At 58.1% G+C, this 53,678-nt stretch carries 44 protein-coding genes, 1 tRNA gene and 2 pseudogenes (1 of these 47 cut by a window edge); 15 read left to right on the top strand and 32 right to left on the bottom strand.

The genetic code is table 11. The features are described from left to right. The 5 genes and pseudogenes from EXY20_RS39530 to EXY20_RS22110 all read right to left on the bottom strand — a co-directional run. Window positions 1–334 (bottom strand): annotated as a pseudogene (locus EXY20_RS39530) (hypothetical protein); the annotation flags it as partial. Window positions 335–376: 42 nt separating this feature from the next. After that, window positions 377–586: an ATP-binding protein gene (locus EXY20_RS39105; protein ID WP_167859425.1), complete on the bottom strand. Its 210-nt coding sequence runs from the start codon at window positions 584–586 to the stop codon at window positions 377–379. Window positions 587–883: 297 nt separating this feature from the next. Next, the gene (locus EXY20_RS22120) at window positions 884–1,345 is read right to left on the bottom strand and encodes a GNAT family N-acetyltransferase (protein ID WP_135554278.1); all 462 of its coding nucleotides are present in this window, start codon (window positions 1,343–1,345) and stop codon (window positions 884–886) included. A 265-nt stretch (window positions 1,346–1,610) separates the two neighbouring features. Next, on the bottom strand, window positions 1,611–2,051 hold the full coding sequence (locus tag EXY20_RS22115; RefSeq protein ID WP_135554277.1) for a carboxymuconolactone decarboxylase family protein: 441 nt from the start codon (window positions 2,049–2,051) through the stop codon (window positions 1,611–1,613). A gap of 54 nt (window positions 2,052–2,105) precedes the next feature. Further along, window positions 2,106–3,056, bottom strand: a complete 951-nt coding sequence (locus EXY20_RS22110; RefSeq protein WP_167859424.1) for a sigma-70 family RNA polymerase sigma factor — start codon at window positions 3,054–3,056, stop codon at window positions 2,106–2,108. Between the two features lie 329 nt (window positions 3,057–3,385). On the opposite strand from EXY20_RS22110, the gene EXY20_RS22105 reads away from it, so the two are divergent. Then, window positions 3,386–4,237, top strand: coding sequence for an NAD-dependent epimerase/dehydratase family protein (locus EXY20_RS22105; RefSeq protein WP_135554275.1), 852 nt, complete (start codon window positions 3,386–3,388; stop codon window positions 4,235–4,237). Window positions 4,238–4,405: 168 nt separating this feature from the next. Beyond that, a pseudogene (locus EXY20_RS22100) lies at window positions 4,406–5,740 on the top strand (IS1182 family transposase); the annotation flags it as partial. 186 nt (window positions 5,741–5,926) lie between these two features. Here EXY20_RS22100 and EXY20_RS22095 read toward each other — a convergent pair. Both EXY20_RS22095 and EXY20_RS22090 read right to left on the bottom strand, forming a co-directional pair. Further along, window positions 5,927–8,467, bottom strand: coding sequence for an adenosylcobalamin-dependent ribonucleoside-diphosphate reductase (locus EXY20_RS22095; protein WP_407944932.1), 2,541 nt, complete (start codon window positions 8,465–8,467; stop codon window positions 5,927–5,929). 683 nt (window positions 8,468–9,150) lie between these two features. Continuing rightward, window positions 9,151–9,993 carry a lipoate--protein ligase family protein gene (locus EXY20_RS22090; protein WP_135554273.1) on the bottom strand — a complete coding sequence of 281 codons (843 nt, stop codon included), beginning with the start codon at window positions 9,991–9,993 and terminating at the stop codon, window positions 9,151–9,153. A gap of 274 nt (window positions 9,994–10,267) precedes the next feature. On the opposite strand from EXY20_RS22090, the gene EXY20_RS22085 reads away from it, so the two are divergent. From EXY20_RS22085 to EXY20_RS22075, 3 genes are all read left to right on the top strand, one after another. Further along, window positions 10,268–12,037 carry a DEAD/DEAH box helicase gene (locus EXY20_RS22085; RefSeq protein ID WP_235886135.1) on the top strand — a complete coding sequence of 590 codons (1,770 nt, stop codon included), beginning with the start codon at window positions 10,268–10,270 and terminating at the stop codon, window positions 12,035–12,037. Then, window positions 12,034–13,035, top strand: a complete 1,002-nt coding sequence (locus tag EXY20_RS22080; protein WP_135554271.1) for a YqhG family protein — start codon at window positions 12,034–12,036, stop codon at window positions 13,033–13,035. The genes EXY20_RS22085 and EXY20_RS22080 overlap by 4 nt, the downstream gene beginning before the upstream one ends. Window positions 13,036–13,177: 142 nt before the next feature. Further along, window positions 13,178–14,167 (top strand): hypothetical protein, encoded by a 990-nt coding sequence (locus EXY20_RS22075; RefSeq protein ID WP_135554270.1) that lies wholly within the window; start codon window positions 13,178–13,180, stop codon window positions 14,165–14,167. Here the strand turns inward: EXY20_RS22075 and EXY20_RS22070 are convergent. Beyond that, window positions 14,164–14,418 (bottom strand): YqzE family protein, encoded by a 255-nt coding sequence (locus EXY20_RS22070; protein ID WP_135554269.1) that lies wholly within the window; start codon window positions 14,416–14,418, stop codon window positions 14,164–14,166. The two genes, EXY20_RS22075 and EXY20_RS22070, sit on opposite strands and share 4 nt — an antisense overlap. A 134-nt stretch (window positions 14,419–14,552) precedes the next feature. After that, window positions 14,553–16,259 (bottom strand): arginine--tRNA ligase, encoded by a 1,707-nt coding sequence (gene argS / locus EXY20_RS22065; RefSeq protein ID WP_135554296.1) that lies wholly within the window; start codon window positions 16,257–16,259, stop codon window positions 14,553–14,555. A gap of 232 nt (window positions 16,260–16,491) precedes the next feature. Here argS and EXY20_RS22060 point away from each other — a divergent pair. After that, window positions 16,492–16,575: transfer RNA gene (locus tag EXY20_RS22060), tRNA-Leu, on the top strand. Between the two features lie 105 nt (window positions 16,576–16,680). Here EXY20_RS22060 and EXY20_RS22055 read toward each other — a convergent pair. The 3 genes from EXY20_RS22055 to EXY20_RS22045 form a co-directional block, all read right to left on the bottom strand. Beyond that, window positions 16,681–16,875 (bottom strand): hypothetical protein, encoded by a 195-nt coding sequence (locus EXY20_RS22055; protein ID WP_207671319.1) that lies wholly within the window; start codon window positions 16,873–16,875, stop codon window positions 16,681–16,683. A gap of 257 nt (window positions 16,876–17,132) precedes the next feature. Then, entirely contained in the window at window positions 17,133–17,459 is a 327-nt protein-coding gene (locus EXY20_RS22050; RefSeq protein ID WP_135554267.1) for a hypothetical protein, read from the bottom strand. Between the two features lie 110 nt (window positions 17,460–17,569). Further along, window positions 17,570–18,139, bottom strand: coding sequence for a xanthine phosphoribosyltransferase (locus EXY20_RS22045; RefSeq protein WP_135554266.1), 570 nt, complete (start codon window positions 18,137–18,139; stop codon window positions 17,570–17,572). A 207-nt stretch (window positions 18,140–18,346) separates the two neighbouring features. Between EXY20_RS22045 and EXY20_RS22040 the strand changes: the two genes are divergently transcribed. Continuing rightward, window positions 18,347–19,081 carry a DUF4309 domain-containing protein gene (locus EXY20_RS22040; protein ID WP_135554265.1) on the top strand — a complete coding sequence of 245 codons (735 nt, stop codon included), beginning with the start codon at window positions 18,347–18,349 and terminating at the stop codon, window positions 19,079–19,081. Between the two features lie 161 nt (window positions 19,082–19,242). Then, window positions 19,243–20,277, top strand: a complete 1,035-nt coding sequence (locus EXY20_RS22035; RefSeq protein ID WP_135554264.1) for a YkvI family membrane protein — start codon at window positions 19,243–19,245, stop codon at window positions 20,275–20,277. Here EXY20_RS22035 and EXY20_RS22030 read toward each other — a convergent pair. Together EXY20_RS22030 and EXY20_RS22025 are read right to left on the bottom strand one after the other, a co-directional pair. Then, window positions 20,215–20,619, bottom strand: a complete 405-nt coding sequence (locus EXY20_RS22030) for a hypothetical protein (RefSeq protein WP_135554263.1) — start codon at window positions 20,617–20,619, stop codon at window positions 20,215–20,217. The genes EXY20_RS22035 and EXY20_RS22030 overlap by 63 nt on opposite strands. 22 nt (window positions 20,620–20,641) lie before the next feature. Beyond that, window positions 20,642–20,908 carry a hypothetical protein gene (locus tag EXY20_RS22025; RefSeq protein WP_135554262.1) on the bottom strand — a complete coding sequence of 89 codons (267 nt, stop codon included), beginning with the start codon at window positions 20,906–20,908 and terminating at the stop codon, window positions 20,642–20,644. Between the two features lie 240 nt (window positions 20,909–21,148). On the opposite strand from EXY20_RS22025, the gene EXY20_RS22020 reads away from it, so the two are divergent. Continuing rightward, window positions 21,149–21,907, top strand: a complete 759-nt coding sequence (locus tag EXY20_RS22020; protein ID WP_135554261.1) for an SDR family NAD(P)-dependent oxidoreductase — start codon at window positions 21,149–21,151, stop codon at window positions 21,905–21,907. Window positions 21,908–22,033: 126 nt separating this feature from the next. After that, a complete protein-coding gene (locus EXY20_RS22015) occupies window positions 22,034–25,621 on the top strand; it encodes an Ig-like domain-containing protein (protein WP_167859422.1) in 3,588 nt (1,195 codons plus the stop codon). Window positions 25,622–25,700: 79 nt separating this feature from the next. Here the strand turns inward: EXY20_RS22015 and EXY20_RS22010 are convergent, their stop codons facing one another. Genes EXY20_RS22010 through EXY20_RS21995 form a run of 4 tightly spaced genes read right to left on the bottom strand, consistent with a single transcriptional unit; the run spans window position 25,701 to window position 32,359 of the window. Next, a complete protein-coding gene (locus EXY20_RS22010; RefSeq protein WP_135554259.1) occupies window positions 25,701–26,486 on the bottom strand; it encodes a hydroxypyruvate isomerase family protein in 786 nt (261 codons plus the stop codon). 16 nt (window positions 26,487–26,502) lie between these two features. Next, complete coding sequence (locus EXY20_RS22005) at window positions 26,503–29,835, bottom strand: AAA family ATPase (RefSeq protein ID WP_135554258.1); 3,333 nt, start codon at window positions 29,833–29,835, stop codon at window positions 26,503–26,505. Then, the gene (locus EXY20_RS22000) at window positions 29,832–31,223 is read right to left on the bottom strand and encodes a metallophosphoesterase family protein (RefSeq protein WP_167859421.1); all 1,392 of its coding nucleotides are present in this window, start codon (window positions 31,221–31,223) and stop codon (window positions 29,832–29,834) included. The genes EXY20_RS22005 and EXY20_RS22000 overlap by 4 nt, the downstream gene beginning before the upstream one ends. Then, window positions 31,220–32,359: a glycosyltransferase family 4 protein gene (locus EXY20_RS21995; RefSeq protein ID WP_135554256.1), complete on the bottom strand. Its 1,140-nt coding sequence runs from the start codon at window positions 32,357–32,359 to the stop codon at window positions 31,220–31,222. The genes EXY20_RS22000 and EXY20_RS21995 overlap by 4 nt, the downstream gene beginning before the upstream one ends. A 235-nt stretch (window positions 32,360–32,594) precedes the next feature. On the opposite strand from EXY20_RS21995, the gene EXY20_RS21990 reads away from it, so the two are divergent. Beyond that, on the top strand, window positions 32,595–33,758 hold the full coding sequence (locus EXY20_RS21990) for a GGDEF domain-containing protein (RefSeq protein ID WP_135554255.1): 1,164 nt from the start codon (window positions 32,595–32,597) through the stop codon (window positions 33,756–33,758). An 18-nt stretch (window positions 33,759–33,776) separates the two neighbouring features. On the opposite strand, the gene EXY20_RS21985 is transcribed toward EXY20_RS21990, so the two are convergent. Continuing rightward, window positions 33,777–34,070 carry a helix-turn-helix domain-containing protein gene (locus tag EXY20_RS21985; RefSeq protein WP_235886134.1) on the bottom strand — a complete coding sequence of 98 codons (294 nt, stop codon included), beginning with the start codon at window positions 34,068–34,070 and terminating at the stop codon, window positions 33,777–33,779. Between the two features lie 149 nt (window positions 34,071–34,219). Between EXY20_RS21985 and EXY20_RS21980 the strand changes: the two genes are divergently transcribed. Beyond that, window positions 34,220–34,654: a helix-turn-helix domain-containing protein gene (locus tag EXY20_RS21980; protein WP_135554254.1), complete on the top strand. Its 435-nt coding sequence runs from the start codon at window positions 34,220–34,222 to the stop codon at window positions 34,652–34,654. Window positions 34,655–36,051: 1,397 nt separating this feature from the next. Here the strand turns inward: EXY20_RS21980 and queC are convergent. The 3 genes from queC to queD all read right to left on the bottom strand — a co-directional run bounded on the left by queC (window position 36,052) and on the right by queD (window position 38,024). Further along, window positions 36,052–36,780: a 7-cyano-7-deazaguanine synthase QueC gene (gene queC, locus EXY20_RS21975; protein WP_135554253.1), complete on the bottom strand. Its 729-nt coding sequence runs from the start codon at window positions 36,778–36,780 to the stop codon at window positions 36,052–36,054. Between the two features lie 94 nt (window positions 36,781–36,874). Continuing rightward, window positions 36,875–37,552 carry a 7-carboxy-7-deazaguanine synthase QueE gene (locus EXY20_RS21970; protein ID WP_135554252.1) on the bottom strand — a complete coding sequence of 226 codons (678 nt, stop codon included), beginning with the start codon at window positions 37,550–37,552 and terminating at the stop codon, window positions 36,875–36,877. Window position 37,553: 1 nt separating this feature from the next. Then, window positions 37,554–38,024, bottom strand: coding sequence for a 6-carboxytetrahydropterin synthase QueD (gene queD / locus EXY20_RS21965; RefSeq protein ID WP_135554251.1), 471 nt, complete (start codon window positions 38,022–38,024; stop codon window positions 37,554–37,556). Between the two features lie 350 nt (window positions 38,025–38,374). Between queD and EXY20_RS21960 the strand changes: the two genes are divergently transcribed. Continuing rightward, window positions 38,375–39,757: an RsmB/NOP family class I SAM-dependent RNA methyltransferase gene (locus tag EXY20_RS21960; protein WP_135554250.1), complete on the top strand. Its 1,383-nt coding sequence runs from the start codon at window positions 38,375–38,377 to the stop codon at window positions 39,755–39,757. Here the strand turns inward: EXY20_RS21960 and EXY20_RS21955 are convergent. From EXY20_RS21955 to EXY20_RS21925, 7 genes are all read right to left on the bottom strand, one after another. Beyond that, on the bottom strand, window positions 39,751–40,821 hold the full coding sequence (locus EXY20_RS21955; protein ID WP_135554249.1) for a hypothetical protein: 1,071 nt from the start codon (window positions 40,819–40,821) through the stop codon (window positions 39,751–39,753). The two genes, EXY20_RS21960 and EXY20_RS21955, sit on opposite strands and share 7 nt — an antisense overlap. Before the next feature lie 88 nt (window positions 40,822–40,909). Next, on the bottom strand, window positions 40,910–41,704 hold the full coding sequence (locus EXY20_RS21950; RefSeq protein WP_135554248.1) for a Cof-type HAD-IIB family hydrolase: 795 nt from the start codon (window positions 41,702–41,704) through the stop codon (window positions 40,910–40,912). After that, window positions 41,701–42,441, bottom strand: coding sequence for a pseudouridine synthase (locus EXY20_RS21945; RefSeq protein WP_135554247.1), 741 nt, complete (start codon window positions 42,439–42,441; stop codon window positions 41,701–41,703). The genes EXY20_RS21950 and EXY20_RS21945 overlap by 4 nt, the downstream gene beginning before the upstream one ends. Window position 42,442: 1 nt before the next feature. Further along, window positions 42,443–43,915 carry an RsmB/NOP family class I SAM-dependent RNA methyltransferase gene (locus EXY20_RS21940; RefSeq protein WP_135554246.1) on the bottom strand — a complete coding sequence of 491 codons (1,473 nt, stop codon included), beginning with the start codon at window positions 43,913–43,915 and terminating at the stop codon, window positions 42,443–42,445. 13 nt (window positions 43,916–43,928) lie between these two features. After that, entirely contained in the window at window positions 43,929–44,351 is a 423-nt protein-coding gene (locus EXY20_RS21935) for a DUF309 domain-containing protein (protein ID WP_328592580.1), read from the bottom strand. Beyond that, window positions 44,348–45,160 carry a GTP pyrophosphokinase gene (locus EXY20_RS21930; RefSeq protein ID WP_135554293.1) on the bottom strand — a complete coding sequence of 271 codons (813 nt, stop codon included), beginning with the start codon at window positions 45,158–45,160 and terminating at the stop codon, window positions 44,348–44,350. The genes EXY20_RS21935 and EXY20_RS21930 overlap by 4 nt, the downstream gene beginning before the upstream one ends. Before the next feature lie 31 nt (window positions 45,161–45,191). Then, window positions 45,192–46,292, bottom strand: coding sequence for a quinone-dependent dihydroorotate dehydrogenase (locus EXY20_RS21925; RefSeq protein WP_135554245.1), 1,101 nt, complete (start codon window positions 46,290–46,292; stop codon window positions 45,192–45,194). A gap of 158 nt (window positions 46,293–46,450) precedes the next feature. Here EXY20_RS21925 and EXY20_RS39100 point away from each other — a divergent pair, with 158 nt between their 5' ends. Further along, window positions 46,451–46,588 (top strand): hypothetical protein, encoded by a 138-nt coding sequence (locus EXY20_RS39100; protein ID WP_167859420.1) that lies wholly within the window; start codon window positions 46,451–46,453, stop codon window positions 46,586–46,588. Window positions 46,589–46,613: 25 nt separating this feature from the next. Here EXY20_RS39100 and EXY20_RS21920 read toward each other — a convergent pair whose 3' ends face one another. From EXY20_RS21920 to EXY20_RS21910, 3 genes are all read right to left on the bottom strand, one after another. Beyond that, window positions 46,614–48,014: a L,D-transpeptidase gene (locus tag EXY20_RS21920; protein ID WP_135554244.1), complete on the bottom strand. Its 1,401-nt coding sequence runs from the start codon at window positions 48,012–48,014 to the stop codon at window positions 46,614–46,616. A 123-nt stretch (window positions 48,015–48,137) separates the two neighbouring features. Next, window positions 48,138–49,745, bottom strand: a complete 1,608-nt coding sequence (locus tag EXY20_RS21915) for a stalk domain-containing protein (protein ID WP_135554243.1) — start codon at window positions 49,743–49,745, stop codon at window positions 48,138–48,140. Window positions 49,746–49,779: 34 nt separating this feature from the next. Further along, on the bottom strand, window positions 49,780–51,867 hold the full coding sequence (locus EXY20_RS21910) for a FecR family protein (protein ID WP_167859419.1): 2,088 nt from the start codon (window positions 51,865–51,867) through the stop codon (window positions 49,780–49,782). 261 nt (window positions 51,868–52,128) lie between these two features. On the opposite strand from EXY20_RS21910, the gene EXY20_RS21905 reads away from it, so the two are divergent. Next, on the top strand, window positions 52,129–53,678 hold the 5' portion of the coding sequence (locus EXY20_RS21905) for an adenylate/guanylate cyclase domain-containing protein (RefSeq protein WP_135554241.1). The gene runs 244 nt beyond the window's last position; 1,550 of the gene's 1,794 nt are visible here — the first part of the coding sequence; the start codon lies at window positions 52,129–52,131; its stop codon lies off the right edge, out of view.

The following is a 53,678-nucleotide window of genomic DNA, read 5'->3' as shown; positions in this document are numbered from 1 at the left end:
GGCAATTTAACGCTTTACCGTAAGCTGACCGAGCCTGATTTTTAGGCTCGGTTGGTGGAAAAATCCCCACGATTATGATGGGGAAAAATGCACGATTATTTGGGGGATTTTTGCTTGACGAAATACAGCCAGATCGAGCCACCCCCTCGATCACGTGCTTAACCATGTGATCGTCAAGGATTCGACGACCGTTCTGCGCGCCGTAGATCAGGCAATGCGTGGCAACTTTGTTGATCAAGCGGGCACTGCCGTTGGCATAGCGGTAGATGTCGTCGATCGCGCCGCCCGAGAAAATCGCTTGCTCGCAGCCGGCATAGGCCAGGTGCCACTTCACGTAGTCTTCGGTCTGCGCCCGATCGTAATGGGGCAGCTTGCATTAAAAATCGATCCGTTGCCGAATCGCGGAATAAACCTGAAGCGACAGCTTCTCCCACAGCTCACTCTGTCCGACGAGAATCAAGGCCATCGGACTTTGCGCATCCATTCGGAAGTTCAGCAGAAACCGTACTTCCTCCAGCATCTCCCGATCAAGCAGATGGCTTTCGTCCACGATGACCACCGGCTGCAGGCGATGAATGCCGCGCATCAGCTCGATTTCCCGATGCAGTCGAAAGCCCTTTACTTTGGGTTTAATCTTGCGAGCCGATGTCCAGTGAAAATAAAGTTCTAGACTGAGTAGCTTGATCTGACGGGGTTTATGGGGATTGAATATCGTCAGACTCAGAAAATTAAGTATTAGACTGACAATAAAAAGAAGCAACGGCAGACCGAGACTTGAAGAAATAAAGTCTTAGACTGCCGCAGTCGTTGTTCAACTAACGTTCCCCGATAGCACAATCCTTGTAGAAACTACTATGACTTTGGCACTGAATTTATTGTCTCTCTAGGCCTTTAGAAAATAATGATAACATTCTTTATCTCTCTCATAGCCACTTTTTTCATATATCCCTTGTGCTCTTACATTATCAATCGCTGTTGAGAGTGCTAGTCCCTTGGCTTTGATGCTTCTTGCATAATCTTTTGCAGCTTCTAATAATGCCCGAGCAGTTCCTGCACCTCTAAAATCTGAAAGTACATACAGATCATTTAAAATCAAAGATCTTTGCATAGAAACTGAAGAAAATGAAGGGTACAGTTGGGTAAACCCGATTATTTTATTGTGATTCAGATCTTTAGCAACGAAGATAATGGATTCTCTGTGTTCAAATCGTTCAAATAAGAACTCCTTTGCAGCTGAAATATTTGATTCCTGATTGTAAAACATCCGATATTCATTAAACAAAATTGTTAATTCATTAAGATCATCGATTGTCGCCATTGATATGAGAAAAGTACAACTGTTCATATAATTCAGTCCTTTATTTGTTTTAAGTCCATTATCATTTATGTCTTTAAACTATTGCGCTAAACTATTGTGTGCAGAAAATTAAGAATTAAACTTGAGATGTTGATTTAGTGGGGTTTTTGAATCGAAGGATCGGCAGCTTTTTAAAATAAATTTTAGACTGAAGCGTTAATATATAGCAGCGGCAGCAAAGGACAAGAAAGTAAAGTCCTAGACTGCCGCTGTTGTCATTCATCTATCGTTCTCCAATAGTGGGATGCCAGGATTATGCCGGAGGGGTCAAGCCCGTCGTGATTGCGATACGGTTCCAGCCGTTGATTGTGATAATGGCCATCAGTAGCTCGCTGATCTCCTGCTCGCTGAAGTGACGAGCTGCTTCTTCGTACACGTCGTCCGGAACGTGATTGGATGCGACCAGGGTGACGGCTTCCGTCAACGCCAGCGCCGCGCGCTCTTGCGGGGTGAAGTAAGACGTTTCGCGCCAAGCGTTAAGCGTGTAGATGCGAACCTCCGTTTCACCCAGCTTGCGGGCGTCGGTTGCATGAATTTGGAGACAGAAGGCGCATCTGTTGAGTTGCGAAGCGCGTATTTTTACAAGCTCCTTCAGTTTTTTGTCGAGACTTGCGCCATCCAGAAATTTTTCGAGTCCGACCATCGCCGTGAAAGCTGCAGGGTTAACCTCTTTCAACAACATTCTGGGTTCCATTGCCAATCACTCCTTTAATAGTAGTGCCGACCAGCTTGCATCGACTTTCGCTATCTAAGACCAAGCGGAGAATCGGTTTGTGACACACTCAAGCTTGTCAGGGTTCAAAATAATAAAAATGCGCGAGATCAGCTTTTCCGCATCCCAACCGAACACCATGACCATGGCCGGCTGGCCGTCCTGGGTAACGATAAAGCCGGGTTGGCCGCTCACGTCGACCGGCAAGAACGAATCGCCCATCGTGCCTTTGCGCGCGTTACCGATAAAAAATGCTGCGATGCGCTCGCTGCCCTCGATCGGATTGATCGCCGCGCGAGCTTTGTCGCCGCCATCGGTTACGAGTACGGCGTCATGCGCCAGCATGTCCACGAGCGCGGACGAATTTCCGGTCTCGACCGCCTGTAAGAACGCTTTGGCGATAGCCCATGCTTGTTCCTCGTTACGCCGCATGGGATCGATCGCTTCCGCGCCGCCGACTTCTCCCGCCAAGCCTTGCAGCTTTTCCTTTGCCCGACTGAAAATTTTGCGGCAATTCGCTTCTGACTTCTGCACGACGTCCGAGATTTCCCCATAGTCGAAGTCAAGCGTCTCGCGAAGCAGGAAGACCGCGCGCTCGACGGCAGTCAGCCTCTCCAGCATAACAAGCATCACATACGTGATGTTCTCTTGCCGCTCGATGTAATTGGCAGGATTTCCGTTCTTTCCAGTTGCAGATCCGAGGGCTGCGGCCGCACCGCCGATCCCGCCATCGGAAATGGCAGGCTCCGGGAGCCACTGCCCGACGTAGAATTCGCGGCGTTTGCGCGCGGATTGCTTCAGTTTCAAGCTTCTGTTGGTGACCATTCGAACCAAATAAGCTTTTTCGTGCCTGATACTGCCGCGATCCACAGTCATGGCATAATCGGCCAACGCATCCTGCACGATGTCTTCCGCTTCGCTTAAGGAACCGAGCATCCGGTAGGCGAGCGTCATCAGCAGAGGACGGTACGATTCGACCGTCGACATATCCAACATCCCTTTCAACTCCTTATCTCAATCTAATCTATTAAATTTTTCGAGTGATAGGTTTATGAGCGCCCTCCCGAACAGAATGGCGCATAGAGAAATGCAGGATCTCAAGCAGACGCATCGGCAGCTGCATCAGAGAAGCTTGTGTCATGTCCCGCTATTATACTGCTTCCTTCCATTATGCTGCTAAACCTTATCGAATTCCATACAGCTCTTCATACGATTTTTTTGTTATTTCCATTTAGTTTAGCGCTTGTCGCATCTTATGTCACAAATGCGATAACAGATTGGTCTTAAATAAAAATAGATAAAGGAGGCAGTAACAAATGAAGATTTTAGTTGCTGGAGCAAGCGGCGTCATCGGAAGGGTACTCATTCCGATGCTCGTACAAAAGGGACATGAAGTGATTGGGTTAATACGCAACCCGGAGCATGCAGAAAGCTTAAAAAAAGCTGGAGCGTCATTCGTCCAAGCGGATGTATATCATCGCAAGAATCTGTTCAGCGTACTTGCCGAAACATCCCCAGAGGTGGTCATTCACCAACTGACTTCGCTGCAGGCTATGGATCCGTCCGCCAATGCAAGAATTCGCGTGGAGGGAACGAGAAACTTAGTCGATGCTTCGCTCGCCGCTGGCGTTCGCCAGATGATCGCGCAAAGCATCACAATGACCTATGCGCCCGGAGAAGGGCCGGCAACTGAGGATTGTCCACTAGATTTTGAGGCTCCGGAACCGCAACTTACAAGCGTAAATGGCGTTCATGCACTGGAAACCACCGCTGCAGAAATGCCGGAGCATGTCATTCTTAGATACGGCGTGCTGTACGGTGAAGGGACCTGGTACGGTTCGAACGGATTGTTTGCAGAGCAAGTTCGAATTGGGAACTTGCCTGCTACAGACGGCATCACTTCTTTTGTTCATACAGAAGACGCAGCAGTTGCAGCTGTTTTGGCGCTGGAGTGGCCCACAGGAACATATAACATTGTGGATAGCGATCCGGCAGCGGGTACCGAATGGGTGCCTGTCTATGCGAAAGCCCTTAACGCTCCAGAACCCAAGACAATGACAGGAAGCGTGAGAGGAGAACGCGGAGCGCTTAATACAAAGGCACTTCGGAATGGTTGGAGTCCGCGGTTCGCTTCATGGCGTGAAGGTTTCCCTAAGACGCTTCATTAAGCGACAGCTGTAGAAAAAACAATTGATTCAGTTCAAGAAAGCGGCTGTCCCAAAAGTCATGTAAATGACGGAGGGACAGCCGGTTTTACGTTTATTCAAACAAAAAGGAACCACTCTTTGGTAAAATGGAAGTACCACCCAACCATAAACCCAAAGGAGACGGTTTCTTTGTACATTCAATATAGCATGGACCAACTTTGCCTGCCAATGGATTTAGAAGTAGATATTCCCGCAAATCACCTTGTTCGCGTGGTCAACGCTGCCGTCAATCGTCTGAGCGATGCTATCTTCGACGCAGCTTATCCCGGAGGCGGACGAGATAGCTACCATCCCAAGATGCTCACCAAAATCATTTACGCCTACACCCAGCGCATTTACTCTTCTCGCCAGATCGCCAAGGCCGTACGTGAAAACATCATGTTCATGTGGATCGCAGGAAGGCAAAGACCGGACTTCCGCACCATCAACCGGTTTCGTTCGGAGCGCATGAAAGCCGTATTGGAGACCGTGTTTACCGCGGTTCTTCAATTTCTAGCGGAAGAGAACTACGTGCAGCTGGAACATTACTTTGTAGATGGCACCAAGATCGAAGCAAATGCGAATCGGTATACGTTTGTTTGGGGAAAGTCTGTCGTGAAGCAGAAGGCCAAACTCCAGGAGAAAGTCCAGACTTTGTTCGCCGCCATTGAGGAAGCCGAGAAACAAGAAGAAGGAACACACGGGAACCGGGATCTTCTTGAACGGGGCGAGTCCGCAACGATCACCAGTGAAAAGCTGGATCATGCTGTTAAGCAATTGGAGGAACGGCTGCACGAAAAGCCAAAAGACAAGCCGCTCAAGAAGGCGGTACGCATGCTCCGCAAGGACTTGCTTCCCCGCCTCCAAAAGTACGAGATTCAGGAAGGGATTCTAGGCACGAGAAACAGCTACAGTAAAACGGACCATGACGCCACGTTTATGCGAATGAAAGAAGATCATATGCAAAACGGCCAGCTCAAGCCGGGATACAATGTGCAGATCGGCACCGAAAATCAATTCATTGTCGGCTACAGTTTGCACCAGCGGCCAACCGATACGCGTTGCCTCATCCCTCATCTCGAAAAAGTAAAATCGCAGTTAGGCAGGCTACCAGGCACCGTTATCGCCGATGCAGGCTATGGCGGTGAAGAAAATTATGACTACTTGGAGCGGAACGAAGTCGAAGCCATTGTGAAGTACAGCACGTACCACAGCGAAAAGAGCAAGGCATGGCAAAAGGACATTAGCAGAATCGACAACTGGACCTATAACAGCGAGCAGGATACGTGGACATGCGCGGCGGGACAAACGCTCCATTTCCGGAGAGTAGGCAAAGAGTATACGGAAAGTGGGTATGAAATCGAGTACCGATATTATCGAAGCGCCGACTGTGGAGATTGTCCACTGAGGCCGCAGTGTACGAAAACCAAAGGTGATCGCGAGATTAAAGTCAGCATGAACTATTTGCGGTTAAAGAACCAAGCCATACTCCTCCAAAAAATTGTGCTTGCAACCTTTGTTGGTCAGCACACTTACTCCCTATTCATTTTCATGTATAATTATACATTTCTCATGAATACTGAAAAATCCATCTCACGAATTCTGAAAATATTCTCACCAATTATGACATCACACAAAAAAAAGCCCCTCTCGCGAGGGGCTTCTTGCTGCTTAGCTGCACTTGCTGTAGCCGCAGTTGGTGCATGTTTTGCAGCCTTCGGTGTTGACGAGCGAGGCCGAACCGCAGGACGGGCAAAGATCCTTGCTTGCTGCTGACCCGCCGGCCGGGGGGGCGATCACATTGAACTTCGGCGCCGGAGCTTCGGTCGCAACCGATGCGGTCACTTCCGCATCGCCGCCATTCATTTGGCTGTGCGTCTCCAGCGCCTTGGCGACGGCATCCGCGATCGATTCGACGCGGTTCGGGCCGAAACCGATCGCCCCGGAGCCGCCGATGCCTTTCAGATGTTTGATCAGCAAGTTCACTTTGTTGCCGTGATCGCCATAACGCAGGAACAACGAGCACACACGGCCAAGCGCTTCGGACATTGCAAAAACGTCGGAGCCGGCTTTGCCCACGTTGAGGAAAATTTCCCCGGGGCTGCCGTTCAAGTCGTTGATCGTAATGTACGCCATGCCGAACGGCGTATTCGCCTTGTACGTTGCGCCGCGCAGCACCTGCGGACGCCGCTTGTACTCTTTGTCGAACACTGCCGCTTCCTGCTTGCTGACACCGGCGGTTGCGGCAAGCGTGCCGCTCAAGCTATCGAGCGTCTCCGCTTCATTCCCGGCCGCCGGCGCGGCTTCCGTCGCCGCCTCGGGAGCAGCCGCCGCTTGCTTCTCTTCCTTCTTCTCCGTCTGCAGCACTTGCACGTCGCGGCTGCCGTCGCGATAAATCGTCACGCCTTTGCAGCCCAGATCGAACGCCAGCTCATACAGCCGCTTCGTCTCTTCGACGGTGAAATCGTTCGGACAGTTCGCCGTTTTGCTGATGGAGCTGTCGACCCACGTCTGGATGGCCGCTTGCACGCGAATATGATCTTCGGCGGACAAGGTCATCGACGTGACGAAATGAGCCGGCAATTCTTCGTTCGGGTGTTTATCCATCCACTCGCGAGCGATCGGCACGTATTGTTTGTCGAAGCCGAGACGGCTTTGGCGGAAATATTCGAAGGCAAAATACGGCTCGATGCCGGTCGACGTGCCGACCATCGTACCCGTGCTGCCCGTAGGCGCCTGGGTGATGACGGTCACGTTGCGCATCCCTTTCGACTTGATGGCCGCGCCGACTTCCGGGAATGTGCCGATCATTTTCTTCATAAAGCCGCTCTGAATGAATTTGTCGTAGACGAACTCCGTAAACGAGCCTTTCTCTTCGGCGATTTCGGCGGATGCGAGATAGGCTTCCTTCGCCATAAAACCATACAGCTTGTCGAGGAAAACAAGCGATTCCGGAGCGCCGTAACGGATCTCCAGCTTGATCATCAACTCGGCCAGCCCCATCGTGCCAAGACCAACGCGGCGTTCTCCCATCTGGTTGCGTTCGTTCTCGGGGAAGTGATACGGCGTCTTGTCAATGACGTTGTCGAGGAAACGCGTCGAGTAACGCACCACTTTGCCCAGCTCATCCCACGCGACATCGTGTTTGCTTTCGTCATAAAACTTCGACAGGTTGATCGCCGACAAGTTGCAGACGCCCCAAGCCGGAAGACCTTGTTCGCCGCATGGATTCGTGCAAATGATCGGGTTGAAATACCAGCTGTTGGACATCTGGTTGTAATATTCCATGAACACGACACCCGGTTCGGCCGATTTCCACGCCGATTCGATGATCGTGTGCCAGACATCGCGCGCTTTGACCGTCCGATACGGCTTGACCGCCTTGCCGAGCGACTGCCACTTGGCCAAGTCGCCGTCCCACAGCTCGTCGTATTCCGGGTCCTTCGTATCCGGAAACACCAGTTCCCAGTCGGCATCTTCCTTGACCGCTTTCATGAACCCGTTGCTGACGCACACGGACAGATTGGCATTCGTGATTTGGCCCATGGTCGACTTGACGGTAATAAAATCGAGCAAGTCCGGGTGCCAGTCGTTAATCATCAGCATCAGCGCGCCGCGGCGGCTGCCGCCTTGTTCGATCAAGCCCGTCGTGTAGCTGAACAGGCCGCCCCAGGATACGGCTCCGCTAGACGAGCCGCTGACGCCTCTGACAACGGAACGGCGCGGACGAAGCGAGCTCAGGTTGATGCCAACGCCGCCGCCGCGGGACATGATTTCGGTCATTTCCGACAGCGTTGCCATAATGCCGCCGCGACTGTCGTGCGGAGACGGGATGACATAGCAGTTGAACAGCGTCAGTTCGTCGCTCGCGTCGGCGCCGGCCGCGATCCGGCCGCCCGGTACGAGGCGCCAGTCGTCCAGCACGTAGCGGAACTTTTCGGTCCATTCCTTTTTCTTCTCGGGTGTCGCTTCCACCGAAGCCATGGCGCGGGCAAGCCGGTCCCACAGCTCTTCCGGCGTCTTCTCTTTGGTCAGCGTCAGCTTCTCGACGGCAGACTCGACGATTTCGCCGCTGCGGAGTTTAATCGACGCGATTCTGCCTTGCCTGCTGACGACCTCGCCCACTTCCTTGGCAGGAAATTTCGGATCGTCCTTCGTCAGCACGAGCACGGTGTCGCCGACCTTCGTATTGCTTGTATCGGGATCTTTCATGGCGTAACGGTCCAGAAAAATTTTCTCGCTGAGTCCATCCAATCGTTTGATTTGCGTAGTTTCCACAGACAACGACCTCCTACAAAAATAGAATCGGCACAACAGCGGCTGCAAAAAAAAGGAAAAATGATGACAGAACGCCGCCGAGTGGTGCAAAGGGCATGAAAAGCTTCCGCCGTCGCCGATGCACTGCCTTCGAACCGGCTTCGGTAGAAGCTTTCTCAACCGTCTTACCCTATTCGGACAACATCCGAAAACACGCTCCGCACGGAGCTTCTTTCCGCCGAAAAAAGCGGCAAATGGCACGCTTAAACACCCGTTGCTTCGCTTGACCGGCAGGGAAGATTCTCTTTACATATGTACAATATTACAATATGTTGTATGAGAATTCAATTATACAACACAACATATGGTGTATCGAGCATGAAAAAGCCGTTCTTCCCCAGCCTGGACCCATCTTCGCTGCATTATCTGCGATTATCTCCGTCAATCGCTGTTTTTCGTCCATTGACAAGCATAAAAAGCGACAATGTTCGACGCGGAACCCCGTTCCCGCCTTGTAAATCCGACTACAGTCCCTTTTTCGTCATTTTCCTTGGGGCTGCAGCATATTTTTGGGGCGGACGAAGCGAACCCGCTCCCGATCGATGTTCGTCGCTGCATGCGGCGCGTCGGCCGGGCCTTCAACGCCGCAAGTTCCACTCGTCCGCGCCGAATTTTTCCACCGCAAGCAGCGAAGCCAGAGACAGCTCGTAAGCGGTCGGCTCCGCCTGTTCGAGCGCAATGCCCATGCCTTCGGCGAATCCGGCGCGGAACGCAGCTTCCACCTGCTCCGGCTCCGCCGCCGGCTTGCCTCCCGCGCGGAGCAGGTCGTTGATCGCAACCGCCTTCTCGCGAAACGACAACATCATACGCTGCTTCAGCGCCTCGCTGCGGAACTTGAGCAGCGAAAACAGCTGCTCCGTATCCAGTTCGCGCAAGATCGAGCCGTGCTGCAGCACGACGCCCTTCTGCCGCACTTGCGCGCTGCCCGCCACCTTGCGCCCTTCGACGACCAATTCGTACCACGACGGCGAATCGAAGCAGGCGGCCGAACCCGCCGAAGCGAATTTGCGTTTCTCCTCTTCTGACGCCAAGTTGACCATCTGCGCATCCAGCCCCAGATTGATAAATCCTTGCAGCAACCCTGCGCTGAGCACCCGATACGCTTCCGTCACCGTTGACGGCAAACCCGGGTACGTCTCCGACACCACGATGCTGTAGGTAAGCTCCTTGTCGTGCAGCACCGCCCGCCCGCCGGTTGCCCGTCTGACGAAGCCGATGCCTTGCCGCCGCAGTTCGTCGAAATCGACTTCTTCGGCCGCCTTCTGGAAGTAGCCGATGCTCAGCGTCGCCGGCGACCAGCCGTAAAACCGCACCGTCGGCGGCGACTTGCCTTCCCCGTGCGCGATGGACAGCGCTTCGTCCAGCGCCATATTATAAGCGGGCGACGCCTTTCCCGATGAAATGAACCGCCATGTTTCCAACTTGACCGCACTCCTTTGCGTTCTCCATGTTGCGCCGCAGCCGTATCGTCGTCCGGCATGCGGCTTTTTGTCCATTGTACAAGCGAATGGCCTCCCGGCACAAATGAAAGCGCGCTCCGAAATACGGCTGGTCGTTCGCCCTGGTCGTCAGCTCCGCTGACTGCTCGGGTATGCATCCTACCTGACGGCGAACTGCTCGCCCATGCATCCAGGGTTGGAAAGCCAACAATTGGCTCATACTACTAACAGGCAAGCAGCAAGGGAGGATACGAGGGTGCAGAACCATCATCTGCCGCACGTTCGCTACATTGACGATCAACTGACGATCCATTTCGACCGCGATTGGCTCGGCGAACTGCAATCGAGGCACAACAAGGGCGGCCCATGGGATCCGTGGACACTGTACCGGCTAGCTTGCGAAGCGGAACAATCGCGGCTGATCGGCAGCTTCGACGACTTGCTCTGCCTGGATCACCTGAACGGGCTGGAACCATTGCCGCACCAGCTCGACACCGCGCGCAAAGTGCTGCACGACATGCGCGGTCGGGCGATTCTCGCCGATGAAGTCGGTCTTGGCAAAACGATCGAGGCCGGACTTATTTTAAAAGAGTATATGATTCGCGGCCTAGTCCGCAAAACGCTCATTTTGGTTCCCGCATCGCTGGTGCTGCAGTGGGTGCGCGAGCTTAATCAGAAATTCGGCATTGCGGCGGTCGCGCAAAAAAAAGAATACATGTGGACCGGCAGCGACGTCGTCGTCGCCTCGATGGATACGGCCAAACGCGAGCCGCACAAGGACATCGTGCTCGGTCTCGATTATGACATGCTGATCGTCGACGAAGCCCACAAGCTCAAAAACAAAAACACGAGCAGCTATCGCTTCGTCAGCGAAATCCGCAAAAAATATTGCCTGCTGCTGACCGCAACGCCGGTGCAGAACGATTTGACCGAGCTGTACAACCTGATTACCGTGCTCAAACCCGGCCAGCTCGGCGGGCAAGGCGAATATGCCACCAAATACGTCGCCGCCAAACGCATTCCGAAAAACGAAGAAACGCTGAAAAGCGAACTGGCGAAAGTTATGATCCGCAACCGGCGCAGCGACGGCAACGTGCAGTTCACGAAACGCCACGTGCAGAACGTGACGCTTTCGCTTTCCGCCGAAGAGCAGGCGCTGTACGATGGCGTCACCGATTTTGTCAAGGGTCGCTATCGCGAGGCCGGCGGCGACATGAGCAGCGTGCTGTCGCTCGTGACGCTGCAGCGGGAAGTGTGCAGCAGTCGCGACGCCGTGTTCGTCACCCTCGTCAACCTGTTCAAAAAAACGGCCGAACATTCGCCGGTCCGCGCCAAAATATGGGAGCTTGTCGAAACGATTAAAGCGATCAAGTCCAACACGAAAGCGGATCAAACGATTGCCCTGATCGAGCAGTTGAAGGAGAAGGTGATCGTCTTCACCGAATATCGCGCGTCGCAGGACTATTTGCTCAAATTTATGAAAGATCGGGGCATTGTGGCGGTGCCGTACCGCGGCGGGATGAATCGCGGCAAAAAAGACTGGATGATGGATCTGTTCAAAGGCCGCGCGCAAGTGCTGGTGGCGACGGAAGCCGGCGGCGAAGGCATCAACCTGCAATTTTGCCGCCATATCGTCAATTTCGACTTGCCGTGGAATCCGATGCGGGTGGAGCAGCGAATCGGCCGCATCCACCGGCTCGGGCAAACGAGCGACGTGAACATTTACAATTTGTCCACCCGCGGCACGATCGAAGAGCATATCCTGTCGCTGCTGCACGAAAAGATCAATATGTTCGAAATGGTTATCGGCGGGTTGGACACCATTTTGGAGCAGATGGAAAAAACGTCATCGCTCGAATCGCAGTTGTACCAAATGGCGCTCGAAGCAAGCGGCGACGAGGACATGAGGCGGCGCATCGACAAGCTCGGCCGGTCGTTCGATGCCGTCAGGCAGGAGGTCGTCCAGGTCGCCGTACCTCCGGACAGATATAACAACGGCGAAGCGACGGAGGTGGCGCAGCGATGAACCGAATCCAGGTGCAGCAATTCGTGGAAACGTATATGGAAGCGACCGATTGCCAAATCATTGAAAAAGCTCCGGGTTACATCACCGTCAAGCTGTCGCCGCAGGCCGACAAAGATTTGACCGGCCGCACTTATTACTGGGGCTTCGTCGAACGGACCGGGGCGCCGCCGGAAACGATGACGTTCACCTTCGTTTTCGACCCGGAGCGGTCGCCGCCACCGCCGGCCAAACGCAGCCCCGGAGCCGCCGCGGGCGCCGCCAATCCGAAGCCGGACATTGCGAATGCCGATTCGATTCTCGGCCGTTATTTCGGCGTCTCCCAGCCGGCCGTTGCCGCAAGCCGCACCCCGCGCGAGGAAGTGACGTTCGGCAGCCGCCGCCTGATGCAGCTGTTCGCTTCCGTCCTGGCGAAAGGCCGTTTCGTGCGCATGTACGAACAGCCGGTCGCCCCGCCCACCCGCACGGGTGCGGGATATTCCGCCTCGGCGGGTTATCATACGTGGCTTGCGGTTAATTATGTAGTAGAGCTTGCTTGCGACATGAAGCGCAGCGAATGGCATTCGCTCGGCATCAATCTCGCAACCGGCGAAATGGCGGAGCAGTTCCACGAGCGGCTGCAAGCGTTGCGGCTGTCGCCGAATTTGCCGGAAGGCGTACACCTGCGCACGTCGCAGCTATCGCTTGCGTTTGGGACGGCGCAGCTCGAAACGCTGTTGGAACGCAAGCTGCGCCGCTACGATCATGGCTGGGCCGACGAAGCGCTGGACCGGCTCGCTGCCGAACTGGCGCGGATCGAAGGCTATTACGACAGCCAGCTGCAAACGGCTGACGAACAGGAGCGCCGCGCGATCGCCGAACAGTTCGAAAACCGCAAACGCGAAATCGACTGGCAGTACCGTCCGAAAATTATCGCCAAGGTGGTTAACTGCGGTTTGTTTCATACGGCGGACGGGCTGCGGGAACGAACGGACATATCATGCCAAGGCTCGCCACCATAACGGAAAAATATCGCTTTTTCCCTGCCAGGAAACGGCAAACATCGCGGCAGGAAACTACTACAATGAATCTCGTGCCACGCAAAACGAGATAGAACGAGACGAACAAGAAACTACAAGCCAGAGAACAAGCGGGTGATTCCAGATGAAACGTTATCTACTTGCGCTTCTGCTTGCCCTTCCGCTGTTGACCGGCATCATGCCGGCCGTCGACAGCGAGGAGCAGCTTGCGCCGGACTCCCAGCGTCTTCCGGTCGCAACGAGTGTCGCTGCGGTTGCCGCGCCTTCCGCCGGCGGCACCGAAATCGCCGGCATGGAGGCGATCATTCGCCAGTCGATCGGCACCTTGTCCGCGCTTCCGGATTTTGCCGGATGGCAGGATGCGGCATGGGACGTGTATCCGCTCGGCCCGGGCACGCACGGCTGGGTTGTGCTGCTGACGAAGCAAGGCAAAGAAATCGGCTATTTGGTCATTAGCGCCGCTGAAGACGGGCAGCTCTCGCTCACCGAGTATGGTACGGGCGATCGTCCGCTCTTCAGCCTGGACACGCTGCGGCAAGCGATGACCGGGCAAGAGATCATCGCGCCCGACATGCCGCTGGCGCAATTTATGGACGAAACCGTCGTGGTCAAGGAGCGGCTGTATACCGGCGCGCTGCAAGCGGTATGGAAAGTGTCGATTGGCCACGACTCGTTTTACTACGATGCCAAAACTGGCGACAGACTGCCGAACCTGGGCGCCTTGGCTGCTGCCGCAAGCGGTGCCGGCGGCAACAACGACGAAAAAACCGCTCCCGGGGCGGCGGTAAAAGCGGAAAACGGACAGAACGTTCCGATTATTGCGGTTTCGGCGGCGTCAGGAACGTTCGATCCGTACGAAAATATCGGCTGGATGGATAATCAGGATCCCGCCATTAGCAATCGCCATACAATCGGGCTGCTGCTCGCGGACGGTGCTCATATCTTGTACCGCGCCAAAATTTTTCAGCCAACCGTCGCCTATGCGCTCCCTGTCACCGGCATTCATACCTGGACGCAATCAAACAGCAGCTATTTCGAGCTTGACCAGGACGGGTCGCGGTTTGTGACGGCCGGCGAGTTGTTTGCCGCAGGCTCATTTGTACACGTCGATTAAGTCGAACGTTCCCGCTTGCGGCCGAGCAGCGCCCGTACGGCGCGCCGGGCGGCAAGCCGTTTGAACCGGCTGCGGACGCCGCCCATCCACATGCCAAGCGCGGCCGGAAGCATGCCGAACCAGCGCGACGACCATGTTTCCGCGGCTTTGCGGCTGGCTCTCAGCTCGCGTCGGCGCGATTTTGGCGTATCGATGTATAAGGTGACCCGCTCGGCGACATATTTGACGTATTCATCCGTTTTTTTCGACATGATGGCTTCCCCCTTCAATAAATAAGGATATTAGCTACAGTATTCCCCGATCGACGCGATTCTATGTATGCGCAAGAACGGCAAAAAAACCGGCTCCCTTAGCAAGGAGTCCGGTTTTTTTGCCTGCGGTCAGCTTAAATCCGTTCTGGCGTCTTCAGGCCGATGAGCCGCAGACCGTTGCCGAGCGCGATCTGCACGCAGCGTACAAGCGCAAGCCGCGCCCGGCGCACCGCTTCATCGTCCACCAGAATGTGATGCTCGTAGTAAAATTTGTTGAAGCTTTGGGCGATATCGATCAAGTGGCGGCTGACGATGGACGGCTCCATTTTGTCCATGGCCAGCTCCACCTTCTCGCGGAACAAATACAGCTGGCGGAACACGTCTATCGTTTCTTTCTCCTGCAGCAGCTCGCCGTCGACTTCGCTTGGCAGCTCCTCCGCGCTTACGCCCGCCCTGGCCAGCAAACTGCATGTTCTGGCGTACGAATATTGCACGTAAGGACCGGTTTCGCCGTCAAAGTTGAGCGCTTCTTCCCACGAGAACACAATATCCTTGATCCGGTTCGCGCTGAGGTCGTTGAATACGATCGCGCCGACGCCGACCTGCTCCGCGACTTCGTCTTTATTTTCCAGATCCGGATGCTTCTCTTCTATAATATCGCGCGTTTTCGCGATCGCCTGCTGCAGCAGATCTTCCAGCTTGATGACATTGCCTTTGCGCGTCGACATCCGCGCCCCTTCCAGACTGACGCGGCCAAACGCGACATGGTGCAAATCGCCCGCCCATTCGTAGCCCATCAGTTCGACAATTTTGAACCATTGCTGAAAATGAAGGTTCTGCGCATAGTCGGTGACGTAAATGCACTTGTCGAAATCGTAATGCTGCTTGCGGTACACCGCCGCGGCCACATCGCGGGTATGGTACAACGAGCCGCCATCCTTCTTGAACATGAGCGCCGGAGCCATATTGTAGTCGTCCAGCCGAACGATCATCGCGCCGTCGTCTTCTTCCAGCAGCCCTTTCTCCTTCAGGCGGGAAATGACCGGTTCGGTTTTGTCGATGTAGAAGCTTTCGCCCGCATAGGAATCGAAGGTGACGCCGAGCAGCTTGTATATTTTATCGAATTCCTTGAAGCTGATGTCGATGAACCATTTCCAAAGCCGCTTCGCTTCTTCGTCGCCTTTCTCCAGACGGACGAACCAGGCCCGCGCTTCGTCTTCCAGCTGAGGCTGCTTTTCCGCTTCCTCATGGAATTTGACGTACAACCGCTGCAGTTCTTCGATGCCGTTCTCCTCTACCTGTTGCTCGTTGCCCCATTTCAAATAAGCGACAATCTGCTTGCCGAACTGCGTGCCCCAATCGCCCAAATGGTTGATGCCGACAGTATTATAGCCGAGAAACGTATAAATGTTGTAAAGCGCCCTGCCGATCACCGTGGAACGCAAATGCCCGATATGAAACGGCTTGGCGATATTGGGCGAAGAAAAGTCGATGACGACCGTGCGGCCCTGGCCAACGTTCTGCGAACCGAACCGCTCCCGCTCCGTCAGCGCTTCCGTGGCAACCGCCGCGGCAAAGGCGGATTTGCGCAAGGTAACGTTGCAGTAGCCGGATACCGCCACGGCGCGCTCGAACGCTTCGTGCTCCGGAAGGCCGGACGCGATCTCCTCGGCGATTGCCTGCGGCGCCTTGCGCAGCTGTTTGCTCAGCTTGAAGCACGGCAGCGACAAGTCGCCAAGCTCCGGATTCGGCGGATATTCGATCAGCCCGCGCAGCGTGTCCGCCTCCACTCCTTCCAGTCCGGAAGCGATCAAACCGGCGAGCAGTTGTTTGTAATCGATCATCGTCCTCTTCCTTTCAACTATATGTAAAGCACCCCGGACCGGGGTGCTCCCAAGACGTACGCCGATGTTGACTGAACAACATTATATAGCGGGCATTTCCAAATGTAAAGCAGGCTCCGAACCGGAGGGCGCCTCAAAAAAAGATTGTCCCCCTGCCTTGACTTCGCCGTTTCGAGCATGGTATTATAACACTTGTCGCTGTGAAAACGGCGGCGCAACAACCGAATATGCGGTCGTGGCGGAATTGGCAGACGCGCTAGTTTCAGGTACTAGTGGGCTAACCCCCGTGGAGGTTCGAGTCCTCTCGTCCGCATCAAAACAATCAAGGGTTTCAGCTTTCGGGCTGAAACCCTTGTTCGTTCTTTTGACGATCCTGCGAAGGTTTAGCGCATATTTGCAGGCAAGTTGCCCGTGCCGCTCAGCGGACGATCGGCTCGAACCGGTAATGGCGGTCGAGCTTGACCACCTTGCGGTTCGGCTTGCGGATCAGCACCACGTCATCGTCCCAGGCGAGCACGATGCCCCTCACGTCATTGTGCGGATCGTCGTCGCGGACAACCCTCACTTTGGTGCCATCGATTCGCAATCGATCGAGTTCCTCTTCCGTAATCACTATTTCCGCCTCCCTGAAAGATGTTGCCCGCGAACGCGGCCGCTCTTACCGATAGCATACTATACCCGGCTCCGGCAGGCAAAACGCAGCCAACCAGACGCCATACATAGCCGTTTCCGGTTACGGGCATGGTACTTACAAGGAGCGCCAGCTTGGCACGCCGGAAACGAGGCGGCATATCGAGTCGATGAACGTCATGGAACCGCGGTGAGGATAAACAAAGACCTAACGAGCGAAGCGCCCGTTAGGTCTGGATATCAGCTGACGTGTTCCTTCGAATCGTTCGTTTCGAACCAGTAATCCAGCACCTTGCTGGACATGACGCGCTTCTCGATATATTCGTTCTGCTGCGCCGAAAATTGCACTTGCCATTCTACGCTCAGCTCACGGCACAGCTTGACGATCGTGAGCAGCTCCGACCAAGCAACGTACCGCTTATACCAGAAAAATTGCGGATGTTCGATCATATAGGGATACAAATCGTCGAATTCGGTATGTTTGCAATCAAGCGCCCGTTCAAAATGGATTTTGGCTTCGGCCAGTTTGGAAAGCAGAAAGTCACCTGTCAAGTTGCCATTCTCCATCGCTTATGCCTCCTCTCTATCTCAACCTCATTCCCCATTATAAAGGAAAAGCCGCGAAGTGGGAAGCCAATGGCCAGTTGAAAATAATGCTTCCGTTTTCAAACCGCCGCTCATTCGAACGTAATGCTGCCGCCTTCCAGCGACGTGATGCGGACGAGCGACTCCACGCGGATGCCTTGCTCGCGAATCGTGCGCGCGCCGGCCTGGAACGTTTTCTCCACGACGACGCCAAGCCCGACCAGCTCTGCGCCGGACCGTTCAATAATCCGAATAATGCCCCGCGCCGCGTCGCCGTTGGCAATAATATCGTCAATGAGCAGAATGCGGTCGCTTGCGTTCAAGAATTGCTTCGACACCATGATATCGGTGACGATGCCTTTCGTAAACGAAGGCACCCGTTCGCACCACGAATCCTGATCGGTCGTGAGCGTTTTTTTCCGCCGCGCGAACACCATAGGCACCTTGAGCTGCAGCGCCACGGCGAATGCTACCGCAATGCCGGACGATTCGATCGTCATCACCTTCGTCACGCGCTCTTCGCCGAACCGTTCCGCGAAAACCGTTCCCATTTCCATAATCAGCGCCGGATCGACCTGATGGTTGAGCAGCGCGTCCAGTTTCAGCACTTCGGGCGAAACGACGACCGCTTCCTGCAGAATACGTTTCTGTAGCGACTTCATACTGCGGAATCCACCTTTCATCCGATCGTTTGGAGAGCTTGCTTTCCATCAAACTTATCATATCGACGAATCAATTTTCAAGCGAAGCCAACGATTTTCAGAAAAAGCGCAACTTTTCAGCCTCTTGGGCTGTCTAATAGGTATCGGCTGGAAATGTAGGCTGATGCAAGCTGTCAGCGACCGGGCTCCAGGAAAGGAACGACCGTCATGACCTCATATATTGCGCGAAATACGCGTCTAAGCGCCGCCGCATGCGCCTTCCTGCTGTTCGCGGCCGGTTGCGAATCGAATGCGGCGCTGCCGGGCGGCCAAACCGCCGTATCCGCTTCGCCTTCTTCCACCCCCGGCGCGACGACCGAGCCAACATCCAGTTCGCCGACTCCCGAGCCTTCGTCGTCATCGGCGAGTTCGGTGCAACCGTCCGTTTCGCCCGCGAAGACGGCCAACGATACGCAATCGCTGGCCAACGCCGTTACCGGATCGGGAGTGGACGCACCGCTTAATGCGCAGCGTGAAACGAACTGGCCCCAGCCGCAGCCTTACACGAGCGCCAAGCCGCTGCTCATGGGGTTGTCGCTTGCCGACACGAAAGCAACCGTTACAGCTGCCTACGGCAAGCCGGCGGCAGAATTCGAGATGAACGACGACAGCAACGATCCGCTTCGCGTGTTCGATTACGAAGCGTTCTCCGTCGGCTTCGGCCAGAACGGCTACCTGCGCTTTATCGACATCGCCAGCGCTTCGCTCGATCCCGGCCTGAATGGCGTCAAGCTGGGCCAACCCGGCGACGAAGCGATCCGTTTGCTCGGCAATCCCGATATCAAAACGAATTACGTCATCGCCTATACAACGGCAACGACCGTGCTCAAGCTGGATATCGATCCGAAATCGAAACGCATCCAGTCGATCAAGCTGTTCGGCATCGACGAGCTGGGCTCCTGAGCCGATGGCAACCACCCCCTGTCCCGCCGGACAGGGGGTGTTTTTACGTTGTCCAACCGAACCCTGCCGCTTCGCGATGTTGAAGGCATGCCTTCGGCCTGTCCGTCATAGGTTGTAATGTGCGCAGCGAATGACGCAGGCTGCAGTCGAGGGTACAGCCGATGAAAAAAACGGGGCAAACGATACAGGTGGCGTTTACGTACATGGGAACGATCGTTGGAGCCGGCTTCGCTTCCGGGCAGGAAATTTTGCAATTTTTCACCAAATACGGCTGGCTCGCCGCCATCACGATCGCCATCGCCTCCGTGCTGTTCATCTGGCTCGGAACGAAGCTGATGGTAATGGCCGGTGAGTCTCGCACGTCGTCGTACGAAGATTTTAACAAACTGCTGCTGGGCAACAGGCTGGGCGAATGGATCAGCTTGTTCATGCTTGTCGTGCTGTTCGGCATTTCGACGGTCATGCTTGCCGGTGCAGGCACCTTGTTCGCCGAGCAGCTTCACATGTCCTACCAAGCGGGACTGCTCGTGACGATGCTGCTTGCATACGCCGTCATTGCCGGCGGCATTCGCGCCATCGTAGCCGTCAACGTCGTCGTCGTCCCGCTCATGCTGGCGCTGACCGTCGTCATCGTGCTGACGACGGCGCAGCTGCCGGGGGCGGACAACTGGCTGCGGCTCACCAGCGACCATCCGCTGGCCTCCGTTTGGCTGTCGCCGCTCCTGTACGTTGCGTTCAACCTCGCTACCGCGCAAGCGGTGCTCGTGCCGCTCGGCGCAACGATCCGCGACAAGTCGGTGCTGTACCGCGGAGGTTTGCTTGGCGGGCTTGGCATCGGCATCATGCTGCTGGCCGGCCATGTGGCCATGGCCGCCTATATGCCGGGCATCGCCCAATTCGAAATCCCGATGAGCCACATTGTCGGCCGCCTCGGCATCGTCATGCAGCTCGTGTATGCGATTATCATTTTCGGCGAAATATTTACTACTTATGTAGCCGACGTATACGGCTTGACGCTGCAGCTCGAACAACGGACCGGCATCGGCAAATACGCGATCATCGCACTCACGCTCGGCGCCGGCTACGTGGTCAGTCAATTCGGGTTCGGCAATCTGTTGTCGCTGCTCTATCCGTTATTCGGCGCCGTCAGCCTGCTCTGGTTCGGGCTGATGCTGCTGCGCCGCCGTTCGGCGTGACGCCGCCAGCTGCAACGCAAAACCAAGGCGGGCAAACAGCAGCGCGATGCCGGCCGAGACGAACACAAAGCCGCATAACAAATAGCCGAGTCGATAATCCGGGTACATCAACCGATCGCGCCAAATGGCGAGCAAATCCGCCAGCAGAAACACGAGGCCGCCGCAAGCAAGCACAGTCACTGCATAGTCCCATGCCGTCCAGCGCAACAAACGGTCCGCCAGTTGGGCCCGCCGGTTGCCTTGCTCGTGACGCCGCTGGAAAGTAGCGGCCACCGTGTAAACGACGGCTCCCGTTGCCGTCAGCCCAATCACGGCGCATATGATCGCAAGCGCAAAAAACATCGACGCCCCCTCCCTTTTCTGCTTACTCCAACAGTTTCAACTGCATGACAAGCCACACGACGGCGCCGAACAAGAATGCCGGCACCAGGCAAAATAACGCCGCCACAACCGGCACCGGCAGGAACGGCACCGGCCGCCATACCCACGAGATGCGCACGTCATTCCGGAATGCCCTGCGCCGGTCTTCCGGCGCCGGGTGCGCTTCCGTCGCTTCGCCTGCTCGGATCGTGCCTTTGCGCCAGCCGATCCGGTACGTAATTTCGCGTTGTTCCTGCAATCGATCCGTCAATGTGGCCAGTCCCTTCATTTGCCGAAGCAAATCTGATTAACGCGCAGTCAAAAGTCGGCTTTCTAAACTGCCTCTGTTACTATAGTAGTCGATGGCGTTCGCGGAATGCAATGCATCCGTACGCGGACAAGCCGGACAATTTACTTCCGCGGTTCAGCAACCTTTTGCCAAAAAATGACGTATAGATCAGCAAAGGAAGCGCCAGCCTATTGACGTCAAACGAAAAGGAGGGAGCGATCGATGAAAAAGACAGCGCTCATTACCGGAGGCGCTCAGGGCATCGGACGGGCGATTGCGCTCGCGTTCGTACAGCAAGGTTATGCCGTATCGATTCTCGATCCGGACCGGGATGCGGGGCTGGAAGTCATTCGCCTCGCGCGCAGCGAGAACGGCCAGGCGATATTCGTCTGCGCCGACGTGGCCGACGACGAAGCCGTCGCCCGGTGGATTCGTCTGACCGCCGACGATTTTGGCGGCATCGGCGCACTCGTCAACAATGCCGGCATCGGCATCGGCGGATCGCCGCTGACGCTGGCGCCGGCCGACTTCGACCGCGTCATCGCCGTCAACCTGCGAGGCACGTTCATTTGCTCGCAGCAGGCGGCGCGCTTCATGACCGCAACCGGCGGCGGCAGCATCGTCAACATCGCTTCGACGCGCGCCTTGATGTCCGAGCCCGGCAGCGAAGCGTACGCCGCATCCAAGGGCGGCATCGTCGCGCTGACGCATGCGCTCGCCGTCAGCCTCGGCCCGCACGGCATTCGCGTGAACGCGGTAAGCCCGGGCTGGATCGAAACCGCCGAATGGCAGCGTTCGGACCGGGCGCATGCGCCGCAGCATAACGAGCGCGACCGTCTGCAGCATCCGGTCGGCAGAGTGGGGACGCCGGAAGACATCGCCGCCGCTTGCGTTTATTTGGCCGGACCGGCTGCGGGGTTCGTCACCGGGCAGAACCTTGTCGTCGACGGCGGCATGACGATCAAAATGATTTACGAATGAGCACCCTTGCCGCATGTAGAGCTAGTTCAAATTGAGGATGATCTTTCCAACTCGTTCATGGTAAAATGAGTAGGCTTGCGGCTTGCGCAGAAGAAAAAAGATCACCCACTTGGGATGGAGGAGCCGATGAAAAAAATCGCCTTGTTGCTGTTATTGGTCGTGCTGGGCGCGCAATTGTTTCCGCTGGCCGCCTTTGCCGGCGTGCAGGAACCGCCCGGGAGACTCAACGAAAAATACAACGCGCTGCAGAAGCTGGGCATTTTTGAGGGATTCGAAGACGGCAACCCGCGTCTGACCGAAGATATGACACGCGAGCAGTTGGCCAAAATTTTGGCGCTTCTATGGCACCTGGAACCGGAAACCGGCTATTCGTCGTATAACGACGTGCTGGCGGACCGCTGGTCCTCCGGTTATATTGAAGCCGTGACGACCGCCGGCATGATGAACGGCATGGGCAATGACCTCTTCGACCCAGCAGGCAAAGTGACTTACGAGCAACTGGCCGCCGTATTCGTGCGCGGACTTGGGCTGCCCGAAGACAATACGACCAATCTGGGCTCCAAGCTCGGCAAAGTAAGCGAATGGGCGCGCGGTTATGTCGTGCAGGCCATTATGAAGGAACTCATCTATAATCAGGACGACTTTGCGCAGCACGTGCTGCGGGCGGATCTGGTGACCGCCACCTATCAGGCCAACACTCTGCTGCAGCTTGGCAGCAGTCCGACGCCTACGCCTACGCAGCCGGCCGGTATTACCGTCACCGAAGCGAAGGCGGTAAGCGCAACGCAAATCAGCGTAACCTTCAGCGACGGCGTGACGCAGCTGTTCAGCAAAACGCTTGCGCCCGGCGTGGAAACGTCGACCACGATCGCCTACAAAGGCAAATCGCATACCATTACCGTGACGTGGACGCCTCCCGAACAGCCGGCCGTCGAACCGATACCGCAAGCCGACCCGAACGAGCCGGCGAGCCCCGATTTATTCGTGAGCACCGCGGCGGCGGCAGCGAACGGCGTCATCAAAGTGATCTTCGTTACGCCGGTCGATCGGGCGCCGATGAGCAATTTTTCGCTGCAGGACAGCGCAGGCAATCCGATCCCGCTTCGCAACGTTTATTTTCAGAATCCTACTACGGCTCTGCTGTACACGGATCCGCTTGCGGCAGGCGCGACTTATACGCTTCGCGTCGTCAGCAAGAACGATTACTCCGGTTCGATTACGCCGCCGCTTGCGGATGCGGTCAAGCCGAGCGTATCGTCCGTATCGACGAACCCGAACGGCACCGTCAACGTGCTGTACACCGAACCGATGGATCCGTGGAGCATCGGTCGCAAGGAGGCTTATGCCATCCCGAGCCTTGAGGTGACGCGCGTCATCGTCGCCGACGACGGCAAGTCGGCGCTGTTGACCACTTCGGCGCAAACGTCCGGCGTGCGGTACAACGTAACGTTCGGCGCCGGCATCACCGACCTGAGCGGCAACGAACTGCAGCTGCGCAGCAGCGCGCTTGGCTTCGCCGGCGTTGTCGACAGAACGAAGCCGCAGTTCCAAACCGTCTCGAGCGTCGACGGCACGCACCTGAAAGCGGTCTTCAGCGAAGAGCTCGACGAAACTTCCGCGGAAACGACTGCCAACTATCAAATTACCGGCGGGCTGACCGTAACGGCGGCCGAACTGGCAAGCGACCGCAAATCCGTTTTGTTGACCGTTTCGCCCAAACAATCGGCGACCAGTTATACGCTGACGGCCGACCAGGTGAAAGATTTGAGCGGCAACGCCATCGACAAAACGCAGCGCGTCTTCTACGGCAATATCGATTCGGTTTCCCCGACCGCAACGCTGCTGTCTTCGCTTAATGGCGATATCAAATTGAAATTCAGCGAAAAAATGGCGCGCATCGGCGTGGAAACGCTCGGCAATTATACGATCCGCGGGTTATACGACAATTCGCTCACGCTGTCGGTCGTCAAAGTTTTCCTCGACAAGGACGACATGACGCTGACGTTGAAGACAACGCCGCAGACAAGCAACATGTACACCCTGACGATGCAAAATATGACCGACCCCGCGGGCAATGCGCTCATCGTGCCTTCCGGCGGCATCACGTTTGCCGGATATCGCGACTATACCCCGCCGGCTATCGACAAGATCGTCCAGGACAACGGCATCGTCACGATTTATTTCAACGAAAAACTGGAGCCGGTTTCGGCGCAAACCGCAAGCAACTATCGCTTTGACGGCAGCGCGGCAGCCTCGGCTTCGTACGACGATTCCATCAAGGCGGTGCGGCTGACGACCAGCGGACTGACGCCGGGCAGGGCATATCTGTTCGCCGTGTCTGGTGTCAAGGACTTGTCGGACAATGTGCTGAACACGACCCGTTCGCTGGCCATCTCGAATCCGTTTACGCTGCAGTCGATCGTCGGACTCGGCCCGAACACCGTCGACCTGCATTTCAGCCGGCAACTGACCGCCTCCGAAGCTTCCGCCGTTGTCGTGACGATGACGAAGGCAAACAACGCCGCTTGGAATACTTCGGGCATTACGACGGCAACGGCGCTGCTGAACGATAAAATGACCGTCAGGGTCAAATTCCGTACCGGCAGCAACACGAACCCGAACTTGTTCCTGCTTGGCGTCACTTACGAGGCAAAAGTGACCGGCCCCGCCGATTTGGCAACGGCGAACAACGCCAACGTACAGACGTTCATCGGCGCCACCTCCGAGCAGGCTGCGCCTTACGCGTACAGTCCGACAGCGGGGGAAAATGCGACCGTCGTCGTCCATTTCAGCGAACCGGTCAAAAATATCAAAGCGAATTCGTTTACGATTCGCGATACGAGCAACCGGTCCATACCGATCTCCTGGGTGGAAGGCGACGAACAAATCGGCTCGCCCGTCGATAAAGCGACACTCTACCTGGGCGCTCCGCTGGCCAGCGGCCAGACGTACTACTTGAACATCGTCGCCGGCATTACGGATGCGATCGGATGGACGCCGCTGAAGCCGCTTTCCGGCAATACCGCGGTAGGGCAAATTGTCGGCTACGGGTATGCGAATGTGGCGCCGAGCCTGTTCTTCGCCTACGCGCCGGATAAATACGCGATTCAAGTGTACTTCAACGAACCGGTGAACAACATGGATGACGGCCCGTATACGCTCGTCGATACGACGGCGAATACGTCGATGCCGCTGAACAGCTCGAATTCGACTATTGTCGCGAACAGCCAACAGACCTATGGCGTGATCTATTTGTTTGCCAGCGATTCCTTCACGGGCCTGATCGCCGATCATTCGTACAAAATTACGTACAATACGTCGTCCGGCCACATCAGCGACAAACAAGGCCTCGCCCTCTCCAGCAGTACCGGAGTAGTCGAACAATCGTTCCAGGGCAACGGCGCCGAAAATGCAAGGCCGACCATGACCGGCGTGCTGGAAGCGAAAGGAACGACAATCAAGGTGCAGTTCAGCGAAGATTTGCAGCCGGCAGCTTCAGTGAACGCCATGTTCACCGTGCGAATCGAAGGCAACCCGGTCACCGTTTCAAACGGAACGATCAACAAAAACGTCGTCACCTTGACGGTCCCGAATATGGCCGCCGGCAAAGTAGGCGACGTGCAGGTGAACGGCACCGGCATGCTGCAGCTGAAGGACTGGAACCGCCAAACGATGGCCAGTCAGCCTTCGCCGTTCCAGTTCGTTGCTCAATAACAGGCGCAACAACCCAAAGAGCCTCCCGGACTCGATTGCGAGTCGGGAGGCTTTTTTTCGTGCGGCGTATGGCTTCGAGCTATCCGTTCGCCGTTTCGAATCGAGCGCACAGCTCCCCCTTCACGGCGAGCAAGCTTGCTTCCGGATCGCCGAGCGGAAAATATTCCAAACCGACATAACCGGTATAGCCCGTTTGGCGAATCGCTTCGAGCACGTTCGGGTAATGAATTTCACCGGTTCCGGGTTCGTTTCGGCCGGGATGATCGGCGGCGTGGAAATAGGCGATATGGCCGATGCCGGCACGAATCGTCGGGATGAGGTCGCCTTCGCTGATTTGCTGGTGATAAATGTCGTACACGACTTTGACGTGCGGACTGTCGACGGCCGCCGCCACTTCGAACGCTTCCGCCGCATGCACCAAATAATGGCCCGGATGGTTCACCTTCGTATTCAGCGGCTCGACGATCAGCGTCACGCCCGCTTCTTCCAAATACGGCGCACACATCTCGAGCCCTTCGATCATCGTTTGCCGCTGCCGTTCCCGCGGTACACCGGACAGTTCGTTGCCCGTCTGGGTAATCAGGAACCGGCAGCCGAGTGTGCGTGCCGCGGCGATGCTTTCGCGCAGGCCGGCGATATACGCGCCCCGCTGCGCCGGATCGACGAGCGACACCATCCGCGTGCACATGGAGGCAAGCGTCAAGTCGTGCCTTTCCTTGGCCAACACGATCGTCTGCACGGTTTGTTCGGACCATCCCCATATTTCAAAAGCGCGGTAGCCGCAGCGGGCGACCGTTTCGATCCGCTGCTCCAAACTCAGGCTGGAGCCGCGAAACACGGCGTCCAAAGATGGCGAAAAGATCATAGGGCTTTGCCTCCCGTTATCCTTTATGTGCGGCCGGCTGCAGCGGCGCAACTTGCGCGCCAGGATGAACAGCCGCGACCGCTTCGGCCATATGCGTGTGGCAGGTGAAGAGCAGCAGTTGATGACGATCCGCCACCTGTCCGAGCACAGGCAACGTCTGCCGCAGCCGCGCCGCGTCGAAATTGACGAAAATGTCGTCCATCACGATCGGCAGCCGGACATTGCGTGCGAACTGCTCCGCCAGCGACAGCCTCATCGCCAAATACAGCTGCTCCGCCGTCCCGCGGCTGAGCAGGGCGGAATCGAGCTGGCGCCCGTCCGCTTCGCGGCGGACGAACAGCTTCTTGACGCCGAGCGGCGCCATCACGCGCGTATACTTCCCTTGGGTAATATCGGCAAAATAAGCCGAAGCTAGCTGCAGCACCGCCGGCTGACGGTCGCGCTCGTACAACTCGCGCGTCTTGCGGAACAAGGCGGCGCCAAGCGCAAGGCCGGCCCAGCGCTCGAGATGCTCTGCCAGCAGCGCCTTGTGCGCCTCCAGCTTGGCCAGCTGCAGGGCGTGGCTGTCTCCGCGCTCGAGCTGCTCCAGTTCGCTGCGCAGCCGGCCGCGGCGGTCGTGCTGCGCCGACAGTTCCCGCTCTGCCCGCTCCTTTTCCGCCAACGCCGCTTCGCGCTGTTCGCGCAGCGCCGGCGCATCGCTTGCGGCCAGCAACGCTTCCGCGTCGAGCCGCTGGCCGCCGCGACCGAGCGCCACCTCGAGCAGCGCCTCCAGCTGCGCCGCTTCGGCGCGCAGCGACGCCGCATGTTCGGCGTCCAGCACCAGCCGGCGGAACTGCTCTTCGTCCGCTGCGCCGGCTTCGGCCCACAGCGCGGCGATACGCGCCTCGATGCGCGCCAGCCCGGCCGCCGCCAGCTGCCGTTCCTCGTCCAGGCGGAGCAGCTCCTCCGCCAGCGCCTCGCGCCGGCGAATCGCAGCCGCCGTGCGCTCCGCCTCTTCCTGGCGCAGCAACAGCATGGCGCCGGGATCCTGACGGGCGCCGGAGCCAAGCAGCCGCTCCGCCGCCTGTACAAACGACTCCGCGTCAAACCGCAGCTTGTCGCGTTTGCTTTCGAGCTGGCGCAGCGCCTGGAGCTGCGCGTAAGCCGTTTCGATCGAACGCAGCGTTTCGAGCGTCGTTTCGGGATGCTCCGCCTGCGGCAGCCGCTGCTCCGCCAGCCATTCGCGCCACGACGCTTCAAGCTGCCGCCGCTGTTCCCCTGCGCGTTCGGCGGCAGTGCGGCTGGCCGCCAGGCGCGCTTCCTGCTCCCGCACCGCCGCTTGCGCTTCGCCGAGCTGTTCGGCCTGCCGCTTGTGCCGGCCGAGTCGCTCCGCAGCCGCGGTATGCCGCTGCTCTCCCGCAGCAAGCAGGTGGCGAACCGCTGGCGGCAGCTCGTCCTCTTCCGGCTCCACGGCAGTCGCGGACGACTCGGCGAATGCAGCGAACGCTTCGCGGTATGCACCGGACGACACCCCCGAAGTGCCGTCCGTTCCCACCATACGGCGCAGCGCTTCAACCCGCTCGTTCAACGTAGCGGCGGTTCGGCGTACCGCCTGCTCGAGCCGCTCCTTCTCCTGCGCCAGCGCTTCGAGCCGGGGAGACGCTTCCACGGCGGGAGGCGCGTAGCGCCCGCCGCGCCGCCCTCTTGCAAGGCCGCCGCGCTCCGCCTTTGCCCGGCGGCTGCGCCGAACCGCGGCGACGATCGCTCCGGCCGCAAGCGCGGCACATGCCGCCGCCGCTACCGCGGCCGCCCAATGCCGCGGCGCCAGCGCCAGCACCGCCGCCGCCGCGGCGATAGCCGCTCCGGCGGCAACCAGCGCCGGCGCCAGCCAGCCGGCGGCCGTCGGTGCTGATTGCCGCGGCTGCGCTGCGGCGCGGCCGCGCTCGTCGCGCTCGCGCTCCGCCGCATGGCGCAGCTCCAGCCGCTGCCGCGCGAGTTGCCCGGCGCCGCTGCGCAGCGCCTGCATCGCCTCCGGCAGCAGCGCCAGCTCCCGCTGCGCGGCTTCGGCGCTGCCCGCCGGCGTTGCCGCAAGCGCCCGCTCGCGCTCCGCCAGCCGTTCCCGCGCCTCCGCCAGTTGGCGCTCAAGCTCGCCGGCTTCGTACTCGCGCTGCTCCAGCTCGCGGCCGCTTCGCGCGAACCGTTCGCCGTACGAGCGCACCCGCTCCGCGCGCTCCGGCATCGCCGGCTGGGCCGCCAGCATCTCGGCGCTCCAGCCGGCGCCGATCCGGCGCAGCTGCTGCCCCAGCTCGCGCTCCGCGGCGTCGATCGTCGCGGCTTGCTCCGCCAGCTCCAGCTCCGCCCGGCGATGCAGCGGCAACCGCTCTGCCAGCGCGGCGAGCTGCTCGCGATCGCCGGCCGCTTCCGTTCCCGTCGGCAACCGCTCCTGCTCTGCCGCGAGCTGTTCCCGGCGCAGCTGCAAACGCTCCGCCGCTTGCAAGCCCGCCTCCCGCTCGGCGAGCAGTCGCTCGAAGCGCGGCAGCGCCTCGGCGGGCATCGGCCGGCTTGCGGGCAGCTGCGCCAGCTCGGCGGACGCTTCCTGCAGCCGCTGCCAGCTGGCTTGCGCCTGCAGGCAGGCGCCCAGCAGCGCAGCATTTGCATTCGCCCGCTGCAATTGTTGACCGGCCGCCGCTATCGCCGTTTCGGCCGCATCGCGGTCGGCCAGCAGCGCTTCGTAGCGGCCGATCTGCTCCTTGCTGCGCCGCAGCTCGGCGTCGGCATCGGCTATCGCCGCCAACAGCTTGCCGACCGGCTGCAGTTTGCCGCGCGGCCGGTACAGCTGCTCCATCTCCGCCGCCAGCTTGCGCTCGGCGGCAACGATCGCCGCCCCTTGCCCGCCGAAGCCGGCGCCGTACAAGTAGCTGCCGAGCTCGTCCGACTGCAGCGTGCGCAGCTCCTGCAGTTCGTCAAGCCCAAAGGCGAACAGGCTGCGGTACAGCTCGCCGGACAAGCCGCCGAGCAGCCCGCGCAGCTGCGCTTCACCGCCGGTCGTGCCGTCCTCGCGCGTAACGGCCAACGTCTGGCCGGCCCTGCCGCGGCCGGAAGCGGTTTCGCGGCGCGCGATGCGATAGCGGAAGCCGTCGCCCGCTTCCACATCGAGATGGCCGCCTTGCGCGCCATAATCCGCCGCAGGCGGTTCGGTTCCGCTCGCCGGGCGCGGCGGGAAACCGAACAGCATGGCGCGAATGAAGCGCAGCAGCGTGCTTTTGCCGGCTTCGTTCGGCCCGTAAATGACCGTCATCGTCCCTTCGAACGTCAGTGCGACCCGTTCCAGCTCGGCGAACCGTTCGATATAAAGCGCTGCGATCCTCATCCGCCGTCGCCTCCTTCCCGTGAGCCGCCCGCGCCATCGGCGGTTTCGCTGCCGCCGGGCTCCGGCAAGAGCGAACGCACCGGCGACGCCGCGAGTTCGCCGGCCAAGCCGGCCAGCGCGTCGATCGCCAGTTCCTCTGCCGCCGCCAGCCAGCGCAGCCGGTCGGCCGATTGAGCGCCGTGCAGCCACTCGGCAGTTCGTCCGCCGGTCAGCAGCGGCGCAAGCGCTTCTTCGCACAAGCCGGCCAGCGCCGTTTCGTCTTGTGCCAGCTCCGCCGCCAGTTGCAACAAGTCGCCCAAATACCCGCCGCCCGCAAGCAGCGACTCGCGGTCGACAGGTTGGCCGGTTGCGGCTTGCACCGCTTCGGTCCAGACGAAACCGGACACGCCGTATCGCTCCGCCCGTTCGGCTTCGGCCGCCCGCAGTTCGGCCGCCAGCTCCAGCACGGCCGCCGGTTGGCGCAATCTGGCGTGAAGCGGGCCGCGACCTTCAATTGCAAAACGGATGACGGCGGGACGGCCGTTCCCCTCCTCGCGCACCGCCTCCAGCTCCGCCTCGAGCGCATCCTTGAGCGCCTGCTCCGATGATAGCCCGTCGATCGATAATGCACGCGTGTGCCACCGCATGGCGTCCAGTTCGTGGAACGTCAGTTCCGTCCGACCGGACGCATCCACGTCGACCAGGCAGCAGCCTTTGGCGCCGGTTTCGCGAATGCTGCGGCCCTGCAAATTGCCGGGATACACGACGAACGGCGCTTCGTGCAGCACCCGGCGCGTATGTACATGGCCAAGCGCCCAATAGTTCATCCCGCTGTGCACCAGTTCCTTGAGCGAACACGGTGCGTAATTGGCATGTTCACCTTCCCCGTCCACATTGGCGTGCAGCACGGCGATATGGTACGGCGCGCCGGGCCGGACCCGGAAGCCGCGGGCCAAATTGGCCGTCACTTCCGCCGTCCCGTACGACATGCCGTACACATGCGCATATGGCCGGTCTTCTCCCCGTTTGTGCAGCGGAATGCTCTCCACTTGCTCGGATGAAAAAAAACGGACATTGTCCGGCCAGCGCAAATGCGCCGACCGGCCGTCCGCCGGGTCGTGGTTGCCATGGGCGACGAATGCCGGGATCCCGGCCGCGTCAAGCCGCTCCATCGCCTGTTGAAAGCGAATTTGCGCCTGCAGCGAACGATCGGCCGCATCGTAAACATCGCCGGCAATCACCAGAAAATCCGCCTTTATCCGGATCGTCAGCTCGACCAGCGCCTTCAGCGCTTCGTAACCCGCCATCAACACCGTCTCTCGGATCGCCGGAGGCATTTGCGCGGAGAGCCCGCGAAACGGGCTGCCGAGATGGAGATCGGCGGCATGGACGAAACGAAAGCCGCTCACGACGGCTGCCCTCTCGTCCGATACCGCTCGTATACGCGCGTCAACTGCTGGATGACGCGGTTGAGCGAGTACGTCTTTTTCGCCTTGTCCCATGCCGAGCGCGCCATATTGTAGCGAAAATCGGGATCGGCGATCAGCTTCTCCAGCGCGTCCGCCAGCGCGCCGGGATCGTCGGGAGGAACGATAAGGCCGTTGCGGCCGTTTTCGATTTGTTCGGCAATGCCGCCTACATTCGTGCCTACGAGCGCCAGCATGCAGAGCGCCGCTTCGGCGAACACCGAACCGAACGCTTCCGCGCGGGACGGCAGCACGAAAATATCGAAAAACGGCATAAACTCCTCCGGATGGAGCATATAGCCGTAAAAAATCGTTTCCTCGTACACATTCAGTTCGCCGGCCATCTGCTCCAGCTCCTGCCGGATCGGTCCGTCGCCGATCAGATGCAGTACGAAGTCGACCCCCCGCTGCTTGAGCTGCGCGCACGCCTGAAGCAAAATATCGAGGCCTTTGGCCGGCACAAGCCGGCACACGCAGATAAGCTGGGGCACCGCATTGTCGTGCGGAATCGGGCGGAAACGCTTCTCGTCGAAGCCGTTCGGGATTACGCCGATTCGCTCGACATCCTGCACATAATCGGACAAATATTGCTTGAAGGAAGAGGATACCGTCGTAATCTGCTCCAAACGGTCCTCGAGCTCGCGGTATAAAGAAGTCAGGAACACATGCGCCGGGCCGTCCGGTTCGATTTTGCCGTTCAGCAGCAGCTCGCGCTCGTAACTGGAGTGAATCGTCATCATGACCGGCGTTTGCGGAAACAGCTGCTTCATCGCCAGCGCGGCGACCGGATGATGGGCATGGATCAGATCGTACGATTTGCGAATGCGCAGCTTCGTCCACCAAATATAATCGCGGTACGTTTGCAAATATTTGTCGACAATCGGATCGCCTTCGAATGCACGGCAATCGAACGTGCCGAAGGAGACAGGGTCGGAACCTTTGCCGCGGATGCGCTTGGGCAGCGAAAACAGCTCCATGTCCCAGCCCTTCCTGGCGAAACGTTCCTGGATATACGGCACCATCGACGATACGCCGCCCGGCTGTTCGGGCGGGAAGAAGAGAGCCTGCAATATGTTCAACGGAGTTCCTCCTTGCTCTCTCCTGCTCGGAAGAGTGGATTACGCTCCTAAGTTTACCAAACAGACGTTCCCTGAGCAATAGAACTTTTTGAGCCATTCGGCATTCTCGACAGGCGTCTGACGCTTCCCCTATAATAACCATATCCGGACAACCGATCTCGCGAAATGGATCATTCGGCCAAACCTGCTGGCCTCAAAGTTCCCAGACACGCCCTACGACCGCGGAGGAAACCAATTGAAGGCACTCGGTCCTTTTACGTTTGCGTACGGCCATATTTACAGCTTCTCGCTCATCGTCGTCATCGTGCTGATGATGCTGTTCATGTCGTTCCGCTTGTTCATGAGCCGCAGGCGCCGCTCGTACATGTCCTTCTCCGCCACGCTGGTGTTCGTTATTGCGCAATACGCCTTTCTGATCGCCAGCGAATCGTCGGGCTACGTCTCGACCGATTGGGGCGGCCTGCTGAGTCAACTGCTGCCTGCACTTTCGTTCATCATGCTCAACTTCGGCGTCTATCGGCTGTACAATCCGTCCAGGCCCAAGCTGCAAGTCGTTTTTTGCGGCATGCTGGCGCTCTCCGTCCTGCTCTCGTTTGCCCACATCGCTCCGTTCGCAGGCGAAGCCGGATCGTCCGGTCAAACGTACCTGGTGCGCCATTTGGGACTCGACCTGTACGTGTTTATGCTGCTGTTTGCTTTTTACAGCTGGATTCCCGGCTGGATCGGACAAGCCCGCAAATACGAGTGGAGCCTGGGCGTTTATACGGCGCTTCATGCCGTGCACATCATAGCCGGCTACGGCTTCGGCGGCAAGCAGCCGTTTTTGTCGCTGCTCGAGAACGCGCTTCCGGTCCTCTATTTTCTCGGCCTGTTCATGATTCTGTTCGAGCGTGTGGTCGAGCTGCTGCATGCCTCCTACACGAAGTCGATTACCGACGGCCTGACCGGACTCTACAACCGCCGATACTTCACCGGGCAAGTCAATCATTACGTCGACCACGGCGTTGCGGTGACGATCCTCTTCAGCGACATTGACAATTTCAAGAAGCTGAACGATACGCAAGGCCACCAGCGAGGCGACGAGGCGCTTAAGCATGTGGCCCATATCATGCGGGAATGCTGCCAGGAATTTGGCATCTGCGGTCGATACGGGGGCGAAGAAATGGTCGCGCTGATCACCGATCCCGAAGCCGATATCGACGCATTGGCCGAAATGGTGCGCGAACGCGTCGAACAGGAAGCCGGCGTCACGGTCAGCATCGGCTATTCGAGCTCGCGCAAAGGAATTAGCGGCGAAACGCTGCTGAAGCAAGCGGACGAAGCGATGTACAAAGCCAAAACGAGCGGCAAAAACAAAGTGGTTCGTTATGCCCACGGGAGCATCCATGTCACTGGTTGAACCCGGTGGCGGGAGCGGTCAGTTGCCCCTGTCCACCAGCTCGAACAGTTCTTCCATCGGCTCGTTGAGCGCTTCGCTGATGCGTTTGGCCGCCGCCGGGCCGACCGTTTTGCCGTCGCGCTCCAGCAGACTGATATAAGAATGGCTTAATCCGGTGCGTCTGGCGAGCTCCCGCTGCGACATTCCCTGCATGATCCGTTTCCGTACGAACGCCGCCGATTTGACCGCAATTTTCACTCTGGTTCCCCCCATGCCCATGTCGATCCATTGGCGGCGCATTTCGTTCGAACCGATGCGCTTTCGCTCCGGCATCGTCCCCCAATGCTCCCAACCTGTACCAATTATATCATGCTTTTTCACACAGGCAACGACATTCGTTTGCTTTTGTAGCATTTACATTACAAATGTTAGCATGCTATCATACAAATGTTTACTAATGTTTACTTTTGTGGAGGACTTCCATGCTGTTTTATCACCAGCTCAAAGACTTGCGCCGGCTCAAAGGCTACACCATCCGCGAAGTGGCCGACCGATCCGGCGTTTCCGCGGCCTACATATCCCAGCTCGAGAACGGGCATCGCGGCGTGCCTTCGCCCGACGTGCTGATGAAGCTGTCCGAAGGGCTGAACGCCTCGTACGAAGCGCTGATGCAGGCAGCCGGCTATTTGGAGCCGAGCGGCGGCCAATCGGACGAGTCGGGGCGTTCGGCTCCGGTTAATTTGCGCCGGTTTCTGCGCGACAACGATTTGGTGTTCGACGGCATTTCGCTCAGCGAAGAGCATAAAGAATGGCTGGAGCGCATGCTCACGGCCATGTTCTGGCTGGAGAAAATCAAACTCGAGGCCAAAGGCGAACGCAAGCCGGATGATGGAAGCGATGAGGAAAGTTTTTCCTGATCGGCGCGGACGCTGTCTGGCCCGCCCCGGGCGGCGGTGGTTGGCTTAAGCCGGGGTTCCCGGCTTATTTGCCTCGCCCTCGGCTGCGGCTGCGGCGGCGATTTAAGCCGGCTTTACCGGCTTATTTGTGTTCTCGCTTTTATAAGAAATGGCCAATCAATCGAGGCTGGCGATTAACAGTGGGCAACGTCAGATTCGGTAAATTTCGTTCGCTGACATTCCAAGCTATGCTAAAGCGGTTAACTGAAGTACGTGTTTGCTGGTTATCCCATCGATTCAAGCTGGTGCGGCGGCGAGCGTGCGTATATTCGGCAGCCGTTCGCGTCTGTTGGTTATCCCGTCGGCTCAGACTGGTGCGGCAGTGGGTATATGGGGGAGGAGGGAGCGAGGCGGCGGTGGTCAACGGAAGAATGTGTGTGCTGGTTATCCTGTTGGCTCAAATTGGCGTTTGGATGTATCGAGTTGGAAGCAATTGGGCCAAGGTAATCATCCGAAAACAAAGACGAACGCAGCATATGCTTCCGAAGCCGCTTTCTTACAGAAAGCGCTCAGCTTCTCCAGAGCAGCCCTTCCGCTTCGCTGCTTAGTGAACGAGCATACTCGCGCGCTGCTGCAAGAAGCCTATCCTGGCGAGCTGCCTCCTGAGTGACCTGATTTCTTGCTCGGCAACGAAAATAGCCCATGAAAAATGGCCTATTTGCCCGATTTGGGATGGCGCGTCGGAAATAGCCAGTGAAAACACTGGTTATTTGCCCCATATCGCCTTCAAATAGGCTTTTCAAGCGAAATAGCCAGTGATTTCGCTGGCTATTTTGAAGAGGCTGCCCGTTTTTGGCGAAATAGGCAAGAAAACATGGCCTATTTGGTAAGGAGGGTGTTGGCGGATGGGGAAAGGTGCGGAAGAAGCAAAGTGTCCGCACCAATACAGGCGATCCTCCCTCACAAGGACTGCTTTCCTTACAGCGGCCCGGCCCCGATGGAGGCTTGGCAGTTGCCGGCCAAGCCAAATTGCCAACGTGTCATTACGCTTGCCCCGATGGCAAATGGGATAATAAGTTTAAGTTGTTGATACTTGAGATTGAGCCAAGGGGATAGCGGGCAGATAGCAAGTTAAGGAGAGCCCTAAACATTGTCAGGTCAAGAAAAAACAAGTTTGCATTGCTTGGAAACTAGCGAAATAAGGCCGATTCAGCCTTGCAGCGGACCGGGACAGCTACCGTCGCTTAACCTGACAACATGGAGCTTCCGCCCGCCCCATACGCAACAGCCACGTTCAAACACAATCAACTCCACCATTCCTCCAAACATGGCTTACTCCCAAAACCGCCTTTTCAAATCGCACGCCCTAATACAAACGACCTTGCCCCGCAACTGCGGCGGACAAGGCCGTTTCTGATTTACGCTTCGTACGCAATCGGGTCGCGCGAGCCCGCTTCGGCGAAGCCTTTCAGCCGCAGCCGGCAGCTGTCGCATTCGCCGCACGCTTCCCGCTTGCCGTTGTAGCAGGACGTGGTCAAGTGATACGGCACGCCGAGCCGCAGACCTTCGCGGATTATATCCGCCTTGGTCATCTGGATGAGCGGCGTCGCGATCGTCATCGTGCTGCCGGTTACCCCTGCTTTCGTCGCCAGCGCGATCACTTCCTCCACCTTGCGAATGAACTCGGGGCGACAGTCGGGATACCCGCTGTAGTCCAGCGCGTTAACGCCGATATAGATCGCGGAGGCGCCGATCACTTCGGCATACGATGTGGCGATGGAGAGGAACAGCAAGTTGCGGCCCGGAACGTACGTAACCGGGATGTCCGGCTCGCCTCCGTCCGCCGCAGCGCTCGAACCGGCGCCGGCATGTTCCACTCCCGTTCCGCGCGGCACTTCGATCGTTTCGTCGGTAAGCGCGCTGCCGCCAAAATCGCGCAGAAATCCTAGCGTTATTACCTTCAGCCTGTCTTCAACGCCGTAATAATCCGCTACTGCCCGGGCATTGTCGATTTCAATCCGATGGCGCTGGCCGTAATCGAAGGTGATCGGATACAGCTCATACCCGCTTTCCCGCGCCATGCCCATGCACGTCGTGCTGTCCAGCCCGCCGCTCAAAATAATGACCGCTCGTTTTGTTTCGCTCATGCTGCATCCCCCCGTTCCCGTTTACCCGGTTGTGTTCCCCGCTCCTTTTTCATACCTACCGTTTACCGGTAGCGTTCCCGCCGCCGCATGCGCGTCAGACGCCGCGTTTGGCCGGGTCCCAAATGATTTTGTGCAGCTGCATGTTCAGCTTGACGTTCGCCAGCCCGTGCTCCAGCATCAGCGCCACCAGTTCGGCCGGCGGCATCGTCGACCATACCGGACTGAACATCGGCAGCGCCTCCGTAGGATAGGTCTCCAGAATCCGCTTCGCCTCGTCGAAGTCGGCACGGCTCGCGATCACGAATTTGAGCTCGTCCTGCTGGCGCAGCAGCGCCAAATTGCCAATGAACATCCGCTCCGATTCGCCGGAATCGGGCAGCTTGTAGTCCATGATATAACGCACTTTCGGCGAATCGATCCGGCCGATGAATGGCGCCAAATCGATGGCGCCATTCGTTTCGATATGAATGTCGGCGATCCGGTCGATGCCCGCCAGCGCCAAGATGAGCTGCCGCGACCGTTCCCCGTACAGCAGCGGCTCGCCTCCGGTCAGGCACACGTGCCGCGACTTGTAACGCAGTACCTCCTGCACGATTTCGGCGATGCTCATCGTACGCTCCGCTTCCGCCGGCGGGTAGCTGTACGTCGTATCGCACCAGACACAGCGCAGGTTGCAGCCGAACAACCGGACGAATACAGTCGGGAACCCGGCCCGCGTGCCTTCCCCTTCAACCGTCTCGAAAATTTCCACCATCGGAATGCGTTCGCCCATGCTACAGCTCCTCCATCATCGCCCGGGTCGCGGCGGCATAGCTGGTCGGCGTTTCCCACAGCTTCACTTCCTCCAGGCGGACGCGCGGGGCAAATCCTTCTTCCTCCAAAGCAAGCTCCAGTTGCTCGAACATCCAGACGACCATATTTTCCGCCGTTGTGTTCATCGGAGGCAGCACTTCGTTCAAATACTGATGGTCGAGCGGGTCGATAATGCGGGATTTGGCGATACGTTTCATGTCGGCAAAATCGATCGTCAGGCCGCGCTCGTCCGGCGCGCCCGACATCGTCACGAGCACACGGTACGTGTGGCCGTGCAGGTTTTGGCATTTGCCTTCGTAGCAATGCAAATGGTGCGCGCTGTCGAACGTAAATTCCTTCGCCACGAGCACCCGCTTCGTATGGTAACGCAGCTGTTCGGGCGCGATATCGCGTCCGATCCGCTGCACGTCGGTCGGTATTTTGTACACGATGAGGCAATCTCCCTTACTTCCGGCGGTTTCGCGCCGCCAGTCATTTCGCCAAAGCAGCTTTCTTACCAGTCATTACCGATTGGGCCGCTCTCCAGGTCCAATCGGCATTGATTTTCACCTCTAGTGCCGTGCCTGCTACGCTGATTTGCTTCGATAAATAAAATCATTATACCATGCGTCAAAAGCTTCCCACAAACAAACCGGCGGACACGCGTCGGCGAATGCCGCCGAATGGACCGGGCCAATTTGACCGATTGGAGCACATTTGATATAACGATAACGATTGCCATTCCCGCTTAGTCAGCAGAGAGAGTTTAGCAAGCTAAACTCCCTATATTAGGAGGAACCCCATGCAAGCACCACCATCCGGTCTTCGTCTGCCGCCCGATTTTGTTCGCCGGACCCGGGAGCAACTCGGCGACGACGCGACGCAATTTTTGGCCAGCTACGGCGAACCGCGGACGCAAGGGCTGCGGCTGAACCCGCTCAAATACAGGACGACCGCAACCGCCGGCGATCCGCTCGCGCAGCAACTGATCGAAATGTTCGGCCTGACTCCGGTTCCCTGGTGCGAAGGCGGCTATTACTACGACGAATCGTCCCGGCCCGGCAAACATCCGTTTCATGCCGCCGGCCTCCTCTATATCCAGGAACCGTCGGCCATGTCGGCCGCCGAGCTGCTGGCGCCGCAGCCGGGCGACCTCGTGCTCGATCTGGCGGCAGCGCCCGGCGGCAAATCGACGCAAATCGCCGGCCGACTGCAGGGGAAAGGCTTGCTGGTCGCCAATGACATTCATCCGGCGCGGGCCAAAATTTTGTCCGAAAATATCGAACGCTTCGGTATTGCCAATGCGGTGGTGACGAACGCCGCCCCCGACAAGCTGGCCGCCAAGTTTCCCGGCTTCTTCACCAAAATCATGCTGGACGCGCCATGCTCCGGCGAAGGCATGTTCCGCAAAGATCCTGACGCAATCGCCGAATGGTCGGAAGCGCACGTCGCTATGTGCGCCGGCCGCCAATTGGATATCGCCCGCCAGGCGCTGCTCATGCTGAAGCCCGGCGGAACGCTGGCGTATTCGACCTGCACGTTCAATCGCGAGGAGAACGAAGCTGTCGTGGCGGCGCTGCTGGCGGACCATCCCGGGCTGAAGCTGGTTCGAACGGAGCGGATCTGGCCGCATGAGCGGCGGGGTGAAGGGCATTTTGTAGCGGTGCTGCGCAGCACCGGTGACAACACAACCCAAACGCATGGCGAACGGCGCGGCGGCAAAGAACGCAAATTGCCGAAGCCGGCCGCCGAAGCATGGGCGGCATTCGCGGAGTTCGCCCGCGAACTCGCGCCCGCATGGCAGTTGCCGTCCGGCAAACCGCTGCTGTTCGGCGAGCAGCTGTATGTGCTCCCCGCCGACGCCGGCTTCGAGGCGGAGCGGCTGGACGGACTGAAGGTGCTGCGTCCCGGGCTGCACGTGGCGATGGTGCGCAAAGGCAGAATCGAGCCGGCGCATGCGCTCGCACTCGCCTTGCATGCCAACGACCTGCCGGCGGACCGGCAGGTCGAGCTAACGGCCGTCGATCCGGCCGTTCACGCTTATTTGCGCGGCGAATCGTTGCCGTTCCCCGCTTCCCTTCCGGGCTGGACGCTTGTCACCACAGGCGGCTTCCCGCTCGGCTGGGGCAAAACGTCGAACGGCGAGCTGAAAAACCATTACCCGAAAGGGCTGCGCATTCAGTGATAAGGCTCTTGGTCGAACACGATTTCGTCGATCGGCCTGTTCCGGAACAGCAGGGTCAGGCTGAGGCGGTCGAAGCGCTGTTCGCGATCGAGCTCGTCCCGCAGCAAACCGGCGATCGTCTCCATCCCATCTTCGTCGTTCGGCTGATGAAATTCGATAAAGCCGGACGGCTGCATCAACCCGATGTCGACGGTCGCCGATGCGACAGGCAGTCCGCCTCTGTACTGGTTATAAATATCATACGTAAGCGTATCGCCGTCATCGCGAGCCAGTACGACCGAATACGGGCCGGAGGATTCGCCTTCTTCTGCGTCTTCGTCTTCGTCTTCGTCTTCATAAACGGAATTGAGCAAGTCGCGATGCGTCAGTTCGACCGTTTCCAGCAACTCGTCTTCGAACCGGTGATGAATCACGAACGTATCGATCGTTTCTTCGCCGAAATCGGCCACAAGCAGTTCCGTAGCCGCTTCGATTTCTTCGTCGTCCGGCTCGAACAACCAGTTCACTTCTCCGCTCACATCGGCGTCTGCGATGCCAAGGCTCGCTTCCGCCACCCATTCACGTTGTTCGTCGTGGAGACGGTAATCGATGCGGGAACGCCCCTCCCGGGCGACGACAAGCGTGTAAACGGGCTTCTGCCGCTTGTACGCCAGCCCGTTCATTTCCGTCCATTCCGGTTCGCCTTCGCCTACGTCGTCGAAGCGGGAATCTTCCTCATCCCATTCGTAATCCCCGTCTTCGTCGTCGCCCTCCTCGTCCTCCAGCTGTTCATAAGCTTCGTCCGTCGCAATAAAATGATCGTATTGGCCGCAGGTGACCAGCACTTGGCAGGATGAGGCGCGCACGGCGTCCATAAACGATTGCACGTGCTCTTGCATATGCGCCATGACCGCTTTTTTTTGCTGCTTGGTCATCGAGCCCCGTTCCAGATGGATCGAGCCGCACACCCGATCCCGTTCGCGGAACAGAAGCGTCATCGCCCCGACGTACCGGCCACCTAGCATAATATCGCTTGCTTCGCCGCCGAGCGTTTTCATATTCGGCACTATGGTGATCGCCGCCATGGACATCCCTCCGGTAGGAATTGGTCAATCCCTACTAGCGTGTCCAGCAAACGCCAACGTTTATGCGCCCGCGTCTTGCGCTGCAGCGCTACAAGTCAAACAGATGTTTGACGATTGCCGCCGCCACCCCGTTCTCATTGTTGGAGAACGTGACGTCGTCCGCCATCTGCTTGACCCCTTCCGGCGAATTGGCCATGGCGACGCCAAGGCCCGCGTAAGTCATCATATCGACATCGTTGTAATAATTGCCGATCGCCATAATATGCTCCCTGGCGACGCCGCGCGATTTGGCCAGCATCTCGAGCGCCGTCCCCTTGTTTACGCCCGGCAGCATCACATCGATGAACAGGTCGCCGCTGCGGATATGCGCCAGCCCGGAGCCCCAATGATCCCATACGGCCATCACGTCGTCGAGCAGCTCCGTTTCGCCGAACACCGTAAATTTGACGATGTTCGCTTCAAAGCGCAGCAAATCTTCGACCCGCTCCGGCTGCATCATGTATTTGCCGTACATGTAATTGGCCGCTTCCGTCATGCTTTCGATATACATGCCGAAGGTGGTGCACATGTCGCGGTGAATGCCGCGTTCCCGCGCGTATTCGATAAACCGCTGCGCTTCCGATATCGCAAATGCGCTCTCCTGCAAAATCGATCGGTCGTGCGACTGCACCGTCACAGCGCCGTTATGCGTAATGAGCGTGCCGGACAACTCCAGCTGCTCCATGATCGGGAGCGCGTTAAGCGGGCTTCTGCCCGTGCACAGCACAATTTCCGCTCCGGCCTGATAGGCGGCGCGCACCGCCTGCTTGGTCGCTGTCGTCAATTCATAGCCATCGTTCAGCAGCGTGCCGTCCACGTCGATCGCAATCATCTTGTAGGTCATGATTCCTCTTCCCCTTTCAGCAGCGCCAGCTCCCCCTCGTCCAGCTCGCGATACGCCCCGAGCGCCAGCTCCTTGTCGAGCCCCAGCGGTCCCATCGCGATGCGCTGCAAATACACTACTTTTTTGCCGACAGCCTGAAACATCCGCTTCACTTGATGGAATTTTCCTTCCATGATCGTCAGTTCGACGCGCGACAAACCGGTTGCGGTTGGCGTGTCGAGTACGCGAAGCGTTGCCGGCATCGTCACATAACCATCGCCGATATCAACGCCGGCAGAGAAGGCCTTCGCGTCGTCCTCGCCTACGCTTCCTTCCACTTCGGCATAATACGTTTTGGGCACATGCTTCTTGGGCGAAAGCAGCCGGTGCGCCAGCTTGCCGTCGTTGGTCAACAGCAGCAGGCCTTCGGTATCCTTGTCGAGCCGGCCTACCGGGAACAGCTCCATATGCCCGTATTGGTCCGCCACCAGATCGATGACCGTGCGATCGCGGTTGTCTTCCGTCGCAGAGACAACGCCCGGCGGCTTGTTCAGCATCAAGTAAACAAACTCGCGATAAATGGCGGGTTCGCCATCCACAACAATTTCATCCCGTTCGGGATCGACCTGGAGGCCGCTGTCTTTGACCGCTCGCCCGTTCACCGTAACGGCGCCGCGTTTGACGGCAAGCTTGATTTCGCTGCGCGAGCCGAAACCGGTATGGGCCAGCAGCTTGTCCAGCCGCATCGTTCGTTTCATATTACGTCCACCTCCAGCCGGGCGGGTAATCGTTTTTCAGCATGCCGTCCAGCCATTTGCCCCAGCCGACGGGGAACCCGTCGATACAAACGAGGCAGTAGCCTTTTGCCAAAGTGTCGCCCGAAGTCGTCAGCCGTTCCGCTTCGACCTGGAGCGTTTCGCCTTTTAAATAACGCAGCGCAGCGGGTTCGTCCGCCCGCAGCTCCAGCCGGCGCTTCGCTTCTTCCGCGCGCAGCGCCAGCGCCAGCGCATGTGCCGGCTCAAAGCGCGAGCGGTGCAACGAGCCGACGTACAAGCCGGGCCGCACGACGCGGATGCCGTCCAGCGCCGGCAGTCCTTCCGGCGCCAGGTACAGGTGCTCCGCGAACGCTACCGGCTTGCCGGCCGGCGGTGCCGTCAGCTGCTCCGCCGCGAACCTCAGCCACGGCGCGAGATCGGGCAAACCGTCGCCACCCCGTGCCGACGGTTTGCCCTGCCTCGCGGAGCCGCGCGCGGCCGGCAACGCTATCGCCGCGGCTGGCGGGCGCGCGGCTTCGCGGCTGCGCCGCAGCACGGCGGCGAAGTGGCCTTCGCCGTTCACGCGGTGCGGCCACAGGCGCACCGCTCCGGCGACGGCCGACGCCGCCGCGTCTGCGGCTTCGCCATCGCCCCGGGCCAGCCACTCCGGCCGGCCGGGAGCAAACCCGTGCCGCAGCGGCACCGGCTGCAGCGCAAAGTCGTCATGCTCGCGCAGAAACTGAGCGATCGTGCCTTCGTTCTCCTCCGGCGCAAACGTGCACGTCGAATACACGAGCGTGCCGCCCGGCGCCACCATTGCCGCCGCATGGCGCAAGATGTCGCGCTGCATGGCCGAGCAGCGTTCGATCGAGTGGCGCTCCCACTGCCGCGCCATGTCTTCGTCCTTGCGGAACATGCCTTCGCCGGAGCAAGGCGCGTCGATCAGGATTTTATCGAAATAGCCGGCGAACGCACGAACCAGCTTCTCCGGCTCCTCGTTCAGCACAACGGCGCCGCGGACGCCGGCGATTTCGATATTTTTCACCAGCGCCTTGACGCGTTCCCGGCTGTTGTCGTTGACGACAAGCACGCCTTCGCCTGCCAGCTTGGCGGCGATTTGCGTAGACTTGCCGCCCGGAGCGGCGCACAGGTCGAGCACGCGATCGCCCGGCGACACATCCAGCAGCTCGACCGGCAGCATCGCGCTCGGCTCCTGGATATAATAGATGCCGGCGTGGTAATACGGATGTTTGCCGGGGCGCTCCCCTTCCGCATAATAAAACCCTTCTTCCGCCCACGGAACGGACGACAACGCAAAAGGCGACAGCCGCTCGAACGCTGCCGCCCCGATTTTCAGCTTGTTGACGCGCAGCCCATAAAGCCGCGGCGCGTCGTAGGACGCCTCGAACGCCTCGTATTCGGCGCCAAGCAGCGCCTTCATCCGGTCTACAAACACTAACGGCAAATGCGTTGCCATGCCATTCTCCTCTTCATTCATCCTCATGCGGCGTCGGAGGATCCAGCAGCATATCCTCGTACAGCGCCGTCAGCGCGGGATCGACGATCTCGATATCGAGATCGTAAAAGTCGAACGGCTCCGCTTCGTAACGCTTCAATTTCTCCATATACGCCCGGCTTTGCTCCACCAGCTTGCCCATCGCGATCCCGTACGTCGTCTCCGGCGCCTGCTGCAGCTTGTTGATGCCTTGCGAGAACAGCTTGATCGAACCGCTGACATTGCCGTTGTCAAAATGGTACAAGCCTACGGCAATTTGCAGCAGCCCCTGGCACAGCGGATCGCGGCCTTCCTCCAGCCACAGCTCTTCCATCACTTCGTGGCATTCGAAATAATCGCGGGCCACATTAAAATAATACAGAAACTCGACATACAGCCTTTCGTAGCGGCGCATCATGACTGGCCTTTGGCGCTTTCCCGCTTGGCGCGCGCGATCGCCGCTTCGATCTCCGCCGACAGCTCGCTTAAATTCCACAGCTCGTCGCTTTCCCACAGCTCGTTGAATTTCAACTGGAACTGCGCCGCCTCGCGCACCCGGTGGTAGAAATAAAGCTGCTGGATATCGCTCAGCACTTTGGACACGAGGTTCGATTTGTCGATGAACAGCCGCTGCGACTCGACGATTTCTTCGCGGATGTTCGACATTTCCTTGTCCAGCAGAAACGCGGCTTCCGCGGCGCGGCGCAGCCGTTCGGAAATTTCATCCGGCAAGCTTTCCTTGTATTTGTAGTTGAGCGAATGTTCGATGGTTGCCCAGAAATTCATCGCCAGGGTGCGAATTTGAATTTCCGCCAGCACCCGCTTCATGCCAAGCGACGTTTGCACGGGGTATTCGATGATGATGTGGAAGCTGCGGTATCCGGAAGCCTTGTAGTTGGCGATGTAATCTTTAATATACACGATCGACATGTCTTCCCGCTGGCGAATCAGCTCGGACAGCTTCTCGATGTCTTCGACGAACTGGCACATGATGCGGATGCCGGCGATGTCTTCGATTCCTTTTTCCAACTGGTCCATGGGCACATTCAGCTTTTTGGCTTTTTCGAGGATGGTGGAAATGCGCTTCACCCGGCCGGTCACGAACTCGATCGGCGAGTATTCCTCGCGGCTGCGCAGTTCGTTGCGAAGCGTCTTGAATTTCACTTTCAGCTCTTCCACCGCTTGCTCGTACGGAAGCAAAAACTTGGCCCAATCTCTTCCGTCCATCATTTCCTACCTCCTGTCTGTCGCGCCGACGCTACATCCCGCTTTCGACGCCGACCGCCTGCGTCAGATGCTTCAAGCCGTCTTTGCGCAGCAACTCCGCCAGCCCTGCGTTCAGCGTGCGCAACAAACCCGGCCCTTCGTAAATAAGCGCCGTATACACTTCAACAAGACTGGCTCCCGCCTTGATTTTGTCGTAAGCGTCCCGCGCGGTAAAAATGCCGCCGCAGCCGATAATCGGCAGCTTGCCTTCGGTCAGCCGGTACAACCGACGTACTACATCGGTCGAGCGCGACGTCAGCGGCAACCCGCTCATGCCGCCGGATTCACCGCGATTCCCGTGAGTCAGCCCTTCCCGCGACAGCGTCGTGTTCGTGGCGATGATGCCGGATACGCCGCTTTGTGCGATCGTGTCCGCCACGTATGGCAGTTCCGCCTCAGTCAAGTCGGGCGCAATTTTGACCAGGATCGGCTTCTCCGTTTCGCCGTGACGCTTCGCCTGCTGCGCCATTTCATCCTTGACGGCGGCCAGCAGCCGGCGCAAATCGTCCCCATGCTGCAAGTTACGCAAGTCCGGCGTATTCGGTGAACTGATATTGACCACGAAAAAGTCGCCACAGGCGTACAATTTCCGCAGGCATTCGCGGTAATCGTCCTCGGCGCGTTCGTTGGGCGTCGTTTTGTTTTTGCCGATGTTGACGGCGACCGGAATCGGCTGCTTGCCGGCTGCGCGCAGATGGACCGCCATCCGCTCGGCGCCGACGTTGTTGAAGCCCATCCGGTTGATCAGCGCCTTGTCCGGCGGCAACCGGAACAGTCGCGGCTGTTCGTTGCCCGGCTGCGGCTTCGGTGTTACCGTACCGACTTCCATAAAGCCGAACCCGATGGCGGCGAAACCGCGCACCGCTTCGGCGTTTTTGTCCAGGCCGGCGGCAAGTCCGACCGGATGGGGAAAGTCGATGCCCCACAAATTGACCGCAAGCGCCGGATCGCGCTCTACGCCGTACATGCCGCGAAGCGTTCCCGTGCCGCCCGGGAGCCGGCCGAGCTTGTGCATGCCGCCGATCGTCAGATGATGGGCGCGCTCCGCGCTCATTTGAAACAACACCGGCTTCAGCAGCCGTTCATACAACATGCCTCTACACTCCGTTCCGATTTCGTTTCACTCTTTGACAGTTTAGCGGTTTCGCGGCAAAAAGGAAAGCGGAACGCATGGAAAATATTTTGTCCTAAAAACGGTTACATTATGGTAAAATAAGTAGCAATGACGCAAGAAGAGAGGATCGATCGGCCATGTCCACGAAAAAGAAACCCGCATACCAGCTCCGCAAGCAAAAGGAAGAAGTAAACAAGAAAGCGATCATTTGGGTCGCTTCCATTATTGGCGTCCTGATTATCGCCATGGCCGTGCTTCTGATTACCCAAAGCTAGATCCGCGCTTATACGGCATGTCCTTTTACTCCAGCCAGTGATACACTTTGTTCGGATTCGTTTCCTCTCTTAACGCCGGCAGCGCAAAAGAAGGTTTTCCCGATCCGTTATCGTCCGACAGCAGATTGTCGCCGATCGTCACCTTCGTGCCGAGCGGCGCCATATCGAACAATTCTTCGACATCCGCTTTATTCATCCGCACGCAGCCGAGCGATTGGTCAAGCCCGATGCTGTCCGGTCGGTTCGTTCCGTGAATTGCATACAGGCTGTCCGAAAGCGTCATGCCCCGGCTGCCGAAATCGCCATCCGAACGCCCGTTCGGATTTTTTACTTTTTCCGAAATGACGAACGTGCCTTCCGGCGTTTTGCTGCCGCCCAGACCAACCGGGTAGCTTCGCACCATAATGTTGCCGCTGACAAGTGCCAGCCGGTGCGTCTGTTTGTCGATGATGATTTCCAGCTTCGGCGCAAGCGGCGAGCCTCCGGCTACCGGCGCCTCCGTTGCGGTTGCGGGCCGGGCAGGCTGCGCGGAAGGCGCGGGTGTGGAGCCGGTAGCCGCAGAAGCGCGGAACGCCGCAACCAGTTGCGGGTATATCCCCGCCATGTAGTCCGTATAACCCGGCAATACATTGCGCGGATAGTCGCCGGTCAGCTTGTCGATCGACGCCGGGGGTTCCCCGTACAAGCTGGCGTAAGAGGCGATGGCGGAACGCAGCACCGCTTCCTGCTCTTGGACCTCCACCCAGTCCTTCACAAGCCGCGAGGCGCGACCGGCGTCCTCGGCCTGGCAATGGCAGGTTGCCGCATCGTAATAACTCACTTCCGGCTGTCCGGTCACCGCGGAACGCTCCAGCGAAACGAGCGGCAGCGCCGGTTTGCGCCAATCGATCCAACGATTGTCCGGCGTCGGTTGCCCCTTGGCGATCACGGTGAACGACCAGCGATTCGCCTGAGGCAGCAGCATGTCGCGGAACAGTTCGCCTGTATCGGCTTTCGGCTGCAGGGCATGCGTGTAGAGCACCCGCTCCGCCGCGGCGGGAACGGCAACGGGCTTTATCGATGGCGACAGCCCGGTATTCGCCTCGCGCATGCGGGAAGGCGTTTCGGAGTAGGGGATGTACGTGACCAGCAGCAAAAAGAGCAGCACCGCCAGCGATATTCGGACGGCTCGCCTCAGCGGTTGGTTGCCCGCAGCGGCAGCGGCGTGCCGCCCGATGTTTGCCGCCTGTCGCGCTTCCTCCGGCGGCAACTGGGGGAGGGGCTGTTTCTCGAACGCTTCGTACACTTCGCCCGCTTGCTCGAAGCAATACTGTGCCTTGCTATGTTTGCCTTGTGCGGCGTATTCTTTGCCCAGCAAATACCAGCCCATTTTGTTGCCTTGATGCCGCTTGATGTAATCCTTCAAATATTGTTGGTCGTCGTCCATCGTCACACCCCTTTCCAACTTCTAAGGGGAATATCGGAATTCGGCTGCCGGTTTTGAAGCCCGTAAACGGGAAAGCCGCCTTTCGCCCTATGGCGAAAGACGGCTTGACGAACCTGACTGCTGTCATTTTGAGCGGAGTACCGCCGTTTGTTTGCCGCCGATCCACTGCACGTCGAGGCCGATTTCTTCGCTGAAGAAGCGAAGCGGAAGCAGCGTGCGCTCTTCCTTGATGTACGGCGCCGTATCGATCGCGCGCACAACCGGTTCGCTGCCCTTAACCAGCTTCCTCACTTCCTTGACGCCTACCGTCAGTTCGATCGTCGTATCGCCTTTGGTCAAACGGATCACTTGCTTGCCGTTCTCCTCGGCGTACGTCACTTCGTATCCGAGCGGCGACACGACCGCACGCACCGGAACCATCAATCTTTCGTTCGTAATTTCCGGCTGCGAATCGAACCTGACGACATCGCTATTCAGCGTCACCTTGTACGAATCGTCGTTTGGCAGCGCTGCCGGGAGCTGGAACAGGCTGATTTTGCGGATTTTGTTGTCGTATTGGTCGGTTACGAGAATATCGCCGTCAGCGGTAAGCGCAACGTCCGTCGGGACGTTGAACTGGGCCGCGCGCTCGATGCCGTTCGTGCTGCCGTGCAACTGGTTGGCGTCGCCGGCGATCGTCGATACTTGCCCGTCGTACAGCATCCGCACCGAATGATTCAAGCTGTCGGCGATCAGCAGCGCGCCTTCGTCCGTCAACGCGATGCCGGCCGGAAGGTCGAACTTCGCTTCGAGCGCCGCGCCGTCGGCAAAGTCGCCGGTGACATACAGCTCGTTGCCCGCTGCCGCTGCACCCGATCCGGCGACGGTAGTTACCTGCCCGGCGGCGAGGTCGATATAACGAATGCGCTGATTGCCTGTATCGCTGACATACAGATTGCCTTTCGCATCGATGACGATGCCCGAAGGCTCGTTAAACAGTGCGTCTTTCAGCGCGCCGTCCTTGAAATCGCCCGCCTGCGTGGCCGTGCCTTTGGACGCTTCCACGAAGCGGCCGGACTCGGCGTTCAGCGTCGTTACCGTGCCGTCTGCAGCGATCTTGCGGATGACATGATTCAGCGTGTCCGCGACATAGATCGTGCCGTCGGCCGCCACCGCCAAGTCGCGCGGCTTGTTGAAGCGGGCTTCCGCCCCTTTGCCGTCGGCCAATCCTTGCACGCCGTTGCCGGCGAAAGTCGTAACGTTGCCGGTGGTATCGATTTTGCGGATGGCATTGTTGCCGGCGTCCGCGATGTAAATATCGCCTTTGGCCGACACCGCCAATCCTTCCGGTTCGTTAAAAAACGATTGACTGCTGACGCCGTCGAGCATGCCGCCGATCGGGAGGCCCGTTTTGTCGATCAAGGACGGCGGCGTAATGGCAGGACCTGCAATCGTCGACGTTTGCCCGCCGGCGATTTTGCGGATTTTGTGATTTTTGCTGTCCGCCACGAGCACCGAACCATCAGGCAATACAGCCAGGCTTTTCGGCTTGCGGAACGAAGCGGCGAGCGCCGCTCCTTCCGTTTCGTTATAGTCGCCGAGACCGGCGAACGTGCTGACCGAAGTCAGCACCTGGCCGTTGTCGGAAGAGATCACTGCATGGCCGACGAAGGGAGCGGCGCCGACGCTTGTTCCTCCGACTAACATCGCGCCCAGCAGCGAAAAGCTGATCGCTTTGGAAAGTTTATTCATCGGTTTCTCCTTGTATCCTGATATGGTTGGCCGATTAGGCAGGCCCAGACATATATTGAGGCGGATAAACTGCATCCAGCAAAACAGATCCGTCGTACGAAACGATCATCAAACGTAGCAATTGGATGCCCCCGGTGACATTCGTCAACGGCAGTTCAACCAGCTTGATGTTCCCCGAACTTGGCGTAAAGGTGTAATTTACATCCTGCTGTCCAGGGACGAACATGGCCGCATAAGATACCGTATGGTAGTCTGCTCTTGCCGAATAAGCGCTCTTGCCGTCTGTACTGCTGAAAATTGCGCTGGTGATGCCTGCAGTATACAAAATCGGTGAAAGTTCTTGTGTTTCAAAATGCACTTCCGCGCCGTATACTTCGCCTGCGCCCGACAAGGTGACGACGGCTTTCGGGTAGGGGCTTGACGACGTCGACAACGCGACGCTCGCTTCAAACACGTTTACCGTGATTGAACCCGAGAAACCTGGAGCGGTTGCCGTCAACGTTGTGGTGCCTTTCTTCTTGGGAACAAGCGCAAAATGGTCTGGTATAGACGTAGTAGGCACAACCATTACGTATTCATTGTCATCCCAATGAATGTTCGACGATGAAAGACCGCTCGTCGGAACCACGCCGATCGTGATTGGCTGATACACCGCACTGCTCACGCCTTGATAAATCAAACCAAGCGTGACGTTCTCCTTGCTGAAATGGATCGCGCTTGGCGTTGGCGTTGGTGTTGGCGTCGACGGCGGCGGCGTACTAGGCGGTGGCGTGCTTGGCGTCGGTGTCGGTGTCGGTGTCGGCGTCGGCGTTGATGTCGGTTTTGGTGAGGTCGAAGCCGAAGGCGATGCGCTTGCCGCCAATGCAGCCGCCGCTTTCTCCTTGGCAGCCTGCTCAGCCGCTTTGCGCTCGTCTTCCAGCCGCTTCTGCTCTTCCTTCAGCTTGTTCAATGCGGTTTCCAGCTCTTTCAGCAGCTTGTCCATCTCCTGCTTCTGCTGTTCCAGCTTCGCCTGACGTTCTTGCTCCCTGCGCTCGCGATCTTCTTTCTTCTTCGCTTCCTTCTCCGGATCGAGACCTGCGGTAGTGTCGAGCGGCTTGACGTTGCTCAAGTCAAGTTTCTTGTCGGCCGGAGCGGACTCGTTCGCCTTATCGATGGCCTCCTGAATCTTCGTGGCGTCAACAACGCCGGAAGAGATGGCGGTATTGACGACGTTGCCGACGATGTTCTTGAAGTTCGACTTCAGTTTCTCGAGCTCTTCCTTCGATTTCGGCTTCAGGGACGAGGAGGCGCCGTCGCGCGTCGTTGTGGTGTCTTCGCCTTTGTCGAGCGCTTCTTCTTGCTGCTTGATGTATTCGTCGTTCTCTTCGTTGATCGCGTTGCTGCTTTCCACCATCGCTTCGACGATTTTGGACGAGATGCGATTGACCAGCGCTTCGATATCGACAGTGCTGACATTGTCTTCGGCACTACTGCCCTTGGTGTCGGTCGATTGGCGGTATTGCTGCGAAGGGCTGAGCAGCGTCTTGCTGCCTTCTTCTTCGCCGGAGCTTCCGTCCTCTTCGTTGTCGACCGTCGACTCGGCGGTTACGGTGCCGGAAGCGACAGCCGCAAACGTTTCTCCCGTATCGGGATCGACGCCGAACGCCACGTTCGTACCGCGCACGCCCATGACCGATGTCGGCGTTTCGACTTCGAATTCGTCGGCGCCCGCCAGCTTCTTGACGGACGTCCACATGGAACCGGCCCACATTTTCAGCTTGGACTTCTTCCCGCTGCCCGAAGAGGCAAGGTCGGATATGTAAACTTCCGCATAAGCGCCGATCGTAATTTTGTCATCGGTATCCTTGATCGAAAGAACGACGTAAGAATCCGATCCGGTCGTAATGTAGTCCCCCTGGTTCAGGCTCATGCCTTCGTAGGCGTCGTATGCGTTCGAGGCGCCTGCGCTTTGCACCGCTACGGAGCCGCCCACCTCCGTCACGATCGCAAGCCGCGACGACGATTTCGCCTGGGCGGGATTGGCAGCGAGCGAAGACAGCAGCCCGAACAGGAGCGTAAAGCTCAACATGACAGCCAACATCGCCTTCATGCGCTTTCGATGCGAGTATAAAGTCGGTTTCAACCCAAATTCCTCCATTCGAATCGGTATATTTTCACCTTCATTACTGACCCGTGTCAACCTCGGCAAGGCCCTCTCCTTTCTCTCTATGACGCTACCTTCTATTGTAATTTCAATATTTTCAAATGACAATTGCGAATTTGTCGAATGCCGTAAATAGTTGCAAAAATGTGGCGGTACTCACACAAATAGCGTTGTTGGAACATCGGGAATTTTGTATGATGGTGGGGAGTGTTTGGAAATATTCTCATAAGGGAGCCGGTTATGAAGAAACAACTGAAAGTGTCATTGATAGGCAACATCCCGATCGTGCTGATTTGTTTTCTGCTCGTCAGCTCGCTTTCGGTGCTGAGCAACGCGCTTTACGATTTCAACATGAGAAACTCGATGTCGCAGGAGTATCACCAGGACATCGTCGTGGTCGGCATCGACGACAAGTCGCTCAAAGAGAACGGCGCATGGCCCTGGGATCGGTCCAAATACATCCCGCTGATCGAGAACCTGGAGAACGCCGGCGCCAAGGTCATCGCCTTCGACGTCATGTTCAACGAAGCCGGCGCCAATGCGGAAAGCGACAAGAAGCTTGCCGAAACGCTCGGCAAGTACAAGAACATCATTTTCCCCGCGCAGGCCGTGTTCGAAGGCGGTTCGTACGACTTCGACAACACGTCGACCGCCTATCATCCGAAGAACGGCCCGATTGAAGCGAAAGGGCTGACTTCGTCGCTCGAGCTGTTCGGCAAAGTGACGCAAACGGCCCACATCAACGCCGATCTCGACAAGGACGGCGTCATCCGCAACACGTTCCTGCAGGTCAAAGTGCCGAACAGCGCGGCGCCGCTGCCGTCCATGGCCGTCAAGGCGGCCGAAATCGCCGGCGTCGACGTCACATCGCAGCTGGACAAATACCCGAACAAGGAAATGGCAATCCGCTACGATCTGCTGTTCTCCGACTTCCAGACGATTCCGTTCGTCGATGTCGTCAACAAGGCGCCCAAGCTGAAGGACCGCATCGTGCTGGTCGGCTTCACCGCCAACGGCTTCGAGAACGACGACGGCAAAACGCCGATCGAAAAGAAGACGAAGCTCATTTACGTGCACGCCAACATCATCAACCAGTTGATCAACGACAGTCACATCAAAGACGCCGGCATCGGCCTGACGCGCCTCCTGATCGCCGTCATGATCGCGCTTGCGCTGCTGCTGACGTGGCTGCTGCGCCCGACGTACAGCGTTATCGCCGTGTTCGTGCTGCTCGCGATCGCGCTGGGCGGCCAATATTGGCTGTTCGCTTCGCAAGGCTTGTTCGTCAACGTGGTCAACCCGATCGCCGCCTTGCTGCTCACGTTCCTTGTCAACATCTCGATCAAGACGTATTTCGAAACGAAGCAGAAAAACTATATCACCAAACAGTTCGGCCGATACATTTCGCCGGAGCTTGTCAAGGAAATCGCCGCCAGCGACCAAGAGATCAAGCTGGGCGGCACCAGCAAGGAGCTTACCGTTCTGTTCCTCGACGTGCGCGGGTTTACGCCGCTGTCGGAGAAGCTGAGCCCGGAAGAAGTCGTCGGCTTCCTGAACATGATGTTCGACTTGATTACGGAGCGCGCGCTCGCCAACCACGGCACGATCGACAAATTCATCGGCGACGCCGCGATGATTCTGTACAACGCGCCGCTCGACGTGCAGCACCATCCTTACTATGCGGTCAAATCGGCGTTTGAGATTCAGAAAGGGATGGAGAAGGTGCGCGCCGACGTGCTGGAGAAATACGGCGTAACGATCGCCGTCGGCATCGGCATCAACACCGGCCA

This window comes from Paenibacillus cymbidii, assembly GCF_004764705.1.
In the GTDB taxonomy this organism is placed as follows: domain Bacteria; phylum Bacillota; class Bacilli; order Paenibacillales; family NBRC-103111; genus Paenibacillus_AN; species Paenibacillus_AN cymbidii.
This window is presented reverse-complemented; position numbering and strand designations above follow the sequence as displayed.

What these genes read in the sequence shown, in the direction of transcription:
- EXY20_RS39105 (WP_167859425.1), bottom strand. Translation starts at nt 586, where the DNA reads ATGCGCGGCATTCATCGCCTGCAGCCGGTGGTCATCGTGGACGAAAGC.
- EXY20_RS22120 (WP_135554278.1), bottom strand. Translation starts at nt 1,345, where the DNA reads ATGAACAGTTGTACTTTTCTCATATCAATGGCGACAATCGATGATCTT.
- EXY20_RS22115 (WP_135554277.1), bottom strand. Translation starts at nt 2,051, where the DNA reads ATGGAACCCAGAATGTTGTTGAAAGAGGTTAACCCTGCAGCTTTCACG.
- EXY20_RS22110 (WP_167859424.1), bottom strand. Translation starts at nt 3,056, where the DNA reads ATGTCGACGGTCGAATCGTACCGTCCTCTGCTGATGACGCTCGCCTAC.
- EXY20_RS22105 (WP_135554275.1), top strand. Translation starts at nt 3,386, where the DNA reads ATGAAGATTTTAGTTGCTGGAGCAAGCGGCGTCATCGGAAGGGTACTC.
- EXY20_RS22095 (WP_407944932.1), bottom strand. Translation starts at nt 8,467, where the DNA reads ATGAAAGATCCCGATACAAGCAATACGAAGGTCGGCGACACCGTGCTC.
- EXY20_RS22080 (WP_135554271.1), top strand. Translation starts at nt 12,034, where the DNA reads ATGAACCGAATCCAGGTGCAGCAATTCGTGGAAACGTATATGGAAGCG.
- EXY20_RS22075 (WP_135554270.1), top strand. Translation starts at nt 13,178, where the DNA reads ATGAAACGTTATCTACTTGCGCTTCTGCTTGCCCTTCCGCTGTTGACC.
- EXY20_RS22070 (WP_135554269.1), bottom strand. Translation starts at nt 14,418, where the DNA reads ATGTCGAAAAAAACGGATGAATACGTCAAATATGTCGCCGAGCGGGTC.
- EXY20_RS22050 (WP_135554267.1), bottom strand. Translation starts at nt 17,459, where the DNA reads ATGGAGAATGGCAACTTGACAGGTGACTTTCTGCTTTCCAAACTGGCC.
- EXY20_RS22045 (WP_135554266.1), bottom strand. Translation starts at nt 18,139, where the DNA reads ATGAAGTCGCTACAGAAACGTATTCTGCAGGAAGCGGTCGTCGTTTCG.
- EXY20_RS22040 (WP_135554265.1), top strand. Translation starts at nt 18,347, where the DNA reads ATGACCTCATATATTGCGCGAAATACGCGTCTAAGCGCCGCCGCATGC.
- EXY20_RS22035 (WP_135554264.1), top strand. Translation starts at nt 19,243, where the DNA reads ATGAAAAAAACGGGGCAAACGATACAGGTGGCGTTTACGTACATGGGA.
- EXY20_RS22030 (WP_135554263.1), bottom strand. Translation starts at nt 20,619, where the DNA reads ATGTTTTTTGCGCTTGCGATCATATGCGCCGTGATTGGGCTGACGGCA.
- EXY20_RS22020 (WP_135554261.1), top strand. Translation starts at nt 21,149, where the DNA reads ATGAAAAAGACAGCGCTCATTACCGGAGGCGCTCAGGGCATCGGACGG.
- EXY20_RS22015 (WP_167859422.1), top strand. Translation starts at nt 22,034, where the DNA reads ATGAAAAAAATCGCCTTGTTGCTGTTATTGGTCGTGCTGGGCGCGCAA.
- EXY20_RS22010 (WP_135554259.1), bottom strand. Translation starts at nt 26,486, where the DNA reads ATGATCTTTTCGCCATCTTTGGACGCCGTGTTTCGCGGCTCCAGCCTG.
- EXY20_RS22005 (WP_135554258.1), bottom strand. Translation starts at nt 29,835, where the DNA reads ATGAGGATCGCAGCGCTTTATATCGAACGGTTCGCCGAGCTGGAACGG.
- EXY20_RS21985 (WP_235886134.1), bottom strand. Translation starts at nt 34,070, where the DNA reads ATGCCGGAGCGAAAGCGCATCGGTTCGAACGAAATGCGCCGCCAATGG.
- EXY20_RS21980 (WP_135554254.1), top strand. Translation starts at nt 34,220, where the DNA reads ATGCTGTTTTATCACCAGCTCAAAGACTTGCGCCGGCTCAAAGGCTAC.
- queC (WP_135554253.1), bottom strand. Translation starts at nt 36,780, where the DNA reads ATGAGCGAAACAAAACGAGCGGTCATTATTTTGAGCGGCGGGCTGGAC.
- EXY20_RS21970 (WP_135554252.1), bottom strand. Translation starts at nt 37,552, where the DNA reads ATGGGCGAACGCATTCCGATGGTGGAAATTTTCGAGACGGTTGAAGGG.
- EXY20_RS21960 (WP_135554250.1), top strand. Translation starts at nt 38,375, where the DNA reads ATGCAAGCACCACCATCCGGTCTTCGTCTGCCGCCCGATTTTGTTCGC.
- EXY20_RS21955 (WP_135554249.1), bottom strand. Translation starts at nt 40,821, where the DNA reads ATGGCGGCGATCACCATAGTGCCGAATATGAAAACGCTCGGCGGCGAA.
- EXY20_RS21950 (WP_135554248.1), bottom strand. Translation starts at nt 41,704, where the DNA reads ATGACCTACAAGATGATTGCGATCGACGTGGACGGCACGCTGCTGAAC.
- EXY20_RS21945 (WP_135554247.1), bottom strand. Translation starts at nt 42,441, where the DNA reads ATGAAACGAACGATGCGGCTGGACAAGCTGCTGGCCCATACCGGTTTC.
- EXY20_RS21940 (WP_135554246.1), bottom strand. Translation starts at nt 43,915, where the DNA reads ATGGCAACGCATTTGCCGTTAGTGTTTGTAGACCGGATGAAGGCGCTG.
- EXY20_RS21935 (WP_328592580.1), bottom strand. Translation starts at nt 44,351, where the DNA reads ATGATGCGCCGCTACGAAAGGCTGTATGTCGAGTTTCTGTATTATTTT.
- EXY20_RS21930 (WP_135554293.1), bottom strand. Translation starts at nt 45,160, where the DNA reads ATGGACGGAAGAGATTGGGCCAAGTTTTTGCTTCCGTACGAGCAAGCG.
- EXY20_RS21925 (WP_135554245.1), bottom strand. Translation starts at nt 46,292, where the DNA reads ATGTTGTATGAACGGCTGCTGAAGCCGGTGTTGTTTCAAATGAGCGCG.
- EXY20_RS39100 (WP_167859420.1), top strand. Translation starts at nt 46,451, where the DNA reads ATGTCCACGAAAAAGAAACCCGCATACCAGCTCCGCAAGCAAAAGGAA.
- EXY20_RS21920 (WP_135554244.1), bottom strand. Translation starts at nt 48,014, where the DNA reads ATGGACGACGACCAACAATATTTGAAGGATTACATCAAGCGGCATCAA.
- EXY20_RS21915 (WP_135554243.1), bottom strand. Translation starts at nt 49,745, where the DNA reads ATGAATAAACTTTCCAAAGCGATCAGCTTTTCGCTGCTGGGCGCGATG.